This is a genomic window from Streptomyces sp. NPDC006691 (assembly GCF_042869955.1).
In the GTDB taxonomy this organism is placed as follows: Bacteria; Actinomycetota; Actinomycetes; order Streptomycetales; family Streptomycetaceae; genus Streptomyces.
Genome location: NZ_JBIAGW010000013.1, coordinates 1 through 57,671, shown reverse-complemented (window position 1 = coordinate 57,671; position 57,671 = coordinate 1). Strand labels below are relative to the sequence as shown.

The window sequence follows — 57,671 nt, the reverse complement described above, 5'->3', positions numbered from 1 at the left end:
CCGCGCACTCGGGCCGCCCGGCTAACCTCCAGGGATCACCCCGTGCACGTACAGGAGAGAAATCCATGGCAGCCGCCCAGGTTCAGCGCATGTCCCGTCTGATGGCCAAGACATTGCGCGACGACCCGGCGGACGCCGAGACGCTCAGCCACAAGCTCCTGGTGCGCGCCGGTTACGTGCGCCGCAACGCCGCCGGCATCTGGACCTGGCTGCCGCTCGGCAAGAAGGTCCTGGACAACATCTCCACCGTCGTGCGCGAGGAGATGGACGCCATCGGCGCCCAGGAGGTCCTGCTCCCGGCGCTGCTGCCCAAGGAGGCGTACGAGGCGAGCGGCCGCTGGGACGAGTACGGCGACCTGCTGTTCCGGCTCAAGGACCGCAAGGGCGGCGAGTACCTGCTGGGCCCGACGCACGAAGAGATCTTCACGCAGACGGTCAAGGACCAGTGCACGTCCTACAAGGACCTGCCGGTGATGCTCTACCAGATCCAGACCAAGTACCGCGACGAGGCCCGCCCGCGCTCCGGTGTGCTGCGCGGCCGCGAGTTCCAGATGAAGGACTCGTACTCCTTCGACACCACCGACGAGGGCCTCGCCGAGTCGTACGCGCTGCACCGCGCCGCCTACCAGAAGATCTTCGCGCGCCTGGGTCTCGACTACCGCATCGTGTCCGCCGTCTCCGGCGCCATGGGCGGCTCGGCGTCCGAGGAGTTCCTCGCCCCGGCCGCGGCCGGCGAGGACACCTTCGTGGACTGTCCGGCCTGCGACTACGCGGCGAACACGGAGGCCGTGACCTTCGTGGCCACGCCCGTCGACGGCTCCGCGCACGGGCCCGTCGAGGAGATCGACACCCCGGACACCCCCACCATCGAGACCCTGGCCGCCCACCTCGGCGTGCCGGCCTCGGTCACCCTGAAGAACCTCCTGGTCAAGGTCGACGGCGAGATCGTCGCCGTCGGCGTGCCCGGCGACCGCGAGGTGGACCTGGGCAAGCTCGGCGAGCACCTGGCCCCGGCGGTCGTGGAGCTCGTGACGGCCGAGGACTTCGCGGACCGCCCCGACCTCGTACGCGGCTACGTCGGCCCGCAGGGTCTGGAGAAGGTCCGCTACATCGCCGACCCGCGCGTCGCCCCGGGCACCGCCTGGATCACCGGCGCCAACAAGCCCGACACCCACGCGCGCAACGTGGTGTGCGGCCGTGACTTCGAGGTGGACGACCACCTCGACGTCGTCGTGGTCGAGGAGGGCGACCCCTGCCCGTCCTGCGGCGCCGGCCTCAAGCTGGACCGCGCGATCGAGATCGGCCACATCTTCCAGCTCGGCCGCAAGTACGCCGACACCTTCCAGCTCGACGTCCTCGGCAAGGAGGGCAAGCCGGTCCGCGTCACGATGGGCTCGTACGGCATCGGCGTCTCCCGCGCGGTGGCGGCCCTCGCCGAGCAGACCGCCGACGACAAGGGTCTGTGCTGGCCCGCCGAGATCGCCCCGGCCGATGTGCACGTCGTCGCCGCGGGCAAGGCGGTCCAGACCGAGGCGGCCCTGGAGGCGGCCGAGCAGCTGCGCGCCGCCGGGCTGCGGGTCCTGGTCGACGACCGGGCCGGTGTCTCGCCCGGCGTGAAGTTCACCGATGCCGAGCTGATCGGGGTGCCGCAGATCCTGGTGGCGGGGCGTCGGGTCGCCGAGGGCGTCTTCGAGCTGAAGGACCGGCGCAGCGGTGAGCGCGAGGAGCTTCCGCTGGCCGAGGCGATCGCCCGCCTGACCGCCTGACCTTTCCCCTCCCCGCCCCCTTCCCGAGACCCTCCGGGGGCGGGGAGGGGCGGTTCCCGTCGGTGTCTCGGCCGCGGGCCGTGCGTGGTTGCTCGTGCCCGCCGCGGCGGAGCCGCGCACAGGTGACAGCCCCGCAGGGGGAGGCGGCTACAGCCAGCCCGCGAATTCGAGGAGGAGCTCCGCGTCGCGGTGGCGGCCCGCCGCCCCCGCCCGCAGCCCGGACTCGACCGCACGGAACAGCGTCCAGCCGTGCAGCCGCTCAGGGTCCACGTCGAGCGAGTCGGCGAGCTTCTTCACGCGACGCCGGGCGGCCGACGCCCCGGTCGGCGCGGCGATCAGGTCCTCCACCCGGTCGCGCACCAACCGCGCCAGGTCGTAGGCGCGTTCACCCACCAGCGGTTCCGGACCCACCGTCAGCCACGGTGCCCGCTCGCCCGAAAGCACCTTGCTCTGCCGGAAGTTGCCGTGCAGCAGCAGCAACTCGGCCGCGGAGGAGGCGAGTTGATCGCGAGCAGCGAGCGCGGCCGTCACCAGCGGGGCGAGCTCGCCGCTCCCCGCGGCCCGCATCGGCACGCTCTGGCGCTCGGTGCGCTCGGCCACCGACTCGAAGCCGTGGCCGCCCGGCGGCTCGACCCACAGCCGCCGTACCGTCCCGGCCGCCTCCAGGAGCGCCTTCGCCTCGGGCAGCGAGCGCAGGGAGACCTCGGGGTGTAGCCGCTCCAGGAGCAGCGCGTCGTCCGGCGCGCCCTCCTCCATCAGCTGGGCCGCGCCCCAGCCGTTCCAGTGCGCCAGCGCCACGCGTTCCAGGTCGGGGCGGGCGAAGGAAGGGGCGACCTTGAGGGCGGCCGGGGTGCCGTCGGGCCGGCGTACGAGGGCGACCAGGCTGGAACGTCCGCCCGGCGCCTGCACGCGGTCGACGGCGAGCCCGCGCCGGGCCGCCGACTCCTCGGCCAGCTCCGGCAGCCGACCGAGCCAGGGCCCGGCCAGCGCGTCCCCGTACGTCTCGCCGAGCGCGCGGACCAGCCGCTCAGGCGGTTCGAAAGCCATGCGTGTATTGCCCCTTGCTCAGGTCTGGCCGGTGGAACTCAGGTACTGGCCGGTGGAACGGGTGCGCTCGGGCGTTCCGCGAGCCCAGGAAAGGCTACGCTGCCGCCCCGCCAGCGCACGGCCCGCACCGCCGCCTCCCGCAGGGCCGCGGCCGCCTCCTGGCGCAGCGGCCCCTCGGCGGACCGGACGAGGTCGGAGTACACCCCGGCGACCCGGTCCTCCAGCTCCGCCGCCAGGCGCACCGCGGCGCCCGCGTCGGCCACCGCGAACGGCAGGGCGTAGGCCGCGGCCGCCGCGACCGGCGATCCGCCCAGGTCACGCACCGTACGGGCCAGCAGGTCGCGGCGGGAGCGGTGCGCGGTGAGGGCGTCACGCGCCTCCGGGACACGGGCCTCGGCGAGCCGGCCGCCGAGCACCCCGTACCCGTACACCGCCGCGTGCTCGGCGGCGAGCGCGGCCTGAGCCGCGTCCAGGGGCTCGGCCATCACGCGCCCCCGCCCAGCAGGTAGGCGTGCCCGGCGCCGGAGGCGGCCACCGAGGCGAGCAGCCGGGCCAGCTCCGGCGGGGCGCCGGCCACGGCCGCCAACTGGGCGTCGGAGGTGCGGCGTTCGGCGTCCGCGAGCTGCTTGACGGCGTCATCGGCGTCGGCCGGAACGGAGGAGACCGCGGCCGGCGGGGTGGCCGTCGGACTCGGTGTGGCGGCCGGACTCGGGCCGGCCGCCGGGGGAGGGGCGAGCGCCTCGTCGTGCTGCGCGGACTGGTCGCGCAGCGGCGCGAGGCGGTCCCGCAGCGACGGGTGCATGGCGAGGACCGCGTCGTACTGACCGACCAGGGCCCGGCTCGCCGCCGAGGTCCGCTCGCGCAGCTCCGTCTCCGCCCGCTTCGCCGCCTCGCGCGCCCCGGCCTCGGCGCCCTGCCCGCCGCCCGCGTCCGAGCAGCCGGCCAGCAGGCCCGCGGCCGCCGCTCCCGTCACGGCCAGCACACGCCTTCGCGTGGTCCCCGGGTGCCCCACGTGTCACTCCCTGTGCGCCGGTCCGCCGGTGACCGAGTGATCACCGCAGGCGAGCGTACCCGCGGGGCCCGGGCCGTGGACGGCAACACCCTCCCGGACCGGATACCCTTTGATCTGAACGGCGGCGGTCCACACGACGGCCGCCGTACGCGACGACGACCCCCACAACAGCAGACGCGGCCGAGGAGTCACCCGGATGAGCACGACCCAGAGCGACAGGCTGCGCGGTCTTCTTGAACCGCTCGTCAGCGCGAAGGATCTGGACCTCGAAGAGATCGAGGTGTCCCGGGCGGGCCGCCGGCGCGTGCTGCGGATCGTGGTCGACTCCGACGAGGGCGTCGAGCTGGACGCCTGTGCCGAGCTGAGCCGGGCCGTCTCCGAGGCGCTCGACGAGAGCGACGCGATGGGCGAGGACGAGTACGTCCTGGAAGTGACGTCGCCGGGCGCCGAGCGCCCGCTCACCGAACCGCGCCACTACCGCCGGGCCACCGGCCGGCTCGCCCGGCTCCAGCTGCACGACGGCGGCGAAGTGGTCGCACGGATCATCGAGGCCGACGAAGAAGGCATCGACGCCGAGATCCCGGGCGTGAAGGGGCGCAAGCCCACCGCCCGCAGGATCGCCTTCGCCGAGATCGCCAAGGCGCGGGTCGAGATCGAGTTCAGCCGCAAGGACGGAAAGAACGAGATCGCACAAGACAGCAGGGACGACATCCTGAACGACATTCAGAACGAAGAGGAGGCGTAGCCGTGGACATCGACATGAGTGCCCTGCGGGGTCTGGTCCGGGAGAAGGAGATCTCCTTCGACCTGCTGGTCGAGGCAATCGAGTCGGCGCTCCTCATCGCCTACCACCGCACCGAGGGCAGCTTCCGGCGTGCGCGCGTGAAGCTCGACCGTGAGAACGGTCATGTCACGGTGTGGGCGAAGGAAGACCCGGCCGACCTCGAAGAGGGCCAGGAGGCCAAGGAGTTCGACGACACCCCGTCGGACTTCGGCCGGATCGCGGCGAGCACCGCCAAGCAGGTCATTCTGCAGCGGCTGCGCGACGCGGAGGACGACATCACCTTCGGCGAGTTCGCCGGCCGTGAGGGCGACGTCATCACCGGCGTCGTCCAGCAGGGCAAGGACCCGAAGAACGTCCTGGTCGACATCGGCAAGATGGAGGCCATGCTGCCGGTGCAGGAGCAGGTGCCGGGCGAGGAGTACACGCACGGGCTGCGCCTTCGTACGTACGTCGTACGGGTGGCCAAGGGTGTGCGCGGGCCGTCGGTGACGCTGTCGCGCACCCACCCCAACCTGGTCAAGAAGCTGTTCGCGCTTGAGGTCCCGGAGATCGCCGACGGTTCGGTGGAGATCTCCGCGATCGCCCGCGAGGCCGGCCACCGCACGAAGATCGCGGTGCGCTCCACGCGCAGCGGCCTCAACGCCAAGGGTGCCTGCATCGGCCCGATGGGCGGCCGGGTGCGCAACGTCATGGCCGAGCTGCACGGCGAGAAGATCGACATCGTCGACTGGTCGGACGACCCGGCCGAGATGGTCGCCAACGCGCTGTCCCCGGCCCGGGTCTCCAAGGTCGAGGTCGTGGACCTCGCGGCCCGCTCCGCCCGGGTGACCGTGCCGGACTACCAGCTCTCCCTCGCCATCGGCAAGGAGGGCCAGAACGCCCGGCTCGCCGCCCGCCTCACCGGCTGGCGCATCGACATCCGCCCGGACACCGAGCAGCCCGAGCAGGACTGACGGCGGTCCGGGCAGGACTGGCGGCAGTCCGGGCAGGACTGGCGGGAATAAGAAGTGGCCCTGCCCCCGTTCAGCGGGGCAGGGTGAGCTTTCTGGACAACAACCGTTCGATTTTTGCCCCAAAGGGGTGAGGTCGGTGCGGGGAGGTAGACTTAAACGTGTCTGGCCGGACGCACGCCCGCGCCTGCCCTGAGCGAACCTGCGTGGGATGCCGGGAGCGAGCGGCCAAGAGCGATCTGCTGCGCATCGTGGCGATCGAGGGTGCTTGCGCCCCCGATCCTCGCGGTACGCTGCCCGGCCGGGGTGCGTATGTACACCCCGCCCCGGTCTGTCTCGACCAGGCGGTCCGCCGCCGGGCGTTCTCCAGGGCCTTCCGGGCCAAGGAAGCGCTCGACACCGCGGACGTGCGGAAGTACGTCGAGCAGGCGGCAACGTAAGAAAACGCAAGAAGAAGTACGGCACGGAATCCCGTGCGGTCAGGTACCTCGCGAGTTGGAAGTAGGTCGAGATTGCGATGAGCACTCGATGAGTACGCGATGAGTACGCCCATGAAGTAGCGACGGTCCGGCGGTAACCCGGACCTAAAAGGAGCGAAGTGGCTAAGGTCCGGGTATACGAACTCGCCAAGGAGTTCGGGGTGGAGAGCAAGGTCGTCATGGCCAAGCTCCAAGAACTCGGTGAATTCGTCCGTTCGGCGTCCTCGACGATCGAGGCGCCGGTTGTACGCAAGTTGACTGACGCACTGCAGGGGCCCGGCGGCAACGCCGGCAAGTCCGCTGCCAAGCCCGGCGCGCCCCGCAAGGCCGCGCCCTCGAAGCCCGCGGCGCCCTCCCCGGCCGCCGCGGCACGTCCTGCTGCCCCGAAGCCCGGCGCTCCGGCCCCCAAGCCGGCCCCCGCCGCGCCTGCGGCCCCGGTCGCCCCGGCGGCTCCGGCGAGCAGCACCCCCTCTCCGGCTTCTCCGGCTCCGGCCGCCTCGGGCCCCCGCCCGGGTCCGAAGCCCGCCCCGGCCAAGCCGGCCCCGGTCACTCCGGTGCCCGCCGCCGAGTTCTCGGCTCCGGCTCCGGCCCAGCCCGCGGCGCCCCAGCAGGCCCCGCGTCCCGCCGGTGCCACCCCCGGCCCGCGTCCCGCCCGTCCGGCCCCGGCCGGTCAGCGTGACGGTGGCCAGCGCGACGGCGGCCAGCGCGACGGTGGCCGTGGCGGCGACCGTCCGGCCCGCCCCGCGGGTCAGGGTGCTCCCCGTCCGGGCGGTGCCCGTCCGGCCGGTCCGCGCCCCGGCAACAACCCCTTCACCTCGGGTGGCTCCACCGGAATGGCGCGCCCGCAGGCGCCCCGTCCCGGCGGCGGTGCCCCGCGTCCCGGCGGTGCCGGTGCCCCCGGTGGCACCCCGCGTCCGCAGGGCGGCCCCGGCGGCGCTCCGCGTCCGCAGGGCCAGGGCGGCGCCCGTCCGAGCCCGGGCGGCATGCCCCGTCCGCAGGGCGGCGCCCCGCGTCCCGGTGGTGCTCCCGGCGGTAACCGTCCCAACCCCGGCATGATGCCGCAGCGTCCCGCTGCGAGCCCGCGTCCCGGTGGCGGCCCCGGTGGCCGTGGTCCCGGCGGCCCCGGTGGCCGTCCGGGCGGCGGCGCCGGTCGTCCCGGTGGCGGCGGCGGCTTCGCCGGCCGTCCGGCCGGTCCCGGTGGCGGCGGTCGTCCCGGTGGCGGCGGCGGCTTCGGCGGCCCCCGTCCGGGTGGCGGCGCTCCCGGTGGTGGCGGCGGCTTCGGCGGTCGTCCCGGCTTCCAGGGCCGTCCCGGTGGCCCCGGTGCCCGTGGTGGCACGCAGGGTGCCTTCGGCCGCCCCGGCGGGCCCGCCCGTCGTGGTCGCAAGTCGAAGCGGCAGAGGCGCCAGGAGTACGAGGCCATGCAGGCCCCGTCGGTGGGCGGCGTCATGCTGCCCCGCGGCAACGGACAGTCCGTCCGTCTGTCGCGCGGTGCCTCGCTGACCGACTTCGCGGAGAAGATCAACGCCAACCCGGCGTCGCTCGTCGCCGTGATGATGAACCTCGGCGAGATGGTCACCGCCACGCAGTCGGTCTCCGACGAGACGCTGAAGCTGCTCGCCGACGAGATGAACTACATCCTCGAAATCGTCAGCCCCGAGGAGGAGGACCGCGAGCTGCTGGAGTCCTTCGACATCGAGTTCGGCGAGGACGAGGGCGGCGAGGAGTTCCTCGTCGCGCGTCCGCCGGTCGTGACCGTCATGGGTCACGTCGACCACGGTAAGACCCGCCTCCTGGACGCGATCCGCAAGACGAACGTCGTCGCGGGCGAGGCCGGTGGCATCACGCAGCACATCGGTGCGTACCAGGTCACGACCGAGGTCAACGAGGAAGAGCGCAAGATCACCTTCATCGACACCCCGGGTCACGAGGCGTTCACCGCCATGCGTGCCCGTGGTGCGAAGTCGACCGACATCGCGATCCTCGTGGTGGCGGCCAACGACGGTGTGATGCCCCAGACGATCGAGGCGCTGAACCACGCCAAGGCGGCCGACGTGCCGATCGTGGTCGCGGTCAACAAGATCGACGTCGAGGGTGCCGACCCGACCAAGGTGCGCGGTCAGCTGACCGAGTTCGGTCTGGTGGCCGAGGAGTACGGCGGCGACACGATGTTCGTCGACATCTCCGCCAAGCAGGGCCTCAACATCGAGTCCCTCCTGGAGGCCGTGGTCCTCACCGCCGACGCCTCGCTCGACCTGCGGGCCAACCCGGAGCAGGACGCGCAGGGCATCGCGATCGAGTCCCACCTGGACAAGGGCCGCGGCGCCGTCGCGACCGTCCTGGTCCAGCGAGGCACCCTGCGGGTCGGCGACACCATGGTGGTCGGCGACGCGTACGGCCGAGTCCGCGCGATGCTCGACGACAAGGGCGAGAACGTGGAAGAGGCGGGTCCCTCGACTCCGGTCCTCGTCCTCGGTCTCACCAACGTCCCGGGCGCCGGCGACAACTTCCTGGTCGTCGACGAGGACCGTACGGCCCGTCAGATCGCCGAGAAGCGTGCCGCCCGTGAGCGCAACGTCCGCTTCGCCCGCAAGGGTGTGCGGTTCTCCCTGGAGAACCTGGACGAGGCCCTCAAGGCCGGTCTGGTGCAGGAACTCAACCTCATCATCAAGGGCGACGCGTCCGGTTCGGTGGAGGCTCTTGAGTCCTCGCTGCTCCAGCTCGACGTCGGCGACGAGGTCGACATCCGCGTCCTGCACCGCGGTGTGGGTGCGGTCACCGAGTCGGACATCAACCTGGCGACCGGCTCCGACGCCATCGTCATCGGCTTCAACGTCCGCGCCGCGGGCCGCGCGGCACAGATGGCGGACCGCGAAGGCGTCGACGTCCGGTACTACTCGGTCATCTACCAGGCGATCGAAGAGATCGAAGCGGCCCTCAAGGGCATGCTCAAGCCGGAGTACGAAGAGGTCGAGCTCGGCACGGCGGAGATCCGCGAGATCTTCCGCTCGTCCAAGCTGGGCAACATCGCCGGTGTCCTGGTCCGGTCGGGCGAGGTCAAGCGCAACACCAAGGCGCGCCTGCTGCGCGATGGCAAGGTCATCGCGGAGAACCTCAACATCTCCGGTCTGCGCCGCTTCAAGGACGACGTCACCGAGATCCGCGAAGGCTTCGAGGGCGGTATCAACCTCGGAAACTTCAACGACATCAAGATCGACGACGTCATCGCGACGTACGAGATGCGCGAGAAGCCGCGCGGCTAGTCCGTGCAGCCGATCCGTACCCCTGGAGGCGCGGCCTCCTGAGGAACGCGAAGTCGGGGCCGATCGGCGGGAAGATATTTCCGTCGATCGGCCCCGGCCGTTCCGGTACGGTTCTTGGTGTCCCTGCCAAAGCTTTGGCGAGGGCCCTCTAACCCGTACCGGCGGGACATCCGGACATACATGTATGTGGGGACACTGTCCTTCGATCTGCTCCTCGGCGACGTACGGTCGCTGAAGGAGAAACGCTCCGTCGTCCGGCCGATCGTGGCCGAGCTCCAGCGCAAGTTCGCGGTGAGCGCGGCCGAGGTCGGCGACCAGGATCTGCACCGCAGGGCCGAGATCGGCCTGGCGGTCGTGTCCGGGGACACGGGGCACCTCACAGACGTACTCGACCGGTGCGAGCGGCTCGTCGCCGGCCGGCCCGAGGTGGAGCTGCTCTCGGTGAGACGCAGGCTCCACAGCGACGAAGACTGAAACACTGAGCAAGGCTTGAGAAGGAGAAGGACCAGTGGCCGACAACGCGCGGGCGAAGAAGCTGGCGGACCTCATCCGGGAGGTGGTGGCCGAGAAGCTGCTGCGTGGCGTCAAGGACCCGCGCCTCGGAACGCACGTCACCATCACGGACACCCGGGTCACCGGCGACCTGCGGGAGGCCACGGTCTTCTACACGGTGTACGGGGACGACGAGGACCGGGCCGCCGCCGCGGCCGGCCTGGAGAGCGCCAAGGGCATCCTGCGCTCCGCGGTCGGCTCCGCCGCCGGCACCAAGTTCACGCCCACCCTGACGTTCATCGCGGACGCGCTCCCCGAGAACGCCAAGACCATCGAGGACCTCCTCGACAAGGCACGGGCCTCCGACGCGGCGGTGCGCGAGGTGTCCTCGGGCGCCCAGTTCGCCGGTGACGCCGACCCGTACAAGAAGCCCGGCGACGAGGACGACGCCTCCGCATGAGCACCGCAGCAAAGACGCCCGACGGCCTTGTCATTGTCGACAAGCCGTCGGGCTTCACTTCGCACGACGTCGTGGCCAAGATGCGCGGCATCGCCAGGACCCGCCGGGTGGGCCACGCGGGCACCCTCGACCCGATGGCGACCGGTGTGCTCGTCCTCGGCGTCGAGCGGGCCACCAAGCTCCTGGGCCACCTCGCCCTCACCGAGAAGGAGTACCTCGGTACGATCCGGCTCGGCCAGGACACCGTCACCGATGACGCCGAGGGCGAGATCACCTCGTCCACCGACGCCTCCCAGGTGACCCGTGAGGCCATCGACGCGGGCGTCGCCGAGCTGACCGGCGCCATCATGCAGGTGCCGTCCAAGGTCTCCGCCATCAAGATCGACGGCAAGCGGTCCTACGCGCGGGTGCGCGGCGGCGAGGAGTTCGAGATCCCGGCCCGCCCGGTGACCGTGTCCTCCTTCCGCGTCTACGACGTCCGCGAGGCCGTCGCCGAGGACGGCACCCCCGTCGTCGACCTGGTCGTGTCCGTCGTCTGCTCCTCGGGCACCTACATCCGCGCGCTCGCCCGCGACCTCGGGGCATCGCTCGGCGTCGGCGGCCACCTCACCGCGCTGCGCCGCACCCGGGTCGGCCCCTACGGCCTGGACGCGGCCCGCACCCTGGACCAGCTCCAGGAGTCGCTCACGGTCATGCCGGTGGCGACGGCCGCGGCCGCCGCGTTCGCCCGCTGGGACGTGGACGCGCGCCGCGGCTCACTGCTGCTCAACGGCGTACGCCTGGACATGCCGGACGAGTACGAGAACGGCAAGCCGGTCGGCGTGTTCGGGCCCGAGGGCAATTTCCTCGCGCTCGTCGAGAGCCAGAAGGGCAAGGCCAAGAGCCTCGCCGTGTTCGGCTGAGCCGGCCACCGGGAAGAGCGCCGACCGCACGCTGGGGAGCGGGCGGGCCGGCCACCGTGGAGCGGGCGGGCCGGGCCCGCTCCACGATCCCCCTCGCAAGGGGTCTATCCGCGACGCCCGGGCGATTCACCCCTACGGGCAGGCGCTCGGAGTGAAGGGCGGGAGCGCAGGGGGGCGCTTTCCCCCGATCTTCTTCTCGGGCGGATCACCCCAGAACTACCGTTTCGGACATGGGACGCGGTGCTGGGGGCGAGGGCGCCAAGACGCTCGTACGGATCTGTGATCTGGCCGGACGGCCGCGGGGAACGGGCTTCGTCGCCGACGACCGGGGGACCGTCGTCACCAGTCACGAGGCCGTCGACGGACTGAGCAGGGTCGTGCTGCACGCCCCCGGCGAACGCACCTGGCTCGCCGAGGCCGACGACGTCACGCCCCTGCCCGAAGCGGGCCTCGCCCTCGTCCGCACCGACGGACTCGGGGTGCCGCCGCTGCCGGTCTCCTCGCGCACCGGAATCGAAACGGGCAGCTATGTGCGCGTCGCCGCCAACGGCTGGCGCGAGGCCCGGGTGCTCGGCACCTCGGCCGTCACCTACACCGCCACCGACCGCTTCCATCTCCTGGGCGGCGTACTGGAGTTGGCGATCGGCACGGCCGGCAGCGAGGCCATGCGGCTCGGCGGCGAGGCCAGCGGGGGCCCCGTCGTCGACACCGTCACCGGCGCCGTCCTCGGGGTCGTCGGCACCGCGCTGCACGCGGCCCACCAGGCCTCCGGCTTCGCCATGCCGCTGCACGCCGGACAGGGCCCGCTCGCCGAGCTGCTGCGCCGCAACGCCGCCACCGTGCCCGCCTACGGCGCCGACCTCAACCTGGCCGGCGTCCTCCAGCTCACCGCCACCTCGGTGGGCTCCGCCGGCGGCCCCCGTCCCTGGCAGGACCCGGTCGAACGGACCGCCACCGTGGGGGAGTTCGCCGCCTTCGGTACCGGCGACGCCCTCGTGCTCGGGCTCGTCGGGGATCCCGGCACCGGCCGCACCACCGAACTCGCCGCCCTCGCCGCACGCCGGGCCCGCGGCGCCGAACCCGCGCCCACGCTCTGGCTGCGCGGCGCCGACCTCCACGCCGACGACACCTGTATCGCGGACGCCGTCGGCCGCGCCCTCGCCCACGCGGCCCGGATCGTCGCCGCCCGGGTGGCACGCGGCGAGGAACCGGCGGCCACCCCCGACCGCCTCGCCCACCTCGCCCGCGAGGCCGGACGCCCGCTGCTGGTCCTCCTGGACGGTCCCGAGGAGATGCCGCCGGTCCTCGCCCACCGCCTGGCCGAATGGACCGCCGGGACGGTGGAGTGGCTCGGCGCGGCCGGGGCGCGCCTGGTCGTCGCCTGCCGGCCCGAGCACTGGGAGCAGGCCGGCGCCCACTACCCCGAAGGCGTCCTGTACCCCGCCCGGCTGCCCCGCCTGCCCGACGGGGTGCGCGTCGGCGACCTCGGGCCCAAGGAGGCCGCCCGCGCCCGCGAGCGCTACGGCATCGCGGAGGGCGCGCTCGGCGACCGCGACGCGCGCCACCCCCTCACCCTGCGGCTGCTCGCCGAGGTGCGCGCCGCACTGCCCGCCGAGACCGAGGGAAGGCCGGACCGCGAGGAGGTCTTCTCCGCACACCTGGACCTGATGTGCCTGCGCATCGCGGTGCGGGTCGCCGCCTCGGCCCGCCCGCCGGTGCGCGGCCGCGCGGTGCGCAGGCTCGCGGCCCGCGTCGGCGGACAGGTGCACGAGGCGGCCCGGCGCTGCCTGGGCCCCGGCCAGGGCGAGCTGGACCGGGAGTCGTTCGAGGAGATCTTCCCGTGGCGGACCGGCTCGGCCTCCGCGGTGCTCACCGAGGGCCTGCTGGTGCCCGCCGGTTCCGGCTACCGCTTCGCGCACGAGGAGCTCGCCGACTGGGTCCAGGCCGGCCACCTCGACCTGGACGCCGCCCTGTACGCCCTGGTGCACCGCTGGTCCGACGAGAGCGACCCGGGGACCGTCGTCCGGCTGCCCTCACGGGACGCCCACGGCGCCGTGGTGCCGGGCGGCCACGTGCCGCCGCCGCCCGGCTCGGGACCCGCCCCCGCCGAGCGCTCCCTGCCGGTGCCCCGGCACCGCATTGGGCCCGTACTGGAGGCCATGCTGCTCCTCGGCAGCCGGCACGGATCGACTCAACTCGCCCTGAAACTCAAGGAGTTGGTGACCGCTCTCGACCGGGCGCCGGTCAAGGGCGCGGACGGCGGACGGTTCGCGGACGCCCAGTGGTGGGCGGTCCACCTCCTCACCGGGACCCTGCTGCGCGTCCCCGACGCCCGGCCCTACCAGGAAGTGCTGCGGCTGCTCGCCGACCGGATCAGCCACCGGTCCCTGCACGGGGGCGGCCCCGCGAACCTGGGCGCGCTCGGCTCGTTCGGGCCGTGGTTCTGGATGCGGCTGCGCCTCGGCGAGGACGGCAGGTTCGAGCTGTTGCGCCGCCTGGTGCCGGCCGACGGGGTGCCCGGCGCCACGCCCGGCTGGGAGCGCTACCTGGACGCGGCCGACCGGCGGCTCGCGGCCGAGCCCAGGACCGTACAGCCGCTGCTCTGCCGCTGGTTCGGCGACGAACGGCCGCTGCCGGTGGCGCCCGGCACCGAGGTGCGGCCCACCGTCGCGCGGGCGGCGCAGGCCCTGCTGTACGCGCGCCGGGCCCTGGCGGTCGACGACCTCACCGAGGCGCTGGTGGCGACCGACCACGTACGGGCCGACGAACTCCTCACCCAGCTCGCCGAGGACGAGCCGTCCGCGCTGTGCCGGGCCGTGGACCGCTGGGCCCACGACGACCGACCCGAGCGCCGCGCCGCGGCCGCCGCCCACGGGCCGCGCGTCGCCCTGGGCATCCGCACCCCCGCCGACCGGGACCTGCTGCGCTACGCGGCCCTCGCGCTGCTCGCCCGCCCCGAGGACACGCCCGTGCACGGCGCGGCCCTCGCGCTCCTGGTCCGCGACCCCGGCACCCGCGCCCGCTACCTCGACCGGGCGCTCGCCGCCTACACCGCGGGCGACCCGGCGCTGCCGGCCGCCGCGCTCGCCACCGCCCTCACCACCCACCCCGAACCCGTGCTCGCCGCCTTCCGCGCACGGCTGCACGAGGCCGGCGCGCACGCGGCCGACGTCCTCGGCGCGCTCGCCGAGATCAACACCCCCGCCCTCGCCCGGCGCGCCGCGGCCCTCGTACAGGAACACGCCGAGCGCCACCCGGAGGCCGCCGGGCCGACGGCCGCCTTCGTGGAGCGGCGGCTCGCCTACGGCCCGGCGGCCCGCGCGGTGCTCTTCCCGATGGTGACCAGCCTGCTGCGCGGCCCCGCCCACCCCGTCCGGCGCGCCCTGGCCCCCGTGCTCGCCGCCCCCGGCACCCGCGCCTCGCGCCCGCTGCGTGCCGAGCTGCTCGATGTCCTGCTCGACTTCGAGCGCTACGAATCGCGCGACCCCGGCGTGGTCGACGCGCTGCTCGACGCCGCCGCGCACGGTTCGGGGGAGCGGGCCGAGGCCCGCACCCGCGACCTCGTCCACCGCACCGGACTCCTCTTCGTCCGTACGCCCGAAGGCGCGGCCCGCTTCGACCGGCGCCTGGTCGAGCTCTGCGAGGAGGTCCCCGGCTTCGCCGCGCAGGTCGCCGGATGGCTCGTCCAGGCGCCGCACGAATGGGCCGCCGTGGTCGGCCCGGGCGCCCGGCGCTCGGTGGAGACGCTGGGCACTCCCATGCCGATGCGATCCCGGGCCGCCGGGCATGGCAGTCTTAGACCTGCATAACGCGTAAGGGTCAACGACGTACACGGGTTCGAGGAGCGGTCACAGTGCAGCGCTGGCGTGGCTTGGAGGACATCCCCCAGGACTGGGGACGCAGCGTCGTCACCATCGGCTCCTACGACGGGGTGCACCGCGGACACCAGCTGATCATCGGGCGGACCGTGGAGCGCGCCCGCGAGCTGGGCGTGCCGTCCGTCGTGGTCACCTTCGACCCGCACCCCAGCGAGGTCGTGCGCCCCGGCAGCCACCCGCCGCTGCTCGCCCCGCACCACCGGCGCGCCGAACTGATGGCACAGCTCGGTGTCGACGCGATCCTGATCCTCCCCTTCACCAGCGAGTTCTCCAAGCTGTCGGCCGCCGACTTCGTGGTGAAGGTCCTGGTCGACAAGCTGCACGCCAAGCTCGTCGTGGAGGGCCCCAACTTCCGCTTCGGGCACAAGGCCGCGGGCAACGTCGAGGTGCTCGCCGAGCTCGGCCGCGGCTACGACTACGAGGTCGAGGTCATCGACCTGCGGGTGCGCGGCGAGGCGGGCGGCGGCGAGCCGTTCTCCTCCACGCTGACCCGCCGCCTGGTCGCCGAGGGCGACATCGAGGGCGCCGCCGAGATCCTCGGCCGCCCGCACCGGGTCGAGGGCGTCGTGGTGCGCGGCGCCCAGCGCGGCCGCGAACTCGGCTACCCGACGGCCAACGTCGAGACCCTGCCGCACACCGCGATCCCCGCGGACGGCGTATACGCGGGCTGGCTCACGGCCGACAACGAGCGGATGCCGGCGGCCATTTCGGTCGGCACCAACCCCCAGTTCGACGGCACCGAGCGCACGGTGGAGGCGTACGCCATCGACCGGGTGGGCCTCGACCTGTACGGCCTGCACGTCGCCGTCGACTTCCTCGCCTACGTCCGCGGCATGGCCAAGTTCGACTCCATCGAGGCCCTCCTCGAAGCGATCGGCGACGACGTGAAGCGCTCCAGCGAACTGATCGAGGCGTACGAGGCCGAGCGCGGCTAGGGTCCGGGCGCACCCGGGACCAGGCAGGTCAAGTACCGGTCAATCACTGATCCAAAACCGTCCAAGTCCTGGCATCCATTGCCCATGGGTGCGCGGTATGGGCGGTTTTCCTGGTTCGGGGCCCTTGCACCGCACGTAGGTTGAACCGCGATTCACCCCATTCCGCAAGGGGAACGCGTGGGCGAGCAGCCCGTGTCCCGCCTCCTGGACCTCGTCGGCGACGTGCCGGCGCAGGGCGCTCAGCAAGGCGTACCGCCGTACCACACCCCGGTGTTCATACCCGCCCATCCGCGCCACCCGGGCGGCGGAGCCCCGCCGCGCATCGACTACGAACTCCTGACGGACGAAGAACGTCGGCGCCAACACCTGGGGCGACCTCAAGCGGCTGGGCGGCGACGTCGGTGATGGTGCGAAGAAGGCGTGGCATGGCTTCACGGGCCTCTTCTGACGGCGCGGCCCCCGCGAAACTGCCTCACCTGGGTACGTCCTGGTACCGGCGGGGCGTGGGGTACTGGCTGCGTCGCGCCGTATCGGCGCTGGTCCAGCTCGGCTTCGCCGCCCTGTTCGGGCTGGTCTCGGTGGGTGTGTGGCGGCTCGTCGAATCGCTGCTGCCGCCCGGATGGCACGCGGGCGCCGACATGATGATGGGCGCTCTGAGCCTGGGCTTCCTGGTGCGGGGATGGGTCTGGGGGCGGCGGACCATCCGCGCCAAGCCGGCCGCTCCGCCCACGCCCGAGCAGGCATGGCAACGCCACCGGCTGGCGCGGGCGGGCCGAGGCAGCGCGGACCCCGACTTCGGCAGGCGCGGCGGACCGCTGCTGTTCTTCGCGCCCTTGCTTGTGCCGTGCGTGGCCTGGTGGATCGGCGTGACCTGCGCGACCCAGTTCATCCGCGAACTCCCCTCCGAAGCCGGCGCCCGCAAGGCGCTCACCCGCCCCTGACCGCCGCCGCCCAGTGGCAGGCGACCTGCGCCGCCGGGCCGCCCGCGAGGACCGGCAGGTCGTCCGTGCGGCAGCGTTCCGCGACGCCCGCCCGGTCGGCCTCGCCCGAGGCCAGGACGTGGCAGCGGGCATGGAAGCGGCAGCCGCCCGGGACGCGGGCGGGGTCCGGGGGCTCCCCGGCCAGGACCACCGGGTCGCCCGGGGACTCCGGCAGCACCGACAACAGCGCCTGGGTGTAAGGGTGTTGGGGGCGCGTCAGGACGTCCTCGACCGGGCCCGTCTCCACGATGCGGCCCAGGTACATCACCGCCACCCGGTCCGCGATGTTCCAGGCCAGACCGAGATCGTGGGTCACCACCAGCGCGGACAGGCCGAGTTCGTCCCGCAGGCGCAGCAGCAGCGCCAGGATCTCGCCGCGCACCGACGCGTCGAGCGAGGCCACCGGCTCGTCCGCGACGATCAGTTCGGGGGACAGCACGAGGGCGCCCGCGATCACCACGCGCTGGCGCTGGCCCCCCGACAGCTCGTGCGGATAGCGCAGGAAGAACCGCTCGGGCGGACGCAGACCCGCCCGGGACAGCGCATCGGCCACCAACTCCCCCTCGTTCGGGGGCGATCCGTGGATGCGCAGGCCCTCGGCCACCGCGTCGTACACCGTGTGCCGGGGGTTGAGGGAGCCGCTGGGATCCTGAAGCACCAACTGGACGCGCCTGCGGTACGCCTTGAGGGCGCGGGCGTGGTGGTCGAGCGGGCTGCCGTCGAAGAGGACCGTGCCGCCGGTCGGGGCGACCAGGCCGAGCAGGGCGCGGGCAAGCGTCGTCTTGCCGCAGCCCGATTCGCCTACCAGGGCCACGATCTCGCCCGCGCCGACGGTGAGTTCGACACCGTCCACCGCCCGGGCCGGCGGAGCGCCGCGCCGCCCGGGGAAGGCGACGTGCAGCGCGGACGCGGCGAGGAGGGGAGCCGTGGGGGTGGTCATGCGGTGCTCCTCGACGGCGAACCGGCGTGGACGCAGGCCGCCCGGTGCTCCGGGCCCGCGTCCCGCAGCCACTGGTCGTCGACGGCGCAGACGCCGACCGCGACCGGACAGCGCGGATGGAAGGTGCAGCCCGGCGGCAGCGCGGACGGATCGGGCGGATCGCCCGCAAGCCCGCGCGGCGCACGGCGCGAGGCCGGGTCGCCGATGCGGGGGAAGGCGGCGGACAGGGCACGGCCGTACGGGTGCCGGGCCGCCGCGTAGACCTGGCGTGCCGGGCCCTCCTCGACGACGCGGCCCGCGTACATCACCGCGAGCCGGTCGCAGGTGTCGGCGAGCACCGCCAGATCGTGACTGATCATCAGCAGACTGATGCCCTGGTCGGCCACGAGCCGCTCGATCAGCCGCAGGATCTGGGCCTGGATCATCACGTCGAGCGCCGTCGTCGGCTCGTCCGCGACGATCAGGTCCGGGGCGCACGCCAGCGCCATCGCGATCATCACGCGCTGACGCTGACCGCCGGACAGTTCGTGCGGGTGGGCGCCCGCCCGGGCGGCCGGCAGGCCCACCTGTTCGAGGAGCCCGGCGACGCGCTCGCGGGCCTCGGCCGGTGACGCGAGGCCGTGCAGCACGATCGGCTCGGCGATCTGGTCGCCGATGCGGTGCACCGCGTTGAGCGAGTGCATGGCCCCCTGGAAGACGATGGACGCGCCCGCCCAGCGGACCGCCCGCAGCCTCCCCCACCGCATGGTCAGGACGTCCTCGCCGTCGAGCAGCACCGACCCCGTCAGCCTCGCCGACGAGGGCAGCAGCCGCAGCAGCGCCATCGCGAGCGTCGACTTCCCGCAGCCCGACTCGCCCGCGACGCCGAGCTTGCGGCCGGGCTCGATGGTCAGGTCGACGCCGCGGACGGCCGCCGCGCCGTTCCCGTACGTGACGTGCAGGTCCCTGATCTCCAGCAGGCTCACCGGACCCCCAGCTTCGGATTGAGGGCGGACTCGACGGCCCGGCCGCAGAGCGTGAACGCCAGCGCCACCAGGGCGATCGCGATACCGGGCGGCGCCAGGTACCACCAGTGGCCCGAGGAGACCGCCCCCGCCTCACGGGCGTCCTGGAGCATGCCGCCCCACGACACCACCGTCGGGTCGCCAAGACCCAGGAAGGCGAGGGTGGCCTCGGTGAGGATGGCGTTGGAGATGCCCAGCGTGGTCTGCGCGAGGACCAGCGGCATCACGTTCGGCAGGACGTGGCGGCTCATGACGTGGCCGTGGCCGCCGCCGAGCGCACGGGCGCGTTCGATGTACGGGCGCGACTCGACCGCGATGGTCTGCGCCCGCACGAGCCGGGCCGTCGTCGGCCAGGACGTCACACCGATCGCCAGGACCACCGTCCAGAGGCTGTGCGACATGACGGTGGCGAGCACGATCGCGAGCACCAGCGTGGGCATCACGAGGAACCAGTCGGTGACCCGCATCAGGACCGTGGCGAGCCACCCCCCGTAGTGCCCGGCCAGAATGCCGACCAGGGTGCCGATGGCCACGCTCAGGGCGGCCGCGAGCAGCCCCACCGCGAGCGAGACGCGGGCACCCCAGACCAGAAGGCCGAGCAGCGAGCGCCCGAACTGGTCGGTGCCGAGCGGGAACCGGGCGCTCGGGGGCTCCAGGGCGCCGCCGCTCGCACCGGTCACGCTCTGGACGTCGTCGCCGACGGTGAGCGGCGCCGTGAGCGCGGCCAGGGCGATCAGGACGAGGCCCGCGAGACCGTACAGGCCGGCCCGGTGCGTACGGTAGGCACGCCAGAAACGGGCCACGGAACCGCGGCGGCGCGCCCAGGCGAGGGAGCCCGCAGTGCCGGGGCCGGCGGTCGTGGTCACCGGGCCGCCTCCGGCCCGGGCGGCGGCGCGTACGTGGTCGTCGTCATCGGCCCACCCTGGGATCGAGGAGCGGATACAGCAGGTCGGCCAGGAGGTTCATCACGATCATCGCGCCCGCGAAAACCATGAACAGGCCCTGCACCAGAGGCAGATCGGGCACGCTCAGCGCCTGGTAGAAGAGGCCGCCCAGCCCCGGCCAGGAGAACACCGTCTCCACCAGGATCGAACCGGCCGCCACATGGCCCAGATTGATGAACAGCATCGTGACCGTCGGCAGCAGCGCGTTGGGCACCGCGTGGTGACGGCGCACCGCGGCGTCGCGCAGTCCCTTCGCGCGGGCCGTCGTCAGATAGTCGCCGCCCATCTCGTCCAGGAGCGAGGAGCGCATCACGAGCAGGGTCTGCGCGTACTGCACCGCCACCAGCGTGAGCACCGGCAGCACCAGGTGGTGCGCGACGTCCAGGACGTGGGCGAGGCCGCTGGTGTCGCCGGACTCCATGCCCCCGGTCGGGAACAGGCCGGGGACGGGCCCCGCGCCCACCGAGAACGTGATGACGAGCAGCAGCCCGAGCCAGAACGACGGCACCGACCACAGCGTCAGCGCGAGCCCCGTGTGGAACCGGTCGCCGAGGCCCCCGCGGCGCCAGGCCGAGCGGGTGCCGAGCCAGATGCCGAGCACCGAATAGAGGACGACGGCCGTCCCGGTCAGGAGCAGGGTCGCCGGCAGCTTCTCGGCGATGAGCGTGCCGACCGGGGCATGGAACTGGTACGAGGTGCCCAGATCGCCCGCGAGCGCCCGGTGGCAGTAGTCCGTGAACTGCTGCCACAGCGGCAGATCGAGCCCGAACTGGCTTCTGAGGGCGGCCAGTTGCTCGGCGGAGACCTGACGGCCGTGGGTCATGGTGCGGACCGGGTCGCCGGGAACGATCCGGAACAGGAAGAAACTCGTGACGAGGACGGCGAACATCGAGACCGCCGCCCCCGCCAGCCGGCCGCCCACGTACCGCAGACAGGTGAGCGCCGGGCCCGCGGCCGCGAAGCGCCGGCCGCGCGGACCGGTGCGCGCCTCGACGGCCGCGGCGGGGGTCCCGGCCGGATTCGCTGTGGTCATCGGCTACTCGCGGTCGTCGGCGCCGGCGCGGCGGCGCAGGACCAGGAACGAGCCGGCCCCGGCCAGGACGAGGACGCCCGCGACGACGCCGAGGACGAGCCCCGCGGAAGCGCCGCGGTGCGGCCCGGCCCCCGAACCGGGCCCGGGCACCGCCGACCACCAGCTCCAGTAGCCGTCCTGCCCGAAGATGTTGCCCGCGGCCTCGGGCATCGTCATGATCGACGCGATCCGGTCGGTGCGGTACGCCTCGACCGCGTTGGGGTACGCCATGACATTGATGTACCCGGTGTCGTACAGCCGCGACTCCATCTCCTTGACCAGGTCCGCCCGCTTGGCGGTGTCGTATTCGGCCACCTGCCGCGCGTACAGCGCGTCGAACCGCCCGTCGCACACGAAGTCGTCGGTCTGTCCGCTCACCTTCGGCGTCGCGGGCAGCGCGGCGCAGGTGTGGATGGACAGCACGTAGTCGGGGTCGGGGCTGACCGAGTAGCCGTCCAGGGCGAGGTCGTACTCGCCGGCCGCCCACGGGTCGGTGACGTTGTCGACGCAGTCCACCGTCAGGCCGATGCCGAGCTTGCCCCACCACTCCTGGAGGTATTTGCCGATGGCCTTGTCGTTGGGGTCGACGGCGTGACAGAGCAGGCGCAGGGACAGCGGCTTCCCGTCCCTGCCGCGCCGCCTCCCGCCGTCTCCCGTGCGGTAGCCGGCCGCATCGAGCAGCGCCGCCGCCCGCGCCGGATCGTAGGAGGTCCTCTGGGCGGCGGCCGGTGTCCAGAAGTAGTCGGCGAACCGGGGCGGGATGTAACCCTGCCCCTCGACCGCGTGCCCCTGGAACACCTTGTCGACGAGGATCTTGCGGTCGATGGCCGCGAAGAGCGCCCGGCGCACCCTCACGTCGAGCAGCGCCGGGTTGCCGTCGCCGAACCTCTTCCCGTCCCTGGACCGCGCACCGGGGTTGGTGGCGAGCGCGAGGAAGCGCCGGCCGGGCGCGTCGTTGACCTTGATGCCCGGAGTGGACTTCAGTGAACTCGCCTGTGCGGGCGTCAAGTTGGAGACGAAGGACACCTCGCCCTTGCGGAGCGCCGCGACCGCCGCGTCATTGTCCTTGTAGTACTTGAAGACCAGCTCGTCGAACTTGGGAGCACCCCGCCAGAAGCTGTTGTTCGGCTTCAGCTTGATGTACTGGTCGACCTTGTACTCGGTCAGGACGAACGGTCCGTCGCCGACGACGGGGAATCGCCGGTCGTTGTTGAACTTGGTGAAGTCGCCGACCTTCGCCCACACGTGCTCCGGCACGATCGGCACGTCGAGCGCCGTCATCGTCGCCTGGGGCCGCTTGAGTTCGACGACGAGCGTGGCCGGGTCCGGCGCGCTGACCTTCTTGAAGTTCGCGACGAAGCTGCCGTTGGCGGTCGCCGCGCCCTTGTCGCCCATCATCGTGTTGAACGTCCAGGCCGCGTCCCGGGCGGTGACCGGCTGCCCGTCCGACCAGCGGGAGTTCCCGCGCAGGGTGTACGTCCAGGTGAGCTTGGACCGCGAGGCCCTCCACGCGGTGGCGAGACCCGCGATCGCGTGACCGTCCTTCGGGTCGTAGTCCGTCAGGTACGGATACATCAGACGGTGCACGCTGGTGCTGATCACCCGCTGGGCGAGGAAGGGGCTCAGCGAGTCGACGCTCTGCGAGACGGCGACCGTGAGCACCTTCCGCCCGCCCGGGGCGTCGCCGGCCGTGGCGCCCCGGGCGGGGAGTGCGGCTCCGGCGATCAGCGCCAGGGCGGCAGCCCCCAGGGCCACCCGGCGGCCCGGCCGCGACGGTCGCGGGGTGTCGCGCGACGGGACTGTTCTTGCCATGGACGGTGACCTCGCGTCATCACTCGCACGGAAAAGCAGGGTTGATCGCAGGCGGAGCGCCGGTGGAACAGGAGGCGGTGGCCGGTTTGGGCGCAGGTCTATCAGCGTGGTCTAGACGTGTCAACGAGGCATCGCAGGCCATTCGCGGGCCATGTGGTCTGCGAAAACACCGAAGGGCCCGCACCGTTCCCACGGTGCGGGCCCTCATTGGTCCAGTCCTCCGCCGCCCTACTGCTGAGGGGCTGACGGCGGTTGCGGAGCGTGATCGCCGCCGTCCTCCCCGGCCTGCGGCCGCGGCGGCTGGTGCTGCCAGCCGGCGGGCGGCTGCGGGGCGTTGGGGTAGGGCTGGCCGGGAGCGGGCTGCCCCGGCTGGCCCGGCTGGGGCGCGGGCATCTGCCCGGGCTGTCCCGGCTGTCCCGGCTGTCCCGGCTGTCCCGATGGGGCCGGCTGGGCCCCGTAGGCCTGGCCGGGGTACGGCTGACCGGGGTAGGGCCGGTTCTGCGGCGCCGGGTAGGGCTGGCCGGGCTGCGCCTGCTGCGGGAACGGCTGCCCCGGCGCGGGGTGACCCGGGGCCGGCTGGGGCTGACCGGGGTAGGGTCCCGGCTGGGCCACGCCGGGCTGGGGCTGTTCCGGGTAGGGCTGTCCCGGGTAGGGCTGGCCGGACTGCGGCTGGGGCTGCGCCTGGCCGGGGAACGGCTGGGCGGGGGCGCCCTGATGGCCCGGCATCGGCGGGGCCATGTGCGGGGGCGGGTTGAGACCGTCCCCCGTCCACAGCCCTTGCTGCTGCTGGGCGCGGACGAAGTCCTCGGCCACCAGCGCGGAGAGGTTGAAGTAGGCCTCCCGGGTCTTGGGCCGCATCATGTCGAGGTCCACCTCGGCGCCCGCCGACAGGTGCTCGTCGAACGGCACCACGACCACACCGCGGCAGCGCGTCTGGAAGTGCTGCACGATGTCGTCCACCTTGATCATCTTGCCGGTCTCGCGGACGCCGGAGATGACCGTGAGGGAACGCTGGACCAGCTCGGCGTAGCCGTGCGCCGAGAGCCAGTCGAGCGTGGTCGAGGCGCTGGACGCGCCGTCCACCGACGGCGTCGAGATGATGATCAACTGGTCGGCGAGGTCGAGCACCCCGCGCATCGCGGAGTACAGCAGACCGGTGCCCGAGTCGGTGAGGATGATCGGGTACTGCTTGCCGAGGACGTCGATGGCGCGCCGGTAGTCCTCGTCGTTGAACGTCGTGGACACCGCGGGGTCGACGTCGTTCGCGATGATTTCGAGTCCGGACGGCGCCTGCGAGGTGAACCGGCGGATGTCCATGTACGAGTTGAGGTACGGGATCGCCTGGACCAGGTCGCGAATGGTGGCCCCGGTCTCACGACGCACCCGGCGGCCGAGCGTGCCGGCGTCGGGGTTGGCGTCGATCGCCAGGATCTTGTCCTGCCGCTCGGTGGCCAGGGTCGCACCCAGCGCGGTCGTCGTGGTCGTCTTGCCGACACCGCCCTTGAGGGAGATGACGGCGATCCGGTAGCAGGACAGGACGGGCGTCCGGATCAGGTTGAGCTTGTGCTGCCTGGCCGCCTCCTCCTTCTTGGCGCCGGGCTTGAAGCGCGAGGCCCCGGCAGCCGGGCCCCGGCTGCTCTTCGCCTTCGGCTTGTTGTTGCGCAGCAGCCGGTCGGAGGACAGCTCGACGGCGGCCGTGTACCCGAGCGGGGCGCCCGGGTTCGAGCGCTCCCGCTGGTCGTGCGCGATCGGCGCGGGCCAGGCGGTACCGGACCGGGGGTCGACGGGCTGCACGGGGGGCGTCGGCTGGGCGTGCGGGTCGACGGGACCCTGCGGGCCCGGCTGCGCCACCGGGGCGGGCTGCCCCTGTATGGGGCCGCCCTGCGGTCCGGGCCGACCCTGCTGCGGGAAGCCGTAGCCGCCCTGTGCGGCGCCGGGCACGGGGCCGGGCTGCGGTGCGGCCGGCGCCGGGATCGGGGCCTGGTCCTGGGCCTGGGCCGGTGGGGTGGCGGGGTGCGGGAAGCCGTAGCCGCCTTGCTGCGCGGCGTCAGCGGGGGCCGCGGGAGCCGGAGGGGTGCTCGGGGCGGCGTTCGGGTGCGGGAAGCCGTAACTGCCTTGCGGGGGAAGGGAGTTGGGCGCGGGCGGCTGGGGGGTGCCCCCCGGTTGACCCGGCTGGCCTGGGTGGCCCGGCTGGCCCGGGTGGCCCGGCTGGCCCGGGTGGGCCTGCGGTGCGGGCTGACCCTGGTGGGGGAAGTCGTAGCCGCCCTGCTGCTGCGGGGGCTGCGGCTGCTGCGGCCACCCGGGGGCGGCCGGTGCGGCCTGCTCCGGGAACGGTCCCGGCGCCGGCTGTGCCTGCGGCTGTACCGGCCACTGGGGTGCGGCGGTGGGCGCGGCGGGCTGGAACGCCGGGGGCAGCGGCGGGAGCCCGGGCTGCGGCCCGGCGGACGCGGCCCACGGCTGATCGGCGGGGGGCGCGTCCTGCGGCTCCACGGCAGGGGCGTCCGAGGGGACGGCATCCACGGGCGCTACAGCGTCCGCGATCGGAGCCGCGTCCGCGACCGGCACGGCATCGGCGATCGGAGCCGTGTCCGTGAGGGGTGCCGCGTCCGTGATGGGCGCGGGCGGGGCGGCCTCCGGGGTGGCTTCGGCGTCTGTGGCTTCGGCGTCTGCGGGGGCGGCGTCTGCGGGGACGGCGTCCGTGGGGACGGCGTCCGAAGGGGTGGCGTCGACGGGGTGCTCGGCGTCGAAGCGAGGATGGCCCGGCTCCGGGACGGCCGGGCTGTCGTTCGGCGCGACGTCGCCGTGGGAGCTGTCGGGGGCGTCGTCGTGCGAGGGGAGGTCGCCCTTGTCGTCTTCGCCGTCCTCGTCGGCCGACGGCGCCTTGGGGGCGTCCTCGGCGGAGGCCAGGGTCGACAGCGTGCCGCTGGGGCGCCTGTTGGGACCCTCGTTGAAGGGGTCGAAATCGTCAAAGCCGTCCGAAGCGCCCGAGTCGGTCGAGCCGCCCGAGCCGTCGGAGTCGCCCGAGTTGACCGAATCGCCGGATTCGCCGCTGCGGCCGGATTCCGTCGAGCCGGCCGCAGGGCTGGAAGCAGGGGCGTCCGAGGCGTCCGAAGTGGCCGGCGCTGCGGGGGCGTCGAGGGCTTCGGGGCTCCCGGGGTCGGCGTCCTCCGCCGAGGGTGTCACGGTCGCCGCGGTCGGCTCGTGCGCGGGCGCTGAGGCTGACGATGGGTCAGAGACGGGTGCCGGGGCGGGCGGAGCCGGGGGCGTGGTCGGCGCGGGCGCGGATTCCCCGCGTGCCGCGGCCGCCGCCGCTTCGAGCTGCTCGAACTCCCGCTTGAGGGCGGTGGGCGAGAACCGCATCGTCGCGCCGCTCTCGATGTCGCCGCCGCCGAAGGCCTGGCCCTCGTCCGCAGGACGGGGAGCGGGGGGTGCGGGCGGGGCCGGGGGCGCGGGTGCCGGGAAGGCGGCCGGGGGAGTGGCCGGTGCCGAAGCGGCCGGAGGCGGAGGCGGCGTGGTGGCCCAATGCGGCTGCCAGCCACCGTCGTCCGGAAGGCTCGGCACGTTGAGCGGTGCACCGGCCGGACCGGTCGGTGGGGGTGGCGGAAGCGGAGCCCCCGCGTTCCCGCTCTGCTCCCCGAAGGGAGCCGGTGCCGGTGCCGGAGTCGGTGCCTGCGCGGGCGGGGTGTCCTGCGCACCCTGGGTGTACCAGGCGGGCGGGGTGTAGTCGATGGTGAACTCACCCGTGGTCTCGGGATCGGCGTCGGACCGATTCTCGTCGCGTGCGTTCCCGCCGGTGCGGAACTGGTCCTGGTCGCTGTTCACCGGTTTCCTTTCGTTTCGCCTGTGACCGGGTCGTGGGCCGTGGGTTTCCTGGACGTGTACGGACCGGGGCGGGGCACTCCCCGTGTGCGGGGCGCGGAGTCGTGCGCGGTCGCCCGCCTCTGTCCCCACCGCGAGCGCCGCGTCGTCCGGAACGTCGGACGGCGTGCGTCGCCATGGAGTCCCTGCCCCCGGTCCGTCCCACCCTAATCGTCGTCAATACCGGTACGGCAGGCCCGGCCACCCCGAGCGCCTGTCCCCTTCGTCACCCTCGCCTCAGGGGCCACGCCGAAGTGGCCGGGCCGGGGCCGGGAGTGGGGGACGAAAGGGTCGGACCGGGTCAACTCCCGCGCCGCGCCCCGTGTCAGTCGACCCGTCGGGCGTTCCCCAACAATCCGGTCTCGGTGTCGGTGGCCTGCGTCATGGTGAAGGAACGGTCGCGGTCGTTGCACCACAGGGTGACGCCGTCCGCGAGCGTCGAGAGGGCCTCCTGCTCCGTGCGCGGCAGGTTCACGATGCGGCTCAGCTGCGCGGCCTCGTCCGGCGAGACCCGCTGCACACCGACGAGCCGTGCCTGGCGGATCAGCCGCGGGGCGACCGGACTGACATAGGGGAGCAGGGTCAGCACCGCCTGCCAGGGCGCCGAGACCACCCGCCCGCGGGGCGGCCGCATACCGCAGTCCCGCACCACGAGCACCGGCTCGCCGGCCGACGCGCCGAGCGGAGGCACCCGGCCCACGTCGTGCACCGTCATGCCGCTCTGGCTGGCGATCGCGTGCACCAGCGGGGCCCACGCCTGGGGGCGGCCGGTCTCGACCGCGACGCGTATGCCGGTCGCCGCGGCGCGCAGCGCGAGCACATGGGCCGTCCACAGACCGCCGATGAACACGATGTCGTACGCGGTCGGCCGGCTCACCCCGAGCACCGCGGGCCGGCCCTCGGTGTCCACGCCGACGACCACCCCGTCGTCCCCGATGGGCAGCGCCAACGCGTCCAACTGCTCGATGGACAGGGCATGCCGGCGGTGGCGCGGGCCGATGAGGCCGAAGCCCGTGCGGGGCCCGGGGCGCGCGCTCGCCGCCGAAGTCGTGGTGGCCATCAGCGGGCGCCTCCGAACGGCAGAGTGGCGAGCATCCCGGGGAGCTGCTCGTGGTCGAGCGGCACGAGCCCGGTCTTCGCCTCGCGCGCGGTGCGCGTCAACGCCTGCCGGGCCGAAGCCAGTTCGGCGTCACTGCGGCCGGTGACCCTGACGTGGCCGCTGATGGTGCCCTCCCGGGCACTCGTCCGCGCGATGGTGAGGCTGAAGGTGGTCGCGAGCGCGGGGATCCCCGTCAGGAGGGCTGCCAACTGCGGCAGCCCGCCCGTCCCGGACGCCGCGTCGATCCGCGGCCAGCGCCGCACCCAGTACGTGGTGTGCCGACGGTTGTCGCAGCGCCAGGACCGGCTCGACTCCTCGGTGCGCCGCTGCGGCGCCTCCGTGCGGCCCGCCTGCGCCGTGACGAGCGGATTGGCGCAGGCCGACGTGGCGACCGCGTCCGCCAGCTCCTCCTCGGTCAGCACCGTGGTGTGCAGGCCCGCGCCGGTCAGCCGGCTCGCCAGATGGAGCGCGGCGCGTGCCGCGCACTTCTGGGCGCCCTCGATGCCGCCGTCCCGCGCGGCCACCGCCTCCGGGCACAGCTGCGGGTTGAGCTTCAGGGCGATCCAGGTGATGCGGATCGCCGGCGACGCCGTCTGGGCGTGCAGGGGTGCGTAGTTGGTGACCGCCACCGACTGCTGGGGCAGCCGCAGCGCCGGGGCCGGCTGGGTGTGCAGCACGATCTGTGCCGATTCGAGACGGATGTCGTCCACGTCGAGCGCATCGCGCACCAGCGCCAGCGGGAGCGGGCGCCTGCCGCGGTCGGCCCGCAGCGCCGTCGCGTCCGACTCGACCTGGAGGACGACGGTGAGGAAGCCGCCGTCACCGATCATCCCGATCGGCCGCTGGTCCCGGTCGCCGTGGCTGTAGGTGCGCAGCGTCGGATCGCACTCCACGGCCGGCGCGAGCCCCGGCAGGGTGCCCGGCGGCACCACGATGCCGCCCGCGCGGCGTCGGCGCTGTCGCAGCGCCCACGCGGTGCCCAGCCATTCGGGCAGCGTGCGCCCCCGCGGCCGCACCACCGCGAGCACCACGAGAGCCGCGGCGACGACGCCCGCCGGCACCAGCGCCATCGGCCCGGCGACCCACGCGGCGAACAGGAGCACGGCGGCCGACTCGATCAGGACCAGCTGTTGCAGACGAAACGAACCAACGCGTCCGGAACGGGATTTGAGGCGGGGCGCCACCGGTCCGACGGCCACCGGCGCCGGCTGACGCACCACCGCCGGGGACGGCTCCGTACGCCCTCCTGGACGCGGGCTTTCGCCACCCGGCGCGGCGGAGCGCTCCCGCGAGCGCGACCGAGTCCCTGTCGGCGAAACCATCCTGAACCCCCCGAACTCCTCGAAAGCCCTTGGCCGATGGGGCCTTTGAGAACCCGCTCACCCTATCCGCCCCAGGCGTACGATCACGTAACAGGCATAGTAGGTCGCCGGTCTGACAACGCAGGGCGGGAGACGGGCTCCCGCCGCTCCGCACGGGGACAATGGAGAACGCGGACACTCATGGCATCACGGCGGGACGAGCTCAACGCGTACACCTTCGCGAAGCGTCGCACGCTCGCATCGTTCATCCAGCCCTCGCCGACGGGCTCGGAAGAGGGGGCGCCGCGCCCGCTGCGCGCCGTGCTTCCGGGCGCCGTCGCGGCCGTGGTGCTGCTCGCCGCGTTCGGCGCGTGGGGGATGTTCAAACCTACCGCGCCGCCCGGCTGGGACACCCCGGGCGAGAAGGTGATCATCGCGAGCGAGTCCACCACCCGGTACGTGGTGCTGACCACCGACGGCAGGAAGGAACTGCACCCCGTCCTCAACATGGCGTCCGCGAAACTCCTGCTCGACCCCGACAAGGGCCAGGTCGTCAAGGTCGACGAATCCGTGCTCGACAAGGGCTCCCTGCCCCACGGCGCCACCCTCGGCATCCCCTACGCACCCGACCGGCTGCCCTCCTCGGACGAGGCCGGATCCGCCAAGCGCTGGGCGGTGTGCGAGCGTCCCGGCGACGGCGGACGCGCCATCCAGAAGGCCGCGTTCGTCTTCGCCGACCGCGACATGAAACGCACGGACGGCTCCGAACGGCTGACCGGCGGACAGCTCATGTACGTCGTGGGAGCCGAGGACAAGACCCGTTACGTCGTGGACGCCCAGGGCACCAAGTACCAGGTCGGCTCCGACGAGCTCCTGCTGCGCGCCCTGGTCGGCTCCGGCCGGCAGCCCGAGCGGGTGTCCAAGCAGTGGCTGGAGACCCTCCGTTCGGGTGACCCGATCACCTTCCCCAAGGTCGAGGGGAAGATCGGCGCCCCCGCGGGCGTGCCCGGCACCCTGGCCCCCGACGCCAACAAGATCGGCATGGTCCTGCGCGCGCCCAACGGCGCGGGCAGCCAGTACTACCTCGTCCAGCAGGGGAGGATCGCGCCGGTCTCCGACTTCACGGCGAAGCTGCTCCTCAACAGCCGTGCGCTCGGCAACCTCATGAAGACCGGCCAGGCCACGGAGACCAACGCCTCCCAGTTCACCCCGGAGCCCACCGAGTTCGCCGCCCGGGAGAACTGGCCGCGCCAGGCGCCGGTCGCCGTCAACGACGCGGGCACGGCGAGCGGCAGCCGCAACACCGTCTGCAACGTGCTGCGCGACGTCAACAAGGACAACGGCGCCACCACCATGAGCACCTGGGCGGGCACCGACTTCCCCGCCCCGCTGCCCACCGGCTCCAGCAGCGCCTACGTGACGCCCGGTTCCGGCCAGCTCTTCCGCCAGGTCCAGGGTGCCCAGGCCACGGCGGGCGGCGTCTTCCTGGTGACGGACACGGGCCTGCGCTATGCCATGCAGTCCAACAGCGACAGCGCCGACGGCGACTCCGGCGCCGGCCTCAGCGCCGATCAGCGCAAGCAGCTCGACCAGGAGGCCCAGCAGGCCCAGACCCGGCTCGGCTACGCCAAGTCCGAGCCGGCGCCGATCCCCATGAGCTGGTCCACGTTCCTGCCCACCGGACCCCGCCTGTCGACCGGGGCGGCGCGCCAGCCCCAGGGCTCCTGAGGGGCGGCACGACCATGGCGTACGTCCTCAAGACCGTTGCCCTGTCCGCCGCGGCGGCCCTGACCGTGCTGGCGTCGCCCGCGGCCGCCGCCCCCGTCGACGACGGCGGCAGCGACCAGTGCACCTTTCCCTCCAAGCCCTACGCCGGCCGCCCCTGGGCGCTCCAGCGCGTACTCCTGGACGAGCTGTGGCACCAGTCGACCGGCAAGAACGTGAAGGTCGCCGTGATCGACACCGGCGTCGACACGAAGAACCCCCAACTGGCCGCGGCCGTCGACGCCTCCAAGGGCGTGAACTACCTGCCCAAGGACCTCAAGGACCCCGACAACCGGCCGCTCCCGCGCGGCGCCGAGAACGGCACGACCGACACCGTCGGACACGGGACGAAGGTCGCCGGGATCATCGCGGCCCGCCCCGCCAGTGGCACGGGCTTCGTGGGCCTCGCCCCCGACGCGACGATCATCCCCATCCAGCAGAACGACGCCGACGGCCACGGCACGGCGGAGACCCTGGCCCAAGCCATCCGCCACGCGATCGACGAGGGCGCCGAAGTCATCAACATCTCCCAGGACACGGCGAACGCGGTGGAGCCCGCCGGCTCCCTGCGGCAGGCGGTCGACGCGGCCCTGGCCCACCAGATCGTGGTGGTCGCCTCGGCGGGCAACGACGGCCTCGGCGGCAACGTCAAGCAGACCTACCCGGCGTCCTTCCCGGGCGTTCTCGCCGTCGCCGCGTCCGACCGCAACAACGAACGGGCCGCCTTCTCGCAGTCCGGCGCGTTCGTGGGCGTGGCCGCGCCCGGCGTCGACATGGTCTCCACCGTGCCCGGCGGCGGCCACTGCGCCGACAACGGCACGAGCTTCGCGGCGCCCTACGTCGCCGCGGTGGCGGCGCTCATCAAGGCCAAGCACCCCCAGTGGACCCAGCGCGAGATCGTCACGCAGATCCAGCAGACCGCGGAACGCTCGGTGGCCGGACACGACCGGCTGGTCGGCTGGGGCGTCGTCGACCCGGTCCGCGCCCTCACCGAGGACGATCACCCCCTGGAGTCCCCGGCCGCCCACGAGGGCGTCACCCCCGCCCGCGCCCCCACCCCCGCAGCTCTCCACCTCGGCGAGACCGACGAACAACGCACCCAGCGCCTGGCCGTGTACGTGGCGACCGGGGCGGCGGTCCTGGCGGCGGTGCTGGGCGGCGCGGCGGTGACGATCCGGGACGCGAGACGCCGGAGCCGGCGCGTGACGGACGGGAACGGAGCAACTGAGTAGAAGTACTCATGCCCGGTACGCCAACTCCTCGTAGCTTTGAGCGAACTGAGGGGACTGAGCGAGCCGGCGGGCCGAGGTGGCTGAGGGAACTCAGCCCCCTGAGCGACCCGAAGTAGCGCAGTCGTTCACCGTCAACTCGGGGCCGTTGATTCCCTGTTGGGCGAGGGGCGGGTGTTGGTTAGAGTGATTGCGGTGTGTTAACCGGTGCCGCTGATGAGTGACGATCACCTTCCGGCGCGGCCGGATCGCACGAGAACGAACGGGAATTGCGTGACGGGGAGGGGTGTCATGGGGCGGCGTCCTGCCGGCACGGACGAAGGCGACCGCGATGACGGCTGACCTCAGCCACGGCCTGGAGGCACTGAAGACCTTCAAGGGCCGCGTGGACACGGTGCTCGCCACCTTCGAGGACTCGCACGGCAGCCCCACGAGGCTCGCGTCCCACCAGATCCCCCGCGCGTCCTTCAGCGCCGCAGGCACGGCGTTCCCCGAGGCGGACGGCCTCTACGCCCAGTACCACCGCGTCCACGAACACCTGACCTCGCTGTCGAAGTCGCTCGGCCTCCAGATCGAGGCGATGGGGATCGCCGTGCACGGGGCGGATGTCGGGTTCGGCAACCTGGACGAGGAGACGCGGCAGCGGTTCTGGGCGATCCAGTCCAAGATCGACTACGACGCGGATGCGGCGAAGCGCGTGAAGGCCGGGCACCCGGACACCGAGCGCACCGACGACAAGACCGCCCGGACGGGGTGGTAGCGATGACCGACGGGAAGCCGCAGGCCTCCGCGCCGCAGGCACCACCGCTCACGGAAAAGCAGCGCGTCAGCCAGCAGGTGAGCGTCACCGACATGACCACGGAGGCGTCGCAGGCGCTGTCCGGCATGTTGTCCTTCGGCGGGTCACCGCGCTTCTTCGGCACCACCGATTTCGAGGGCCACCAGCTCAACGAAATGATCGATCTGGTGGAGCACGCCAACCCGGAACACCTCACCAGTGCGGGGGACGCGCTCTTCGCCGCCCACGAAGCGATCAAAGAGGCGGCCGGTGCCCTGGACAAGGACATCGCCCGCGTCGCCTGGGAAGGCCAGGCGGGCGACGCCTTCCGCGACTGGGGCAAGAACCTCGCCAACCACGCCAGGAACCTGGGTGACTTAGCCAGTACGGCCGGCGTCCAGATCAGCGCGGCCGGCACAGGCCTCGCGTCCGTCCGCCAGGCGATGCCACCCCGCGACCACCGCGCCGAGCCGGTCAAGGCGACGGACCTTCCGGCGGCGAAGAGGGTCGCGGGGAACGCGGAGTACGAGGCGGCGGTGCGGGTGGAGAGGGATCGCCAGGAGGCGATCAACCAGATGAACCGCCTGTCATCCTTCTACACCGTCTCAGAACAGACCCTGGCCGCACAGCAGCCGCCTGTCTTTCAGCCGATGCCGGCGGTGGGGGTGCCGCAGCCGGAGCCGGGCTTCGGCAAAATCAGCCCCGGTAGCGGGGGTTCGGGTGAGACAGGAACCCACCACTACTCGGTCGAGTCGACATCCCCGAGCCGGCATTCTGAGAAGGCCACCCCCTCGGCCTTCTCCCAGTCGGGAGCATTGACTGAGCCTGGTCACCACGCGAGCGTTCTGACGCCACCGCATGAGGTGTCACCCGATATGGGCGTGAATATCGACCTGAACAGTGCGGCGCCGCCGTCGGCGCCCAACGGCCCCACCGTGGCTCTTCCGCCTGCGACCACCAGTGTCACCGGCCCCAGTAGAAGCCCCATGCTTCCACCTCTCGCTAGCGTATGGACGCCCGCCGCGAGCGGTGGCGGCAGGGCACTTGGCAAGGTGAGCGAATCCCCTGGCGCAACACGAGCGACGGCCGGTTCAGCCAGCAGCGCGGAACGAGGCGTCACGAGTGCGGCGGGGCGTTCCGGCAGTCCAGGGCAGGTCGCAGCCAGGGGAGCCACCACTCCAGGGCAGGCGCCGGTGGGCCGGGGGGTAACGGGTGGGACCTCTAGGCCGATTGCTGCGGGTTCAGGCCGCGCCGCCTCGACTCCGGCACGGGGACAAGGCATCTCCGGTGGGCGCCCGAGCGGCATGACCAGTGGCTCGACAGGGGCACGCGCGCCGAGATCCTCCGTTGTCGGTGGCGCGCAGCCCGCTTCTTCAGCACAGCCGGCGGCACGTCCCGGTCAGCGTGGAGCTGTCGTAGCCCAGGACCGGACCGCACCGAGCAAGGCGCCGAAGAACCGAATCGTGGCGGGGGGTGCTGACGGAGTCGTGGGCACGCCGCAGGACAGGGTGTCGAGGGCCCAGACCGCTCGCAAGGGCTTCACCACTGGCGGTGCCGGTCTCGTGCGGAGGTCCGGCAATGAGGCCACGGAGGAACAGGAGCAGGGCGGTGCACAGCGTCCTGACTACTTGGTTGAGGATGAAGAGTCACCGTTGCCCAGCCGCCCGGAGAACGTTCCACCAGTCATCAATTAGGCGCAGGCGAGGAACAAAGCACACATGAAGGCACGAATCAGTCCAGGGGGCAGGCTCATCTCCGTGACCGGGACACCGGCACGTCGACGGGCGGCCTCAGCCTGCGTAGCCCTGGGCTTCTTGTCAGTTGCGTCCGCAGGCCTGGCGCCGCATGCCTTTGCTGATGCCGTCGCCCCGAAGCAGTGGTACCTCGATTCCATGCAGGCGTCGGAGATGTGGAAGACGAGTACCGGCAGCGGTGTCGTGGTTGCCGTTGTGGATAGTGGAGTCAACGCCGAGACCTCCTCCCTCAAGGGCCAGGTGCTTGATCAAGGTGTCCCGGCTGCGGCACGGTACGGAGCGACCAAGGACTACGACGGACATGGCACGACCATGGCTGAACTGATCGCAGGCACCGGACAAGGCGGTGGTATCAAGGGACTGGCACCGGGAGCGAAGATCATCCCGCTCCGGGTCGTCCTCTCCACGCTGAAGGATCCTGCCGAGCGAGAGCGGACCCAGCAGCCTGCTGCGGCCATCCGAGCCGCCGCCGATTCGAACGCCAAGATCATCAACATGTCCTTCGCTTCGGAGGTGAAGGACCAGGCAACGCAGGATGCCGTCGAATATGCCGTTTCCAAGGGCAAGTTGCTGATCGCGGGTGCCGGTAACGACGAGGAGAAGCATGACGCCATGGTCACTTTTCCGGCTGCCCTTCGCGGAGTCGTAGGTGTAGCGGCGGCAGACAAGAGCGGCACGGTGGCGAAGTATTCGCAATCGGGCGGGTTCGTCGACCTGGCATCCCCAGGCCTGGACGTCCCTGGCTGGTGCGATGCCACCTTTCAGCAGTACTGCAACTCGGGCGGTACCAGTGCGGGTACAGCCATCGCCTCCGCCTCCGCCGCCCTCATCTGGTCCGCCCACCCCTCCTGGACCGCCGACCAGGTGCTCCGGACGATGATCGACACCGCCGGCCGGTCCTGGGACAGGAACACGCCCAGCAAATACCTCGGCTACGGTCTCATCCGGCCCCGCCTGGTGCTGGAGAAGCCGGACATCGACCCCGGCCCCGCCGACGTCGACCCCGTCTCGCAGGATCAGGGGGGAAGCAGCGCCGCCCCGGCCACCCCCGCCGCGCCCAGTTCGCCGGCACCCCCGAAGAGCGGCCCCGTCGCCACGGGCAAGGAAGCGTGTGCCGGTGGGGGCGACAACACCCCCTGGGTCATCGGCGGCGTCGTCGCCGGGCTCATCGCGATCGGGGGCGGCGTCTTCGCCGCGATCAGGAGTCGGCGGCGCGGCGCATAACCGCACCACCACCGACCAGCCACAGCCATTCGCCTCAGCACCACTCAACCACCCGAAGGGAAGCCGCACATGTCGAAGGACCAGCTGGTAACAGACAGCGAGATGAAGCATCTCGAAACCCAGATCCTCCACAAATTCGAGTCGGTGAAGGGCCAGCTCAAAACCCTGCAGGGCGTGATCGACCAGCTGGAAGGCGCTTGGGAAGGCATCGGTGCCGGGGCCTTCAACAAGAAGCAGACGGATATCAACCACAGCATGGTCCGCATCGGCAACCGGCTGCTGCGGTACCTGGAGGCGATGAAGGCGACGCGCACCGGCAAGGGCGACATCGATCACGAGGTCCACCAGGCGCTCATGGGCGTCGACGTCGTGGAGGGATACAGCGGCGACGCGGGAGCCACCGCCGCGATGACCTCCAACCTCAGCACGTACTAGCAGGTCGAACGGGCCCCGCAGCGGGCCCGAGAGGCAGCACAGCCCTCCACGAGTGCACTCATCAGGAAGACAGGGGAAGCCCATGCCCAACTACAGCGAAGATGTCCTCGGAGTCACGTACGGGAGTCTCGACGAAGCGGTTATCGCCATCAGGGCCCAGGCCGCCAAGCTCGAACAGGACCTTGACGAAATCAACCAGCTGGTCAAGAGGGCCGCTGCGAACTGGCACGGCGAGGCCCAGACCGCCTTCGCGACGGAACAGCAGGGCTGGGACAAGGACGCCAAGGTGGTCCAGCAGTCGCTGAAGCAGATCGGCGACGCCGTCGCCGAGGCTGGCCCGACCTACCGGGCCGGTGACCGCAAGGCGGCCGGCTACTTCCACCAATAAGGGCGAGCGGGACAGCCAGACCGTAACGGGGTGGGCGCACGCGGGAGGCGCCCAACCCGTTCGGCGTCCGTGCGCGCGCCGGCATCCGGCCGCCGCTCCTTCGCCCCGCTACTCCGCCGGCGCTTCCAGCCCCCCATTGCGCACGGACGGCTCCAGGTCGAACTCCCCGTCCCGCGCGCCCAGTACGAACGCCTGCCACTCCGCCTCGGTGTACCGCAGCACCGTGTCCGGATCCACGGAGGACCGCATCGCCACGGCCCCGGCCGGCAGATAGGCGATCTCGACCCGCTCCTCGTCCTGAGACGTCCCGGGAGCGCTGTGCCATTCGACCCCGGAGATGTCGAGGGCGTACAGCTCGTTCTTCTCGCGCTCCTTGCGCTCCCGCAGTTCCGTGTCCTGTTCCTCAGCCATGACGGAGCGATTCCTTCCAGACGTAGCGACGGTGCGACGGCCGCCTGCCAACCGGCCCTCTGATCAGCCTACTTGGCACGTAGGGTCAGGGGCGGAGAGCTGGGGAGAATCAAGGGAACCGGGCAATGGACTTGCCGCCGACAGGTGGGCTGTGGTTCGTGTTCATGCGCGGGGCTCTCACGTCGCTTCGGGAGCCGGGACCATGGCCGAGAGGCCGGCTCTTCCTTGTCGCAGCCGAGCTTCGCGCCAGGCGGCAGGAGACCGAGAACGGGTTTCTGGATGTGGCTCGTGTCATGTGGTTTCGGGGTCGGGTGTGACCCCAGGGAGGTTAGCTTCGCTCGCACAGCCGAGTTCTTCAGCAAGGTGGCGGGCGACGGAGTTGACGATCGTCATCCGGTCCTTGGCTGTCGAGTCGCTCCCGAGGTGGCCCTGGGTGATCGAGTCCGCTTTCACGTACTGGGTTGCTTCGTCGTTCCCCCGCGTCCCGCACTTGAAGTAGAGGGTGGCAAAGCCGTGGCCTTGGGTATATGCAGTCACTCCCAAAGGGAAGAAGGTCTGCTGCCCGAATTTGGCGACTGGATATCGGGATGCCAATACCTCGCGGGTTGGAACTATGGGTGCCGCGTTGAAATCCAGATCGATCGCCCAATAAGTCTGACTAGGCTTGGCCTTGCGGATTCCGCACAGGCCCAGTCGCACTTTGTGGTCGTGGAGGTGTGCCGCCGCCCATCTCAGTGAGAATTGCTTCGGCTGATTGGTGTAGACGTTTCCGCTTTCTTCAGTGAATCTGTCTGTGTCGGCGAGGCGTCCCAGGGCATCTGCGGCTGCCGCGTCCAAGGTGCCGGCGCATAGCTCCGTTGCCTCGATGCCTTGCGGCTCGGGTTCGTTGCTGCCTGAGCAACCGCCCGTCGCAATGGCGAATGCCGCGGCGAGTGCCACCCATCGTATCCGGATTCCGCTCACGGCGATCAGTCCTTGTGGGGTGCGCGGCCGCGATAGTCGTCTTCACTCGACCCGGTATCCATGTACCTGGTTTTCAATTCGCCCGGTACATCATCCGCCGCCGCTCGCGCCCTGTATTCAGGGTGACGGTCCAAGTAGTGATCGTAAGTGGCGCCCAGGTCGCCGACGCCCTTGGTGTAGAAATCGTCGCTCGTCAGCTGCGACTTCTCCGTCGGATCCGCTTCATCCTTGTCCATCGCCTTGTCCGTCTCCTGGCCGATGTACGTGTTGATCGCCTCGCCGGCCAGGTCGGAGACGACCGGGGCCACGGCGATGCCTGCGACCGTCGTGCCGGGCAGGGGGATCATGGCGACGCCTCCGCCGACCGCCGCCCCGATGGCGAACTTGCCCCACTCCGCCACCCTGCCATTGGACTTGTTGATTTGCTCGGTGTCGTCCTTGTAGTCGCTCGCAGCCTGCTGCACATGTGAGTGGTCCAGGATTCCCCGGACCTCGGCCTCCATGTACATGGCCTGCCGCCCCTGGTGGTAGTTGGCCTCGCTGGTGGTCTGGTGGGCCTCAAGGTGGCTGATGGTGTACAAGTGCTGCCCCGCCGTCACCAACCCGTGCGACGTCTCGTTCTGCCCCAGCACGCTCAGGAAATGGATCGCCCCCTGATTCCCGAACTCCGCGCGACCGGCGTAGCGGGCCGGGAAGGTGGTCGCGTCCTTCGCGTGGTCACCGATGCCCGACACCGCGTAGTCGAGGTCGTCGATGTACGCGGAGCCCATCTTGCCCAGGCTGTCGGCCAGTTCGGGCTGGTCGTGGAGCATCTGGTGGCCGTCTTCGCCGCCGTAGAGGTAGGCGATCTGCTCCATGACGCCCGCTGTCGCCGCCGTTCGGCGGTCCAGGCTGCCGGGAGGCGCGGTGGTGTGGTCGCCGGGCGCGGCCGTCGCGTCGTACGCGTACCCCGTCGTCGCCGCCTCCAGCGCGTGGCCCAGGGAGTCGCGGCCCGCGATCTCCTGGGGGGCGTCGCCCATCGCGGGGCCGTCCGGGAGCCAGATGCGGTCCTTCGTCAGGTATTGCAGGTGCTCGTTGACCTCCGAGTCCTTGTTCACCGTGTCGCCCGAGTCCTCGGGCTGGGCGAAGAACTGGGTCGAGGCGTCGGGGTTGTGGCCGAGGGCCTCAAGGAAGCCCGTCATCGGGTCGCGGCCGCGGTCCTCCTCGCCCCAGAAATTGAGGTCCGCCTGGTTCCAGTTGTTGATCCACGGGCTCCGGCCCTTGACGTTGTTCTCCTTGTCGAAGGCCAGGAGCCCGTCGCCGTACGCGTTGAGGAACTGGTCGTCGTAGTCGCCGAACCGCATGAGGTTGCTCATCACGGCGAAACCACGGGGGTTGGAGGCGTCGTCGATGCCAAGGGGCTGTGTGCCGAGCTTCACCATCGCGTCCTCCCACGCGTCCATCCTCGTGCTGTCGGACAGCGTGGCCGTTCCCAGCGTGATGCCGAGGTTCTTCTGGAACTGCTTGGCCGCCTCGGCGCGCTTGGGGTCGTAGTGCGCCAGGTACGGGTCGGCGATCCCGGCGTAGAAGGTGAGCGCGCCCTTCGGGCCGACGGACGTCGCCAGTTCCTCGGCGAAGAGCGGATCCTGGCGGAATTGGCCCAATGTGGCATTGAGCTCGTTGAGTTCGGTCGTCGTGAGCTTGTGGGGGTCCTTCTTCATCAGGGCCGCCGCGCCCTTCGCGGCCTTGACCGCCTTGGCCGCCGAGTCCCGGTCGGCGTAATCGGCCCCGGAGAAGCCGTACTTGGCCTGGTCGACGATGAGTCGCAGGGTTTCGGCGGCCGTGGTGTCGCTCTCCGCGGCCTTGCCGAGGATGCGCTGCACCTCGTCGCGCAGGGCGTCGACATCGTGCTGGCTGTGCTCGGGGACGGTGGTTCCCCGGCCCGTACGGTCGGGGTGGATGTTCATGGTGACGGTGAACGAACCGTCGCCGAGGTCCATCACGGTCAGGTTGCTCTTCAGGCCGCGCTCGATGGCCTCCAGCAACTGGTGCTGGTATTCCTTGAGTTCGCCGCGGGTATCGCTCAGGATCCGGGAGATCGTTTTGGCCTCGGTGTGGGCGTCGTCGAACTCCCCGGCGGTCTTGTCGATGAATTCGCGGCTCACCGTGGCGTTGGCCCCGGCCCAGTTCGCCCTGTCCGCCTTGGCCTTGAGGTCCTGATGGGCGGTGTCGTGCAAGCGCGCGAGCTGCCCGGCCATCTGTTCCCAGTCGGTGATGGCCGCATCGAGCTGGGCGAAGTTCGCGAAGCGCAGCGTGTCGAGGTGCATCAGCGTCCGGTCCTCTCGTCGAAGCCCTGGTCGAGGTCGGCGATGCTGCTGACGGTTCCGTAGATGTGGAACTCGTCGCCCGCGTGGGCGCCCTTGGTGTAGTCGAGGTGGTTGGAGATGTGGGCGCAGGCGTCCAGCAGGCTCTTGACCTGGTCCGCCCAGTGTCCCGCGACGTGGTCGAGGGCCTTGCCGAGCGCGAAACCCTGGGTGGTGAGGCCGCCGGCTGCGGTCATGGACGCGGCGCGGGCGTGGTCACCGATCCGGTCCAGATCCTGGCGGAGGCGGAACGCCGAGTCGCCGACGGCCGCCAGATCCTTCTGGTCCACCCGCAGATCGCCCTGCCCGCCCGAGGGCTCGGTCGGATCCGCCGGCAGCTGGTTGAGCCGCATCGCCGTCGACCCGCGGCCTGCCGCCTCCTTCTTGAGCCGCTCCCACTCGTCCCAGGACATGCACACCGTCTCCCCGTGGCCCGCGCACTCCCGAAGGTGGTTTCTTGGGGAGGCCATGACCTCTGCTTGACCAAGGTGCCTTTATATCGGGGGAGTTGGGGCCCATGGCGGGTGTTCGGCCAAGATCGACCGCTTCGGGGGCGGACTTCTCGGTGGGTGAGACGAGTGGACCGACGGAGGGTGCGGACCGACGGAGATCGCGGAGAGGGGGACGGGCCTGGTGGGCGCCGCGCGGCCGGGCAGGGGCGGGGCCGCCGATTCCCCCGCACGATGGGCTCGGCGGCGCCCGTTGACGCGGTCCGTCAGCTCTCCCCTTCCACCAGCCCCGTCTGCACCAGCGGCTTGCCCCGCTTGCGTGAGACGAACGTGCCGCGGCCGGTCGGCATGGGACGGGGGCGGACGCCCGCGAGGATGTCGCCCTCGCCGGGATCGCCCGCCAGGACGACACCCTGGGCGCCCAGTTCCTTCATGCGCTGGATGAACGGCTCGTACGCGGCTCGCCCCGCCCCCGCCGTGGAGCGGGCGATGATGAAGCGGACGCCCACATCACGGGCGAACGGCAGCAGCTCGGTGAGCTTGCCCAGCGGGTTGCCGCTGGACGTCGACACCAGGTCGTAGTCGTCCACCACCACGTACACCGTGGGCCCCCGCCACCAACTGCGGTCGCGCAGCTGCTGCGCGGTCACGTCGGCGCTGGGGGCCCGGCGCTGCATCAGGTCGGCGAGCGCGTCCACGTGGTGGGCCATGGCGTTCGACATGGGGATGTACTCCGCCAGATGCGACGGCGGGGTCGCATCGAGCAGGGCACGCCGGTTGTCCACCACGAACAGCTTGCACACATCACCCTCGTACCGCTGGGTGAGCTGCGTGATCAGCAGGCGCAGCAGGTTCGACTTGCCGGACTCGCCCTCGCCGAAGACCAGGAAGAACGGGTCCTGTTCGAAGTCGACGAAGACCGGCTCCAGATTGTTCTCGTCGAGCGCGAACGCGACACCGCGCTCCGGGAAGGCGTAACCGGGCGGCAGCTGCGCCGCCGGGAGTTCACGCGGAAGGAGCCGGACCGCGGGCGCGCCCGGGGCGGTCCAGTGCCGGGTGACCTCGGTGGCCAGGGCGCGCGTCGCCTCGGCGATGTCGGTGTCGGACTGGAGGCCGTCGATGCGCGGCACGGCCGCCATGAAGTGCGTCTTCTGCGGGGACTGGCCACGGCCGGGCACGCCCACGGGGACGTTGGCCGCGACCTTGCGGTCGAACTCGGAGTCCATCGTGTCGCCGAGACGCAGTTCGAGGCGGTTCATCAGGTGGTCCTTGAGGTTGGCCCTCACCTCCATGGACCGCGACGCCGTCACCACCAGGTGGACGCCGTAGCCGAGCCCGCGGGCCGCGATGTCCAGGATGACCTGCTCAAGGCCCTCGTAGTCGGCACGGAAGGTGCCCCAGCCGTCGATGACCAGGAACACATCGCCCCACGGCTGGTCCGTGAGCGAGATGGCGCCGCGGGCCCGGCGGGACCGGAAGTCGGCGATCGAGGCGATGCCGGCCGACCGGAAGTACTCCTCGCGGCGGGTCAGCACGCCGTACACCTCGGCCACCGTACGCCGCACCCGCTCGGGGTCCAGCCGGGAGGCGACGCCGCCGACGTGCGGGAGACCCGCGATGGCGGTCATGCCGCCACCGCCGAAGTCGAGCCCGTAGAACTGCACTTCCTGCGGGGTGTGGGTGAGCGCGAACGACGCGAGCAGGGTCCGCACCAGCGTCGACTTGCCCGACTGCGGTCCGCCCAGGATCTGCAGATGACCGGCGGCGCCCGAGAAGTCGCACCACAGCGGGTCGCGGCGCTGCTCGTACGGCTTGTCGACCAGGCCGATCGGCACCACCAGACGCCCGGCGCCCTCGTAGCCGGGCTGGGTCAGGCCGCGGCCCGGCACCGGGGTGAGGCCCGGCAGCAGCGAATCGAGCGCGGGCGGGCTGTCCAGCGGCGGCAGCCACACCTGGTGGGCGGCCGGGCCGCGCGCTTCGAGACGGCGCACGATCACGTCGAGCACGGTGTCGGCGAGCGCGTCGTCGGTGCGCGGCTCGCTCTCGCCGCGCGGCCCCGGCACGGCCGGCGGGGCGTACGTCACCGGCACTTCGGCGGCGGTGAACAGCACGGGCCGCCGGTCCACCGGCACCGGGCCGCCGAGCGCGGCGGAGCGGTCGGCGCCCGTGCGGTACACACCGGAGACGTACGCCGCCTTGAAGCGGGTCATCTCGTCGGTGCCGAACTTGAGGTAACCCGAGCCCGGGATGCTCGGCAGGTGGTAGGCGTCGGGGACACCGAGCGCGGCGCGCGACTCGGCGGCGGAGAAGGTCCGCAGACCGATCCGGTAGGAGAGATACGTCTCCAGGCCGCGCAGCCTGCCCTCCTCCAGGCGCTGCGAGGCGAGCAGCAGATGCACGCCGAGCGAGCGGCCGATGCGGCCGATCTGCACGAACATCTCGATGAAGTCGGGCTTGGCGGTGAGCAGTTCGCTGAACTCGTCGATGACCAGGACCAGCGAGGGCACGGGCTGGAGCGGGGCGCCGGCGATCCGGGCCCGCTCGTAGTCGTGGATGTTGGCGTAGTTGCCGGCGTCGCGCAGCATCTCCTGGCGCCGGTTGAGCTCGCCGCGGATCGAGTCGCCCATGCGGTCGACGAGGGTCAGATCGTCGGCGAGGTTGGTGATGACGGCCGCGACGTGCGGCATCTGCGCCATGCCGGCGAAGGTCGCGCCGCCCTTGAAGTCGGCGAGGACGAAGTTCAGGGTCTCCGAGGAATGCGTCACCGCCAGACCCAGCACCAGGGTGCGCAGCAGCTCCGACTTGCCGGAACCGGTCGCGCCGACACACAGACCGTGCGGGCCCATGCCGTCCTGCGCGGCCTCCTTCAGGTCGAGCATGACGGGCCGCCCGTCCTCACCCACACCGATGGGCACCCGCAGCCGCTCGGACGCCGAGCGCGGCCGCCAGGTGCGGGCGGTGTCCACCGACGCCGCGTCACCCAGGCCCAGCAGATCGGTGAACTCCAGGTTGGCGAGGAGCGGTTCGTCGTCGTCGCCACCCGAGGCCATGCGCAGCGGGGCGAGCTGACGGGCCAGCGCGTCGGCGGACTCGTAGGAGAGGAGGTCGGGCGTGCCCTCGTACACGAGGCCGTGGCCCGACTCCAGGCGCAGCGTGCGGGGCTGCACCACGATCGCCAGATCACCGCGGGCGCCGGTCAGCTCACCCGGGACGACCTCGACGACGGTGACACCCTGAAGACCCTCGGCCGAGGCGAGCACCGACATCGGGGGCGGAGACACCCCGTCGAGGACGATGACGATGTGCGGCTCCTCCGGCAGCGGCGCGCCCTCCGGGTGGAAGCGGGGGCGGCCGGTGAGGCGGGGGGCGAGCAGCTCTTCGAGTTCGGCCGCGCTCCGGCTGATCAGACGCCGACTGCCCGCTCCGTCGACGAGACCGGGCGCCTGCGTGTGCGGAAGCCACTTCGTCCACTCCCAGTGCGCCGTCGCGGACGCGGACGCGGCGACCGCGATCACCAGGTCCTCGGGGGAGTGCAGCGCGGCGAGCGACGCGGTCAGGGCGCGGGCCGAGGCGCGTACCGTCCCCGCCTCCCCACTGACCGTCAGGTGGTAGAAGGCGCGGAGCGACACCGCCATCGGCAGGTCCTCCACCGTCTGATGGGTGGCCAAAAACCGCTGCATGGCGCCCGCCGTCAGCGGCTCCAGCTGGTCGACCGGCGCGGTCTGCGGCGGTACGAGCGCGGTCGCGAGGGTCTGCGGCCCGAGCCCGACACGGACCTGCCCGAAGTCCTCGTCGCCCGCACGCCGCTCCCACACCCGGCTGCCCTCGGCGACCAGCGCCCACAACTGCTCCGGAGAGGGGTGCAGGTAGTACTGCGCGTCCCGCTGCTGGTGCGCGGCCTGCGCCGCCGCGCGCCGCGTCTGGCCGAGATAGCGCAGGTAGTCGCGGCGCAGGTCCGCCAACTGCCCCTGCGAACCCTTGCGGTAGCGGATGATCATCGCCACCGACATGGCCACCGTCGAAGCGACCATCACCATGCCCATGATCTTCATGAACGGCTGGCTGTTGGGCATGAAGAAGAACACCACGGAGCCGCCCATGCCCAGCATGGGCAGGAGTTGCATCAGCGCACCCTCCTGCTGTCCGCGGGGCAGCTCCGGCGGAGGCTGGAGAACGACCTCCTCCGTCGGCACCTCGGAGGGCAGCGCTCGTGGCGGGCGCTTGACGATGATGTGACTCACAACGCACCAATTCCCCTGGCAGTCGCAGAAGTTCAGCTCGCCGCCCCGTGTCTGGCGAACGCCGACCGCGCTGGGATCCTACTGACCTCCGGTGTGAACGGCTGGGGATAGGGTGCCATCCGGGGCGTCAGCACCCACGAACCGAGCGCCGGAACCCGGGCATTGGGCACCTCCGGGAGGCGCCGAAGCCAGGGAAGCGTACGCATCGCGGACGCAAGCGCACACGACAGCAGGGGGAGCCGAGGGTGAGCACGACGACCACCGCCACGACGGCCGCCGAGCCGAACCGGCCGGCCCAGGGCACCGGGGCCGGCCTCGGCTTCTGCCGGGTGACCATCGTCGCGCCGGACGGCCGCATCGACGTGGCACTGCCCGACGACATCCCCGTCGCCGACATCTACCCCGAGATCCTCCGGCTCGCCCAGCAGAGCCCCGCCGAGGGCGCCCCCGTCGGCTACTCCCTCGTACGCCGCGACGGCACCGTCCTCGACAGCGCCCGCTCCTTCGCCGCCCAGTCGATCCTCGACGGCGAACTGCTCACCCTGCGCCCGTTCTCCGCATCGCTGGCCCCCGCGGTCTTCGACGACGTGTCCGAGGCGGTCGCCTCCGCCGTCACCCAGGACCGCACCCTGTGGAACAGCGACCTGACCCGCGCCGCCGGCCTCATCGGCGGCGGCGTCCTGCCCGCGCTGCTCGCCTTCGCGGCCTGGAGCGGCGACCCGCTCCACGACATGCACGGGCTGCCCGGCGTCCTCGCCGCCGTCGCCGGAGTGCTCCTGCTCACCCTCGCCGCCGTCCGCGCCCGGATCTACGACGACCAGCTCTCCGCCGTCGCCCTCGGCCTCGGCTCGCTGCCCAACATCGCCGTGGCCGGCTCCGGACTCCTGCCGCTCGCCGCCCACCACGGCATCGGCCGGCTCCAGATGCTCCTCGCCTGCGCCGCCGTCCTCATCGCCTCGCTCTTGCTCACCCTGCTCTCACCCCGCGGCGACGGGCCCTTCGTCGCGTTCGTGCTCGCCTCCGCGGCCGGCGCGCTCGTCGTGTTCGCCGCGATCCTCACCGACATGACGGCCACCGAGACCGCCGCGGCCGCCACCCAGCTCGCCGTCGGCGCCCTCGCCTTCCTGCCCGGCCTCTCCATGCGGTTCGCCCGGCTGCCCATCGGCTTCGACGCACCCCACGGCTCCCAGCGCGCCGACGACGACACCACCACCGCGCAACCCGTCGACGCCGAGCGCATCGCCGCCCAGGCCCGGCGCGGCCACGAACTGCTCGTCGGCCTCGTCGGCGGCTGCGCCCTGCTCGCCGTCGCCGGCGCCGCCGTGCTCGGCTTCTCCGACAACAGCTGGGGCCGCCTGCTCGCCCTGGCCACCGGCGTCGCCCTGCTCATGCGCGCCCACCTCTTCCGCTACACCGCCCAGGTCGGCGCCACCCTGGCCGCCGGACTCGGCTCCCTCGTCCTGCTCGGCCTCGGCCTGTGCATCAACGCCCCGCGCGGCCCGATGGCCGACGCACTCAGGGGCGACAGCGCCGCCCTCGACCTCCGTACGCTGTGGCTGGTCGCCGCGATCGCCGCCGCCGCGGCCCTGGTCACCGCCATCGCGCTGATCGTGCCGAACCGCGGAGTGACCCCCTTCTGGGGCCGCTTCCTGGAGATCGCCGAGGGATGCGTGCTGCTCACGCTGCTGCCGCTGACCCTGGCCGTCTTCGACGTGTACGCCCGGGCCCGCGCCCTGACCAGCTGATCCCGCCCGCTCCGCACGCCGGTCAACCGCCACCCGGGGTACTGGTACGCTGTGTGACGGCCGTTTGTGTACGCGTTTCCGGACCATCTGGAAGCTGCGCTCATCGGACCTTCGCCTCCGAGTCACGGAAGCTCCCCTGAGATCAAGACCAGGGGCACTCGTGGGCGCATCGAACCATACTGAGGAGTAAGCGTGCCGCTCGACGCCGCTACGAAGAAGCAGATCATGTCCGAGTTCGGCCAGAAGGAGGGCGACACCGGCTCCCCCGAGGTCCAGGTCGCCATGCTCTCGCGCCGCATCTCCGACCTGACGGAGCACCTCAAGACGCACAAGCACGACCACCACTCCCGTCGTGGCCTGCTGATCCTCGTCGGCCAGCGCCGCCGCCTGCTGCAGTACCTGGCCAAGAAGGACATCCAGCGCTTCCGTACGCTGGTCGACCGCCTGGGCATCCGCCGCGGTGCGGCCGGTGGCGCCAAGTAAGCATGCTGTCGAGGGAGCGGTTCCCACCTATTAGGGGGCCGCTCCCTTTGCTGTACATGCGCGACGTACCGAACGCTCAGTAGTCTGGTACGGACAACAGAACAGCAGTACCGAAGAAGCAAGCAGTACCAGCAGTACCGAAGAAGCTTCACCGCGACGAGCGAGCAGAAGCCTCCTCCGCCGCCGGTCCTCGGTAGTGGCCCCCGGAAAGCAAGGAACACCGGGCGCTTCGATCGAAGACCGGCCCGCCCCCAGGAGCGCTTCTCCGCCGCCGTCACCCCACCGTCCGTCGCGCCACACGGGCCCGGCGGACGAAAAGACGACAAGCAAATGGAGAAAACGCTAGTGGAGAACGAGACCCACTACGCCGAGGCCGTCATCGACAACGGCACCTTCGGCACCCGCACCATCCGCTTCGAGACGGGCCGCCTGGCCAAGCAGGCCGCCGGCTCCGCCGTGGCGTACCTGGACGACGACACCATGGTCCTTTCGGCGACCACCGCGTCCAAGAAGCCCAAGGACCAGCTCGACTTCTTCCCCCTGACGGTGGACGTCGAGGAGCGGCAGTACGCCGCCGGCAAGATCCCCGGCTCCTTCTTCCGCCGCGAGGGCCGGCCCTCCGAGGACGCCATCCTCACCTGCCGCCTGATCGACCGCCCGCTGCGCCCGTCCTTCAAGAAGGGCCTGCGCAACGAGATCCAGGTCGTCGCGACGATCATGGCGCTCAACCCCGACCACCTGTACGACGTCGTCGCGATCAACGCCGCGTCCGCGTCCACCCAGCTGGCCGGCCTGCCCTTCTCGGGCCCGATCGGCGGCGTCCGCGTCGCGCTGATCAACGGCCAGTGGGTCGCGTTCCCGACGCACACCGAGCTTGAGGACGCCGTCTTCGACATGGTGGTCGCCGGTCGCGTCCTGGAGGACGGCGACGTCGCGATCATGATGGTCGAGGCCGAGGCCACCGAGAAGACCATCCAGCTGGTCAAGGGCGGCGCCGAGGCGCCCACCGAGGAGGTCGTCGCCTCCGGTCTGGACGCCGCGAAGCCCTTCATCAAGGTGCTCTGCAAGGCCCAGGCCGACCTCGCCGCCAAGGCCGCCAAGCCCACCGGCGAGTTCCCGGTCTTCCTCGACTACCAGGACGACGTCCTGGAGGCGCTGACCGCCGCCGTCAAGGGCGAGCTCGCCCAGGCGCTCACCATCGCCGGCAAGCAGGACCGCGAGGCCGAGCTGGACCGCGTCAAGGAGATCGCCGCCGACAAGCTGCTCCCGCAGTTCGAGGGCCGCGAGAAGGAGATCTCCGCCGCGTACCGCGCGCTGACCAAGAAGCTGGTCCGCGAGCGCGTCATCACGGACAAGGTCCGCATCGACGGCCGTGGCATCACGGACATCCGGACGCTCGCCGCCGAGGTCGAGGCCATCCCGCGCGTGCACGGCTCGGCGCTGTTCGAGCGTGGCGAGACCCAGATCCTGGGCGTCACCACCCTCAACATGCTCCGCATGGAGCAGCAGCTGGACACCCTCTCCCCGGTGACCCGCAAGCGCTACATGCACAACTACAACTTCCCGCCGTACTCGGTCGGCGAGACCGGCCGCGTGGGCTCGCCCAAGCGCCGCGAGATCGGCCACGGCGCGCTCGCCGAGCGCGCCATCGTGCCGGTCCTGCCGACGCGCGAGGAGTTCCCCTACGCGATCCGTCAGGTGTCCGAGGCCCTCGGCTCCAACGGCTCGACGTCCATGGGCTCGGTCTGCGCCTCCACCATGTCGCTCCTGAACGCCGGTGTGCCGCTCAAGGCCCCCGTCGCCGGTATCGCCATGGGCCTCATCTCCCAGGAGATCGACGGCAAGACGCACTACGTCGCCCTCACCGACATCCTCGGTGCCGAGGACGCGTTCGGCGACATGGACTTCAAGGTCGCCGGCACCAAGGAGTTCGTCACCGCGCTCCAGCTCGACACCAAGCTCGACGGCATCCCGGCCTCCGTCCTGGCCGCCGCCCTCAAGCAGGCCCGCGACGCCCGCCTCCACATCCTCGACGTGATGATGGAAGCGATCGACACGCCGGACGAGATGTCCCCCAACGCCCCGCGGATCATCACCGTCAAGATCCCCGTGGACAAGATCGGCGAGGTCATCGGCCCCAAGGGCAAGATGATCAACCAGATCCAGGAGGACACCGGCGCCGAGATCACGATCGAGGACGACGGCACCATCTACATCGGTGCCGCCGACGGCCCGGCCGCCGAGGCCGCCCGCGCCACGATCAACGGCATCGCCAACCCGACCATGCCGGAGGTCGGCGAGCGCTACCTGGGCACCGTCGTGAAGACGACGACGTTCGGCGCGTTCGTGTCGCTGCTCCCGGGCAAGGACGGTCTGCTGCACATCTCGCAGATCCGCAAGCTCGCCGGCGGCAAGCGCGTGGAGAACGTCGAGGACGTCCTGGCCGTGGGCTCCAAGGTCCAGGTCGAGATCGCCGAGATCGACTCCCGCGGCAAGCTCTCCCTCATCCCCGTGGTCGAGGGCGAAGAGGCCACCGAGGGTGACAAGGACGACGCTGCCAAGTGACGTCCCGTAGTTCCGCGACGACGGCCCGCCCCTCCTCCGAGGGGCGGGCCGTCGCCCGTACCCAAACGCTCCTGAAGGGTCAGGGCGGCATCGGCACCGTCCGCCGCACGACCCTCCCCGGCGGCCTGCGGGTCGTCACCGAAACCCTTCCCTCCGTACGGTCGGCGACCTTCGGCATCTGGGTCCAGGTCGGCTCGCGCGACGAGACGCCGACGCTGAACGGCGCCACCCACTACCTCGAACACCTCCTCTTCAAGGGCACCAAGAAGCGCAGCGCCCTCGACATCTCCTCCGCGCTCGACGCGGTCGGCGGCGAGATGAACGCCTTCACGGCGAAGGAGTACACCTGCTACTACGCGCGGGTGCTCGACACCGATCTGCCGCTGGCCATCGACGTCGTGTGCGACATGCTCACCGACTCGCTGATCCTCGCCGAGGACATCGACGCCGAACGCGGCGTCATCCTCGAAGAGATCGCGATGACCGAGGACGACCCGGGCGACTGCGTGCACGACCTGTTCGCGCACACCATGCTCGGCGACACCCCCCTCGGCCGCCCGGTCCTCGGCACCGTCGACACCATCAACGCCCTCACCCAGGCGCAGATCTCCCGCTTCTACAAGAAGCACTACGACCCGCGCCACCTGGTCGTCGCCGCCGCCGGCAACGTCGACCACGCCACCGTGGTACGCCAGGTCCGCAAGGCCTTCGAGAAGGCCGGCGCGCTCACACGCACCGACGCCGTCCCCCTCGCCCCGCGCGGCGGCTCCCGCACCCTGAAGGCCACCGGCCGCGTGGAGCTCCTGAACCGCCGCACGGAACAGGCCCACGTGGTCCTCGGCATGCCGGGCCTGGCCCGCACCGACGAGCGCCGCTGGGCGCTCGGCGTCCTCAACACGGCGCTCGGCGGCGGCATGTCGTCCCGCCTGTTCCAGGAGGTCCGCGAGAAGCGCGGCCTGGCCTACAGCGTGTACTCGTACACCTCGGGCTTCGCCGACTGCGGACTCTTCGGCGTCTACGCGGGCTGCCGCCCCAGCCAGGTCCACGACGTCCTGAAGATCTGCCGCGACGAACTGGACCGGGTCGCGAGCGAGGGCCTGTCCGACGACGAGATCGGCCGCGCGGTCGGCCAGCTCTCCGGCTCGACCGTCCTCGGCCTGGAGGACACCGGCGCGCTCATGAACCGCATCGGCAAGAGCGAGCTGTGCTGGGGCGAGCAGATGTCGGTCGACGACATGCTGGCCCGGATGGCCGAGGTCACCCCGGACGACGTCCGGGAAGTGGCCCGTGATGTCCTGGGACAGCGTCCCTCGCTGTCCGTCATCGGCCCGCTCAAGGACAAGCAGGCCGACCGCCTCCACGAAGCGGTCTCGTAAAACGGTCTCGTAACCCGTAAGGAAACAAGCGAATGAGCAAGCTGCGTGTGGCGGTCCTCGGAGCCAAGGGCCGGATCGGCTCCGAGGCGGTACGAGCCGTGGAAGCCGCCGAGGACATGGAGCTGGTCGCCGCCCTCGGCCGCGGCGACAGCCTGGAGACGCTCGCCGACACGGGCGCCCAGGTCGCGGTCGAACTGACCACCCCCGCCTCCGTGATGGACAACCTGGAGTTCTGTGTACGCCACGGGATCCACGCCGTCGTCGGCACCACGGGCTGGACCGAGGACCGCCTCGCTCAGCTGAACACCTGGCTCGCCGCCTCCCCGGAGACCGGCGTGCTCATCGCCCCGAACTTCTCCATCGGCGCCGTCCTCACCATGAAGTTCGCCCAGCTCGCCGCCCCCTACTTCGAGTCCGTCGAGGTCGTCGAGCTGCACCACCCCAACAAGGTCGACGCCCCCTCCGGCACCGCGACCCGTACCGCCCAGCTCATCGCGGCGGCCCGCGCCGAGGCAGGGGTCGCCCCCGCACCGGACGCCACCACCACCGCGCTCGACGGCGCCCGCGGCGCCGACGTGGACGGCGTACCCGTGCACGCCGTCCGGCTGCGCGGCCTCCTGGCCCACCAGGAAGTCCTGCTCGGCGCCGAGGGCGAGACCCTGACCGTGCGCCACGACTCCCTCCATCACAGCAGCTTCATGCCGGGCATCCTGCTCGGCGCCCGCCGCGTGGTGACCACTCCCGGCCTCACCTTCGGCCTGGAACACTTCCTCGACCTCAACTGAGCGGCACCTCCGGCCTCATGCGCGCGAAAATCACCTATCTCATCACGGCCGCCGTCCTGGTCTTCTACTTCGTCCTGGCCGGCAGCCGGGGCGTGCTGCTCCTTGAGCAGGGCACGTGGATCACCGTCACGCTGGGCGTGGCCGTGCTGATCCTGCCGGTCATCGGCGTCTGGTTCCTGTGGGCCAACACCCGCTTCGTGACCAAGGCCAACAAGCTCGCCGTGGCCCTGGAGGCCGAAGGCGGCCTGCCCGTCGACGAACTGGTCCGCACCGCGGGCGGCCGCATCGACCGGGACTCGGCCGACGCGGTCTTCGCCCGCCGCAAGGCCGAGACGGAGGACGCGCCCGACGACTGGCGCTGCTGGTTCCGCCTCGCCGTCGCCTACCAGGACGCCCGCGACACCCCGCGCGCCCGCAAGGCGATGCAGCGGGCGATCGCCCTGCACGAGAACAAGCCGACGGGGTCCGACGGCGAGAGCCTGAGGGCGGAGGCCTGACGGCGGGGGAACGTCACGACGGGCACGTGACGACGGAGGGTCTGACGACGGGGACGTGACGGTGCCCGGGCGGCTTCGGCCGCCCGGGCACCGGTCCGCTCAGCTCCGGCGGTACTCGTCGCCCCAGGCCTCCACCAGGTCGGCCGCCCGGTCGAAGGCCTCGCCGCGGCCCAGGAAGTCCGCGTTGTGATCGGTGAGCAGCGGCGCGAGCGTCCCGCCGCCCTGCCGCTCGGCGAGCAGCGCCTGACCCTGGACCGTGCGCGGCAGGCCGAGCCAGCGCACCGGCTGCTGCACCGTGCGTACGCCGGCGATGCGCGGCCAGGCCACCGTGGTCGTGCCGAGGAAGGCGACCCGGCGCAGCCCGGCCCGGCTCACCCACACCCCGACGCGCAGCAGCCGCAGCGCGGAGGCGATCACCAGCACGGCGATGCCCAGGACGGCGACGGCACCCCCCGGTTCCCCCGCGGCCGCGATGATCACGGCCGCCAGCAGCACGAACGAGGCGAGGAGCAGCAGCATGGCCGCCGCGCCGACCCGCCACGGGCCGGGCCGGTAGGGTCGCCGCCAGCGATCGTGGTCGTCGAAGGGCAGGGCGACGTCGTCGGAGTACTCACCGGGTGCGTCGACTGCGCGGTCGGCCGTCAGGAAGGGCAGGGGCACGACTGATCCTCACTCACAAGCACGCTCGATTGGGCTGTGCGGGGTGAGGCTACCGAGCAGGCCGGTGTGCGGCCACCTCCGGGGGTCCGGGCGCGCGTCGGCGCGTCAGGGCCGGTCAGCGGCCGTCGGAGGTCCGTCAACGCCCGTTGGAGGCCTCGGACTGCTGACTGTGCGCGGGGGACTGCGGGCTCTCCATGGCCGGAAGCCCGAACAGCAGCGCACCGGTGAGACCGGCTATGACCGTGAGCCCGACCAGCGTCCTGCCAACGAGTTGACCTGCGCTGGCGCGCTGGCGCGGCGGCGGCTCGACATTGCTGCGGTAGCGGTCGGCCTCGGCGACGAATGCGAACGGAACGGGCTCACGCCGGCGGAACATGGGGGCACATCTCCTGGGAAACTTGAGTGGCTGTCGAACTGGCTGCTGCTTACTGGTACAGACGCTCGGCACCGCCGATTGGTGCCCGAATTCCCCGAATTGGCCGAAGAATGTGCTGACGAACCGTCAGAGACGGAGATGTCGGTGCCGGGCCGTAGAGTGGACGCCGCCCGAGCGACGCAATTGGAAGGACCCGCCGGTGACCGACACCCCCGCCCCAGACCTCAAGCCCAGCTTCCGCGACGACGTCACCGTCGAGCTGGTCAAGCACGCGGCGACCGACTCGGACGTGCTGTGGGCCGCCCGTGTCTCCACGGCGGGCGAGCAGTCCCTGGAGGAGCTCCAGAAGGACCCCGAGCGTTCCAAGGGCCTCATCAACTACCTGATGCGGGACCGGCACGGCAGCCCCTTCGAGCACAACTCGATGACCTTCTTCATCAGCGCCCCGATCTTCGTCTTCCGCGAGTTCATGCGGCACCGCGTGGGCTGGTCCTACAACGAGGAATCGGGCCGGTACCGGGAGCTCCAGCCCGTCTTCTACGTCCCGGGCGCCGACCGCAAGCTGGTCCAGCAGGGCCGTCCCGGCAAGTACGAGTTCGTCGACGGCTCGGCGGCCCAGCAGGAGCTCACCTCCCGCGTCATGGAGGACTCCTACCGCCGCTCCTACGAGGCGTACCAGGAGATGCTGGCGGCCGGCGTCGCCCGCGAAGTCGCCCGCGCCACGCTGCCGGTCGGCCTCTTCTCCTCCATGTACGCGACGTGCAACGCGCGCTCGCTGATGCACTTCCTCGGTCTGCGCACCCAGCACGAGCTGGCGAAGGTGCCGTCCTTCCCGCAGCGGGAGATCGAGATGGTCGGCGAGAAGATGGAGCGCGAGTGGGCCCGGCTGATGCCGCTCACCCATGCGGCCTTCAACACCAACGGCCGGGTGGCCCCGTAGTCACCCCGGTCGGCACAGGCGCCGGGCCATACCGGCACAGATGTGCGGATACGCCGCGCAAAGTGTCCGTATTGCGGCGTTTCGTGAAGTTCATCTAGGCTGATCAAACGGACCCGGCACTGCTTGAACCCCCGAGCAGGCAGTGCCGGGCTCCCTCAGCCACCGGCCCCCCGAAGGGGCACCACGCGCCGAGCAACGAGTAGCGTGTTACCCATGGCTCCGATCTCCACTCCGCAGACCCCCTTCGGGCGGGTCCTCACCGCCATGATCACGCCCTTCACGGCGGACGGCGCACTCGACCTCGACGGCGCCCAGCGACTGGCGGCCCACCTGGTCGACGCAGGCAACGACGGACTCGTCGTCAACGGCACCACCGGCGAGTCCCCGACCACCAGCGACGCGGAGAAAGACCAGCTCGTACGAGCCGTACTGGAAGCCGTCGGAGACCGGGCCCACGTCGTGGCCGGAATCGGCACCAACGACACCCGCCACACCCTCGAACTCGCCCGAACGGCCGAACGCTCCGGCGCACACGGCCTGCTCGCGGTCACGCCTTACTACAACAAGCCCCCACAAGAGGGACTGTTCCGGCACTTCTCGGCCATCGCCGACGCCACCGAGCTCCCCGTGATGCTCTACGACATCCCCGGCCGCAGCGGCGTCCCGATCGACACCGAAACCCTCGTACGGCTCGCCGAACACCCCCGGATCGTCGCCAACAAGGACGCCAAGGGCGACCTCGGCCGCGCCAGCTGGGCCATCGCCCGCTCCGGCCTCGCCTGGTACTCCGGCGACGACATGCTCAACCTGCCGCTCCTGTCCGTCGGCGCCTGCGGCTTCGTCTCCGTCGTCGGCCACCTCGTCACCCCCGAGCTCCGCGCCCTCCTGGACGCCTACCTCGCAGGCGACGTCCGCAAGGCCACCGAGATCCACCAGCAGCTGCTCCCCGTCTACACCGGCATGTTCCGCACCCAGGGAGTCATCACCACCAAGGCGGCCCTCGACCGCCAAGGACTCCCCGCAGGACCCCTGCGCCTGCCCCTCGTCGAACTCACGCCGGAAGAATCCAGCCAGCTGGCGCTCGATCTGGCAGCCGGTGGGGTACAGCTCTAACCACAGACTTCACAACTGAATACGCGCCGGACAAACGCGCGAAACCACACACAACAGCAAGTGCACGAATGACATACGCGCCACGTGCCCTACCGGTACGTGGCGCGTGTGGTGAGGAGAGTCTTTTGAGTCATCCGCATCCCGAACTCGGCACCCCGCCGCAGCTTCCCAAGAACGGCCTGCGCGTCACCCCACTCGGCGGTCTCGGCGAAATCGGCCGCAACATGACCGTCTTCGAGTTCGGCGGCCGCCTGCTCATCGTCGACTGCGGCGTCCTCTTCCCCGAGGAGGAACAGCCCGGCATCGACCTGATCCTGCCCGACTTCAGCTCGATCAGGGACCGCCTCGACGACATCGAGGGCATCGTCCTGACGCACGGCCACGAGGACCACATCGGCGGCGTCCCCTTCCTGCTCCGCGAGAAGCCGGACATCCCGCTCATCGGCTCCAAGCTGACCCTCGCACTCATCGAGGCCAAGCTCCAGGAGCACCGCATCCGCCCCTACACGCTGGAGGTCGCCGAGGGCGACCGCGAGCGCCTGGGCCCCTTCGACTGCGAATTCGTCGCCGTCAACCACTCCATCCCCGACGCCCTCGCGGTCGCCATCCGCACCCCCGCGGGCATGGCCGTCGCCACCGGCGACTTCAAGATGGACCAGCTCCCGCTCGACGGGCGCCTCACCGACCTGCACGCCTTCGCCCGGCTCAGCGAGGAAGGCATCGACCTCCTCCTCTCCGACTCGACGAACGCCGAGGTCCCCGGGTTCGTGCCGCCGGAGCGGGACATCTCCAACGTCCTGCGCACCGTCTTCGCGAACGCCGACAAGCGCATCATCGTGGCCAGCTTCGCCAGCCATGTGCACCGCATCCAGCAGATCCTGGACGCCGCCCACGAATACGGCCGCCGCGTCGCCTTCGTCGGCCGCTCGATGGTCCGCAACATGGGCATCGCCCGCGACCTCGGCTACCTCAAGGTGCCGGCCGGCCTCGTCGTCGACGTCAAGACCCTCGACGACCTGCCGGACGACGAGGTCGTCCTCGTCTGCACCGGCTCGCAGGGCGAGCCCATGGCCGCGCTCTCGCGCATGGCCAACCGCGACCACCAGATCCGGATCGTCCAGGGCGACACCGTGATCCTCGCGTCGTCGCTCATCCCGGGCAACGAGAACGCGGTCTACCGCGTCATCAACGGCCTGACCCGCTGGGGCGCCAACGTCGTCCACAAGGGCAACGCCAAGGTGCACGTCTCGGGCCACGCCTCGGCCGGCGAGCTGCTGTACTTCTACAACATCTGCAAGCCGAAGAACCTGATGCCGGTCCACGGCGAATGGCGCCACCTGCGGGCGAACGCGGAGCTCGGAGCCCTCACCGGCGTCCCGAAGAACCACATCGTCATCGCCGAGGACGGCGTGGTCGTCGACCTGGTGGACGGCACCGCGAGAATCGTCGGCAAGGTCCAGGCCGGTTACGTCTACGTCGACGGCCTCTCGGTCGGTGACGTGACGGAGTCCTCCCTCAAGGACCGCCGCATCCTCGGCGACGAGGGCATCATCTCGGTGTACGTGGTCGTCGACTCCAGCAGCGGCAAGATCACCAGCGGCCCGCACATCCAGGCCCGAGGCTCCGGCATCGAGGATTCGGCGTTCTCTCCGGTGGTCGCGAAGATCGAGGAAGCCCTGAACCGCTCCGCCCAGGACGGCGTCGTCGAGCCCCATCAGCTCCAGCAGCTGATCCGTCGCTCGGTCGGCAAGTGGGTGTCCGACACCTACCGCAGGCGCCCGATGATCCTGCCGGTGGTCGTCGAGGTCTGACGGTCCCACGGACGTACCCCCGGAGCGGGGCCCCTCGATTTGCATCGGGGCGCCCCGCTCCAGTAGGTTTACATCTCCGCCTGAACGGGAACCCGGCACAGTCAAGTGTCGTGCGGGGGACCGGAACGGGGCGGAAATCCGGCTCCAGAATCTCTGATAAAGTCGGGCCACGCCGAAAGGGAAACGCGAAAGCGAATTCCTGAAAGCGAATCCCCATTCCGACGGGGAATCGGACACGAAAGAGTCTGATAGAGTCGGGAACAGGAAATACTGAAGGGAAGCGCCCGGAGGAAAGCCCGAGAGGGTGAGTACAAAGGAAGCGTCCGTTCCTTGAGAACTCAACAGCGTGCCAAAAGTCAACGCCAGA

The 57,671-nt window shown here is 71.5% G+C and carries 46 protein-coding genes; 28 read left to right on the top strand and 18 right to left on the bottom strand.

The genetic code is table 11. The features are described from left to right. Positions 1-65 precede the first annotated feature (65 nt). Positions 66-1,766 (top strand): proline--tRNA ligase, encoded by a 1,701-nt coding sequence (locus ACFYNP_RS25900; protein ID WP_388788656.1) that lies wholly within the window; start codon positions 66-68, stop codon positions 1,764-1,766. A 147-nt stretch (positions 1,767-1,913) separates the two neighbouring features. On the opposite strand, the gene ACFYNP_RS25895 is transcribed toward ACFYNP_RS25900, so the two are convergent. The 3 genes from ACFYNP_RS25895 to ACFYNP_RS25885 are packed head-to-tail and all read right to left on the bottom strand — an operon-like array spanning position 1,914 to position 3,786. Continuing rightward, positions 1,914-2,813: an aminoglycoside phosphotransferase family protein gene (locus tag ACFYNP_RS25895; protein ID WP_388788653.1), complete on the bottom strand. Its 900-nt coding sequence runs from the start codon at positions 2,811-2,813 to the stop codon at positions 1,914-1,916. Between the two features lie 38 nt (positions 2,814-2,851). Beyond that, complete coding sequence (locus tag ACFYNP_RS25890; RefSeq protein WP_388412299.1) at positions 2,852-3,298, bottom strand: ferritin-like domain-containing protein; 447 nt, start codon at positions 3,296-3,298, stop codon at positions 2,852-2,854. Further along, entirely contained in the window at positions 3,298-3,786 is a 489-nt protein-coding gene (locus ACFYNP_RS25885) for a hypothetical protein (RefSeq protein ID WP_388412301.1), read from the bottom strand. Before ACFYNP_RS25885 ends, ACFYNP_RS25890 begins: the two co-directional genes overlap by 1 nt. Before the next feature lie 235 nt (positions 3,787-4,021). Here ACFYNP_RS25885 and rimP point away from each other — a divergent pair, with 235 nt between their 5' ends. The 11 genes from rimP (at position 4,022) to ACFYNP_RS25830 (ending at position 16,906) form a co-directional block, all read left to right on the top strand. After that, on the top strand, positions 4,022-4,570 hold the full coding sequence (rimP, locus tag ACFYNP_RS25880; protein ID WP_388412303.1) for a ribosome maturation factor RimP: 549 nt from the start codon (positions 4,022-4,024) through the stop codon (positions 4,568-4,570). 2 nt (positions 4,571-4,572) lie between these two features. Further along, positions 4,573-5,562 (top strand): transcription termination factor NusA, encoded by a 990-nt coding sequence (gene nusA, locus ACFYNP_RS25875; RefSeq protein ID WP_388412305.1) that lies wholly within the window; start codon positions 4,573-4,575, stop codon positions 5,560-5,562. Between the two features lie 158 nt (positions 5,563-5,720). Next, positions 5,721-5,999, top strand: coding sequence for a YlxR family protein (locus ACFYNP_RS25870; protein WP_388788650.1), 279 nt, complete (start codon positions 5,721-5,723; stop codon positions 5,997-5,999). A gap of 158 nt (positions 6,000-6,157) precedes the next feature. Then, positions 6,158-9,298: a translation initiation factor IF-2 gene (infB, locus tag ACFYNP_RS25865; protein ID WP_388788647.1), complete on the top strand. Its 3,141-nt coding sequence runs from the start codon at positions 6,158-6,160 to the stop codon at positions 9,296-9,298. A gap of 180 nt (positions 9,299-9,478) precedes the next feature. Further along, positions 9,479-9,772 carry a DUF503 domain-containing protein gene (locus ACFYNP_RS25860; protein ID WP_100578008.1) on the top strand — a complete coding sequence of 98 codons (294 nt, stop codon included), beginning with the start codon at positions 9,479-9,481 and terminating at the stop codon, positions 9,770-9,772. Positions 9,773-9,806: 34 nt separating this feature from the next. Continuing rightward, on the top strand, positions 9,807-10,250 hold the full coding sequence (rbfA, locus tag ACFYNP_RS25855; protein ID WP_100578009.1) for a 30S ribosome-binding factor RbfA: 444 nt from the start codon (positions 9,807-9,809) through the stop codon (positions 10,248-10,250). Next, a complete protein-coding gene (gene truB, locus ACFYNP_RS25850) occupies positions 10,247-11,152 on the top strand; it encodes a tRNA pseudouridine(55) synthase TruB (protein ID WP_388788644.1) in 906 nt (301 codons plus the stop codon). Before rbfA ends, truB begins: the two co-directional genes overlap by 4 nt. 230 nt (positions 11,153-11,382) lie before the next feature. Further along, positions 11,383-14,961 carry a trypsin-like peptidase domain-containing protein gene (locus tag ACFYNP_RS25845; RefSeq protein WP_388788641.1) on the top strand — a complete coding sequence of 1,193 codons (3,579 nt, stop codon included), beginning with the start codon at positions 11,383-11,385 and terminating at the stop codon, positions 14,959-14,961. Positions 14,962-15,005: 44 nt separating this feature from the next. Beyond that, a complete protein-coding gene (locus ACFYNP_RS25840) occupies positions 15,006-15,965 on the top strand; it encodes a bifunctional riboflavin kinase/FAD synthetase (RefSeq protein ID WP_388412313.1) in 960 nt (319 codons plus the stop codon). A 177-nt stretch (positions 15,966-16,142) separates the two neighbouring features. Then, positions 16,143-16,370 (top strand): hypothetical protein, encoded by a 228-nt coding sequence (locus tag ACFYNP_RS25835; RefSeq protein ID WP_388788639.1) that lies wholly within the window; start codon positions 16,143-16,145, stop codon positions 16,368-16,370. A gap of 20 nt (positions 16,371-16,390) precedes the next feature. Next, on the top strand, positions 16,391-16,906 hold the full coding sequence (locus ACFYNP_RS25830; protein ID WP_388788637.1) for a hypothetical protein: 516 nt from the start codon (positions 16,391-16,393) through the stop codon (positions 16,904-16,906). Here ACFYNP_RS25830 and ACFYNP_RS25825 read toward each other — a convergent pair. The 8 genes from ACFYNP_RS25825 to eccE form a co-directional block, all read right to left on the bottom strand. Next, positions 16,893-17,885, bottom strand: coding sequence for an oligopeptide/dipeptide ABC transporter ATP-binding protein (locus ACFYNP_RS25825; protein ID WP_388788634.1), 993 nt, complete (start codon positions 17,883-17,885; stop codon positions 16,893-16,895). The genes ACFYNP_RS25830 and ACFYNP_RS25825 overlap by 14 nt on opposite strands. Then, positions 17,882-18,850 (bottom strand): ABC transporter ATP-binding protein, encoded by a 969-nt coding sequence (locus ACFYNP_RS25820; protein WP_388788631.1) that lies wholly within the window; start codon positions 18,848-18,850, stop codon positions 17,882-17,884. The genes ACFYNP_RS25825 and ACFYNP_RS25820 overlap by 4 nt, the downstream gene beginning before the upstream one ends. Next, a complete protein-coding gene (locus ACFYNP_RS25815) occupies positions 18,847-19,755 on the bottom strand; it encodes an ABC transporter permease (RefSeq protein ID WP_388788628.1) in 909 nt (302 codons plus the stop codon). Before ACFYNP_RS25815 ends, ACFYNP_RS25820 begins: the two co-directional genes overlap by 4 nt. 43 nt (positions 19,756-19,798) lie before the next feature. Next, on the bottom strand, positions 19,799-20,866 hold the full coding sequence (locus ACFYNP_RS25810) for an ABC transporter permease (RefSeq protein WP_388788624.1): 1,068 nt from the start codon (positions 20,864-20,866) through the stop codon (positions 19,799-19,801). Positions 20,867-20,869: 3 nt separating this feature from the next. Further along, entirely contained in the window at positions 20,870-22,717 is a 1,848-nt protein-coding gene (locus ACFYNP_RS25805; RefSeq protein WP_388788621.1) for an ABC transporter substrate-binding protein, read from the bottom strand. A gap of 228 nt (positions 22,718-22,945) precedes the next feature. Continuing rightward, positions 22,946-26,539, bottom strand: a complete 3,594-nt coding sequence (locus tag ACFYNP_RS25800; protein WP_388788618.1) for an SCO5717 family growth-regulating ATPase — start codon at positions 26,537-26,539, stop codon at positions 22,946-22,948. Positions 26,540-26,900: 361 nt separating this feature from the next. After that, positions 26,901-27,635, bottom strand: coding sequence for a hypothetical protein (locus ACFYNP_RS25795; protein ID WP_388412330.1), 735 nt, complete (start codon positions 27,633-27,635; stop codon positions 26,901-26,903). Next, positions 27,635-28,996: a type VII secretion protein EccE gene (gene eccE / locus ACFYNP_RS25790; protein WP_388788615.1), complete on the bottom strand. Its 1,362-nt coding sequence runs from the start codon at positions 28,994-28,996 to the stop codon at positions 27,635-27,637. Before eccE ends, ACFYNP_RS25795 begins: the two co-directional genes overlap by 1 nt. A gap of 180 nt (positions 28,997-29,176) precedes the next feature. Between eccE and eccB the strand changes: the two genes are divergently transcribed. From eccB to ACFYNP_RS25755, 7 genes are all read left to right on the top strand, one after another. Continuing rightward, positions 29,177-30,703 (top strand): type VII secretion protein EccB, encoded by a 1,527-nt coding sequence (eccB, locus tag ACFYNP_RS25785; RefSeq protein WP_388788612.1) that lies wholly within the window; start codon positions 29,177-29,179, stop codon positions 30,701-30,703. 14 nt (positions 30,704-30,717) lie between these two features. Continuing rightward, positions 30,718-31,971, top strand: a complete 1,254-nt coding sequence (mycP, locus tag ACFYNP_RS25780; protein WP_388788609.1) for a type VII secretion-associated serine protease mycosin — start codon at positions 30,718-30,720, stop codon at positions 31,969-31,971. 328 nt (positions 31,972-32,299) lie between these two features. Then, positions 32,300-32,728: a hypothetical protein gene (locus ACFYNP_RS25775; RefSeq protein WP_388412338.1), complete on the top strand. Its 429-nt coding sequence runs from the start codon at positions 32,300-32,302 to the stop codon at positions 32,726-32,728. 2 nt (positions 32,729-32,730) lie between these two features. Beyond that, positions 32,731-34,440, top strand: coding sequence for a hypothetical protein (locus ACFYNP_RS25770; RefSeq protein WP_388788606.1), 1,710 nt, complete (start codon positions 32,731-32,733; stop codon positions 34,438-34,440). Positions 34,441-34,503: 63 nt separating this feature from the next. Beyond that, the gene (locus ACFYNP_RS25765; RefSeq protein ID WP_388788603.1) at positions 34,504-35,724 is read left to right on the top strand and encodes a S8 family serine peptidase; all 1,221 of its coding nucleotides are present in this window, start codon (positions 34,504-34,506) and stop codon (positions 35,722-35,724) included. Positions 35,725-35,793: 69 nt separating this feature from the next. Beyond that, complete coding sequence (locus ACFYNP_RS25760) at positions 35,794-36,159, top strand: WXG100 family type VII secretion target (protein ID WP_388412343.1); 366 nt, start codon at positions 35,794-35,796, stop codon at positions 36,157-36,159. Positions 36,160-36,241: 82 nt separating this feature from the next. Next, the gene (locus tag ACFYNP_RS25755) at positions 36,242-36,547 is read left to right on the top strand and encodes a WXG100 family type VII secretion target (RefSeq protein WP_388412345.1); all 306 of its coding nucleotides are present in this window, start codon (positions 36,242-36,244) and stop codon (positions 36,545-36,547) included. Between the two features lie 108 nt (positions 36,548-36,655). Here ACFYNP_RS25755 and ACFYNP_RS25750 read toward each other — a convergent pair whose 3' ends face one another. The 5 genes from ACFYNP_RS25750 to eccCa all read right to left on the bottom strand — a co-directional run bounded on the left by ACFYNP_RS25750 (position 36,656) and on the right by eccCa (position 44,953). Continuing rightward, positions 36,656-36,958 (bottom strand): DUF397 domain-containing protein, encoded by a 303-nt coding sequence (locus tag ACFYNP_RS25750; protein WP_388412347.1) that lies wholly within the window; start codon positions 36,956-36,958, stop codon positions 36,656-36,658. A gap of 291 nt (positions 36,959-37,249) precedes the next feature. Then, complete coding sequence (locus ACFYNP_RS25745) at positions 37,250-37,921, bottom strand: hypothetical protein (protein ID WP_388788600.1); 672 nt, start codon at positions 37,919-37,921, stop codon at positions 37,250-37,252. A gap of 5 nt (positions 37,922-37,926) precedes the next feature. Next, positions 37,927-40,227, bottom strand: coding sequence for a hypothetical protein (locus ACFYNP_RS25740; RefSeq protein WP_388788597.1), 2,301 nt, complete (start codon positions 40,225-40,227; stop codon positions 37,927-37,929). Beyond that, positions 40,227-40,676, bottom strand: a complete 450-nt coding sequence (locus ACFYNP_RS25735) for a hypothetical protein (RefSeq protein ID WP_388412353.1) — start codon at positions 40,674-40,676, stop codon at positions 40,227-40,229. The genes ACFYNP_RS25740 and ACFYNP_RS25735 overlap by 1 nt, the downstream gene beginning before the upstream one ends. A 302-nt stretch (positions 40,677-40,978) precedes the next feature. Further along, on the bottom strand, positions 40,979-44,953 hold the full coding sequence (gene eccCa / locus ACFYNP_RS25730) for a type VII secretion protein EccCa (protein ID WP_388788594.1): 3,975 nt from the start codon (positions 44,951-44,953) through the stop codon (positions 40,979-40,981). A 245-nt stretch (positions 44,954-45,198) separates the two neighbouring features. On the opposite strand from eccCa, the gene eccD reads away from it, so the two are divergent. The 6 genes from eccD (at position 45,199) to ACFYNP_RS25700 (ending at position 52,404) form a co-directional block, all read left to right on the top strand. Next, the gene (gene eccD, locus ACFYNP_RS25725) at positions 45,199-46,698 is read left to right on the top strand and encodes a type VII secretion integral membrane protein EccD (RefSeq protein ID WP_388788591.1); all 1,500 of its coding nucleotides are present in this window, start codon (positions 45,199-45,201) and stop codon (positions 46,696-46,698) included. Between the two features lie 192 nt (positions 46,699-46,890). Continuing rightward, complete coding sequence (gene rpsO / locus ACFYNP_RS25720) at positions 46,891-47,181, top strand: 30S ribosomal protein S15 (protein WP_053728973.1); 291 nt, start codon at positions 46,891-46,893, stop codon at positions 47,179-47,181. A 345-nt stretch (positions 47,182-47,526) separates the two neighbouring features. Continuing rightward, positions 47,527-49,746, top strand: a complete 2,220-nt coding sequence (locus tag ACFYNP_RS25715; RefSeq protein WP_388412411.1) for a polyribonucleotide nucleotidyltransferase — start codon at positions 47,527-47,529, stop codon at positions 49,744-49,746. Continuing rightward, a complete protein-coding gene (locus ACFYNP_RS25710; RefSeq protein ID WP_388788588.1) occupies positions 49,743-51,122 on the top strand; it encodes a M16 family metallopeptidase in 1,380 nt (459 codons plus the stop codon). The genes ACFYNP_RS25715 and ACFYNP_RS25710 overlap by 4 nt, the downstream gene beginning before the upstream one ends. A gap of 32 nt (positions 51,123-51,154) precedes the next feature. Next, positions 51,155-51,907, top strand: a complete 753-nt coding sequence (gene dapB, locus ACFYNP_RS25705) for a 4-hydroxy-tetrahydrodipicolinate reductase (RefSeq protein WP_388412360.1) — start codon at positions 51,155-51,157, stop codon at positions 51,905-51,907. A gap of 17 nt (positions 51,908-51,924) precedes the next feature. Further along, positions 51,925-52,404, top strand: coding sequence for a hypothetical protein (locus ACFYNP_RS25700; protein WP_388788585.1), 480 nt, complete (start codon positions 51,925-51,927; stop codon positions 52,402-52,404). A 99-nt stretch (positions 52,405-52,503) separates the two neighbouring features. Here ACFYNP_RS25700 and ACFYNP_RS25695 read toward each other — a convergent pair whose 3' ends face one another. After that, complete coding sequence (locus tag ACFYNP_RS25695) at positions 52,504-53,064, bottom strand: hypothetical protein (protein WP_388412364.1); 561 nt, start codon at positions 53,062-53,064, stop codon at positions 52,504-52,506. A gap of 136 nt (positions 53,065-53,200) precedes the next feature. Then, the gene (locus ACFYNP_RS25690; RefSeq protein WP_114041234.1) at positions 53,201-53,440 is read right to left on the bottom strand and encodes a hypothetical protein; all 240 of its coding nucleotides are present in this window, start codon (positions 53,438-53,440) and stop codon (positions 53,201-53,203) included. Positions 53,441-53,639: 199 nt separating this feature from the next. Here ACFYNP_RS25690 and thyX point away from each other — a divergent pair, with 199 nt between their 5' ends. The 3 genes from thyX (at position 53,640) to ACFYNP_RS25675 (ending at position 57,304) form a co-directional block, all read left to right on the top strand. Continuing rightward, on the top strand, positions 53,640-54,380 hold the full coding sequence (gene thyX / locus ACFYNP_RS25685; protein ID WP_388412366.1) for an FAD-dependent thymidylate synthase: 741 nt from the start codon (positions 53,640-53,642) through the stop codon (positions 54,378-54,380). Between the two features lie 213 nt (positions 54,381-54,593). After that, on the top strand, positions 54,594-55,493 hold the full coding sequence (dapA, locus tag ACFYNP_RS25680) for a 4-hydroxy-tetrahydrodipicolinate synthase (protein ID WP_388412368.1): 900 nt from the start codon (positions 54,594-54,596) through the stop codon (positions 55,491-55,493). Between the two features lie 125 nt (positions 55,494-55,618). Next, on the top strand, positions 55,619-57,304 hold the full coding sequence (locus ACFYNP_RS25675) for a ribonuclease J (protein WP_100578038.1): 1,686 nt from the start codon (positions 55,619-55,621) through the stop codon (positions 57,302-57,304). Positions 57,305-57,671 lie beyond the last annotated feature (367 nt).

Coding starts and splice junctions, on each gene's coding strand:
- ACFYNP_RS25775 (WP_388412338.1), top strand. CDS start 32,300: ATGACGGCTGACCTCAGCCACGGCCTGGAGGCACTGAAGACCTTCAAG.
- ACFYNP_RS25700 (WP_388788585.1), top strand. CDS start 51,925: ATGCGCGCGAAAATCACCTATCTCATCACGGCCGCCGTCCTGGTCTTC.
- ACFYNP_RS25760 (WP_388412343.1), top strand. CDS start 35,794: ATGTCGAAGGACCAGCTGGTAACAGACAGCGAGATGAAGCATCTCGAA.
- ACFYNP_RS25900 (WP_388788656.1), top strand. CDS start 66: ATGGCAGCCGCCCAGGTTCAGCGCATGTCCCGTCTGATGGCCAAGACA.
- ACFYNP_RS25740 (WP_388788597.1), bottom strand. CDS start 40,227: ATGCACCTCGACACGCTGCGCTTCGCGAACTTCGCCCAGCTCGATGCG.
- ACFYNP_RS25805 (WP_388788621.1), bottom strand. CDS start 22,717: ATGGCAAGAACAGTCCCGTCGCGCGACACCCCGCGACCGTCGCGGCCG.
- ACFYNP_RS25750 (WP_388412347.1), bottom strand. CDS start 36,958: ATGGCTGAGGAACAGGACACGGAACTGCGGGAGCGCAAGGAGCGCGAG.
- ACFYNP_RS25735 (WP_388412353.1), bottom strand. CDS start 40,676: ATGTCCTGGGACGAGTGGGAGCGGCTCAAGAAGGAGGCGGCAGGCCGC.
- ACFYNP_RS25830 (WP_388788637.1), top strand. CDS start 16,391: ATGGCTTCACGGGCCTCTTCTGACGGCGCGGCCCCCGCGAAACTGCCT.
- ACFYNP_RS25810 (WP_388788624.1), bottom strand. CDS start 20,866: ATGACCACAGCGAATCCGGCCGGGACCCCCGCCGCGGCCGTCGAGGCG.
- ACFYNP_RS25860 (WP_100578008.1), top strand. CDS start 9,479: ATGTATGTGGGGACACTGTCCTTCGATCTGCTCCTCGGCGACGTACGG.
- eccB (WP_388788612.1), top strand. CDS start 29,177: ATGGCATCACGGCGGGACGAGCTCAACGCGTACACCTTCGCGAAGCGT.
- ACFYNP_RS25890 (WP_388412299.1), bottom strand. CDS start 3,298: ATGGCCGAGCCCCTGGACGCGGCTCAGGCCGCGCTCGCCGCCGAGCAC.
- rimP (WP_388412303.1), top strand. CDS start 4,022: ATGAGCACGACCCAGAGCGACAGGCTGCGCGGTCTTCTTGAACCGCTC.
- mycP (WP_388788609.1), top strand. CDS start 30,718: ATGGCGTACGTCCTCAAGACCGTTGCCCTGTCCGCCGCGGCGGCCCTG.
- truB (WP_388788644.1), top strand. CDS start 10,247: ATGAGCACCGCAGCAAAGACGCCCGACGGCCTTGTCATTGTCGACAAG.
- eccE (WP_388788615.1), bottom strand. CDS start 28,996: ATGGTTTCGCCGACAGGGACTCGGTCGCGCTCGCGGGAGCGCTCCGCC.
- dapB (WP_388412360.1), top strand. CDS start 51,155: ATGAGCAAGCTGCGTGTGGCGGTCCTCGGAGCCAAGGGCCGGATCGGC.
- ACFYNP_RS25770 (WP_388788606.1), top strand. CDS start 32,731: ATGACCGACGGGAAGCCGCAGGCCTCCGCGCCGCAGGCACCACCGCTC.
- ACFYNP_RS25895 (WP_388788653.1), bottom strand. CDS start 2,813: ATGGCTTTCGAACCGCCTGAGCGGCTGGTCCGCGCGCTCGGCGAGACG.
- dapA (WP_388412368.1), top strand. CDS start 54,594: ATGGCTCCGATCTCCACTCCGCAGACCCCCTTCGGGCGGGTCCTCACC.
- ACFYNP_RS25690 (WP_114041234.1), bottom strand. CDS start 53,440: ATGTTCCGCCGGCGTGAGCCCGTTCCGTTCGCATTCGTCGCCGAGGCC.
- ACFYNP_RS25825 (WP_388788634.1), bottom strand. CDS start 17,885: ATGACCACCCCCACGGCTCCCCTCCTCGCCGCGTCCGCGCTGCACGTC.
- ACFYNP_RS25755 (WP_388412345.1), top strand. CDS start 36,242: ATGCCCAACTACAGCGAAGATGTCCTCGGAGTCACGTACGGGAGTCTC.
- ACFYNP_RS25845 (WP_388788641.1), top strand. CDS start 11,383: ATGGGACGCGGTGCTGGGGGCGAGGGCGCCAAGACGCTCGTACGGATC.
- ACFYNP_RS25795 (WP_388412330.1), bottom strand. CDS start 27,635: ATGGCCACCACGACTTCGGCGGCGAGCGCGCGCCCCGGGCCCCGCACG.